This is a genomic window from Pseudomonas sp. B23(2017) (assembly GCF_002113725.1).
Taxonomy (GTDB): Bacteria; Pseudomonadota; Gammaproteobacteria; order Pseudomonadales; family Pseudomonadaceae; genus Aquipseudomonas; species Aquipseudomonas putida_Z.
The window spans coordinates 115344-171433 of the sequence record NZ_NEJM01000003.1; the positions used below are offsets into that span (position 1 = coordinate 115344).

General features: G+C 63.5%; 55 protein-coding genes and 1 tRNA gene (2 of these 56 cut by a window edge). 28 read left to right on the top strand and 28 right to left on the bottom strand.

The features are described 5' to 3' along the window. Positions 1 to 8, top strand: the end of a protein-coding gene (locus CAG46_RS06215; protein ID WP_046614772.1) for a PadR family transcriptional regulator. Its footprint begins 538 nt before the window's first position; only the last 8 of its 546 coding nucleotides appear in the window; its start codon lies beyond the left edge, outside the window; the stop codon is at positions 6 to 8. Further along, a complete protein-coding gene (locus CAG46_RS06220) occupies positions 1 to 762 on the top strand; it encodes a siderophore-interacting protein (RefSeq protein WP_085614219.1) in 762 nt (253 codons plus the stop codon). Before CAG46_RS06215 ends, CAG46_RS06220 begins: the two co-directional genes overlap by 8 nt. A gap of 250 nt (positions 763 to 1012) precedes the next feature. Here CAG46_RS06220 and CAG46_RS06225 read toward each other — a convergent pair whose 3' ends face one another. After that, positions 1013 to 1648: a Pr6Pr family membrane protein gene (locus CAG46_RS06225; protein WP_085614220.1), complete on the bottom strand. Its 636-nt coding sequence runs from the start codon at positions 1646 to 1648 to the stop codon at positions 1013 to 1015. Position 1649: 1 nt separating this feature from the next. Further along, the gene (locus CAG46_RS06230) at positions 1650 to 1871 is read right to left on the bottom strand and encodes a VF530 family DNA-binding protein (RefSeq protein ID WP_003252112.1); all 222 of its coding nucleotides are present in this window, start codon (positions 1869 to 1871) and stop codon (positions 1650 to 1652) included. A gap of 165 nt (positions 1872 to 2036) precedes the next feature. Between CAG46_RS06230 and CAG46_RS06235 the strand changes: the two genes are divergently transcribed. The 7 genes from CAG46_RS06235 to cmoB all read left to right on the top strand — a co-directional run bounded on the left by CAG46_RS06235 (position 2037) and on the right by cmoB (position 13205). Continuing rightward, positions 2037 to 4082 (top strand): TonB-dependent receptor, encoded by a 2046-nt coding sequence (locus tag CAG46_RS06235; RefSeq protein ID WP_085614221.1) that lies wholly within the window; start codon positions 2037 to 2039, stop codon positions 4080 to 4082. Between the two features lie 303 nt (positions 4083 to 4385). Beyond that, positions 4386 to 5720: a carbohydrate porin gene (locus tag CAG46_RS06245; RefSeq protein ID WP_085614223.1), complete on the top strand. Its 1335-nt coding sequence runs from the start codon at positions 4386 to 4388 to the stop codon at positions 5718 to 5720. Positions 5721 to 5749: 29 nt separating this feature from the next. Beyond that, on the top strand, positions 5750 to 8161 hold the full coding sequence (locus CAG46_RS06250) for a glucose/quinate/shikimate family membrane-bound PQQ-dependent dehydrogenase (RefSeq protein ID WP_085614224.1): 2412 nt from the start codon (positions 5750 to 5752) through the stop codon (positions 8159 to 8161). 217 nt (positions 8162 to 8378) lie between these two features. Beyond that, positions 8379 to 10799 (top strand): endopeptidase La, encoded by a 2421-nt coding sequence (gene lon / locus CAG46_RS06255; RefSeq protein ID WP_085614225.1) that lies wholly within the window; start codon positions 8379 to 8381, stop codon positions 10797 to 10799. A 170-nt stretch (positions 10800 to 10969) separates the two neighbouring features. Further along, on the top strand, positions 10970 to 11362 hold the full coding sequence (locus CAG46_RS06260) for a protease inhibitor I42 family protein (protein ID WP_075046169.1): 393 nt from the start codon (positions 10970 to 10972) through the stop codon (positions 11360 to 11362). A gap of 146 nt (positions 11363 to 11508) precedes the next feature. After that, complete coding sequence (cmoA, locus tag CAG46_RS06265; RefSeq protein ID WP_085614226.1) at positions 11509 to 12252, top strand: carboxy-S-adenosyl-L-methionine synthase CmoA; 744 nt, start codon at positions 11509 to 11511, stop codon at positions 12250 to 12252. After that, on the top strand, positions 12249 to 13205 hold the full coding sequence (gene cmoB / locus CAG46_RS06270; protein ID WP_085614227.1) for a tRNA 5-methoxyuridine(34)/uridine 5-oxyacetic acid(34) synthase CmoB: 957 nt from the start codon (positions 12249 to 12251) through the stop codon (positions 13203 to 13205). The genes cmoA and cmoB overlap by 4 nt, the downstream gene beginning before the upstream one ends. Positions 13206 to 13273: 68 nt before the next feature. Here cmoB and CAG46_RS06275 read toward each other — a convergent pair whose 3' ends face one another. After that, positions 13274 to 13477, bottom strand: a complete 204-nt coding sequence (locus tag CAG46_RS06275) for a hypothetical protein (RefSeq protein ID WP_085614228.1) — start codon at positions 13475 to 13477, stop codon at positions 13274 to 13276. 349 nt (positions 13478 to 13826) lie between these two features. On the opposite strand from CAG46_RS06275, the gene CAG46_RS06280 reads away from it, so the two are divergent. Continuing rightward, positions 13827 to 14501, top strand: a complete 675-nt coding sequence (locus CAG46_RS06280; RefSeq protein ID WP_003258489.1) for a heavy metal response regulator transcription factor — start codon at positions 13827 to 13829, stop codon at positions 14499 to 14501. After that, positions 14498 to 15880, top strand: coding sequence for a heavy metal sensor histidine kinase (locus tag CAG46_RS06285; protein WP_085614229.1), 1383 nt, complete (start codon positions 14498 to 14500; stop codon positions 15878 to 15880). Before CAG46_RS06280 ends, CAG46_RS06285 begins: the two co-directional genes overlap by 4 nt. Before the next feature lie 127 nt (positions 15881 to 16007). Here the strand turns inward: CAG46_RS06285 and pdxJ are convergent, their stop codons facing one another. From pdxJ to rpoE, 10 genes are all read right to left on the bottom strand, one after another. After that, positions 16008 to 16730 (bottom strand): pyridoxine 5'-phosphate synthase, encoded by a 723-nt coding sequence (gene pdxJ, locus CAG46_RS06290; protein ID WP_371917533.1) that lies wholly within the window; start codon positions 16728 to 16730, stop codon positions 16008 to 16010. Positions 16731 to 16791: 61 nt separating this feature from the next. Then, a complete protein-coding gene (gene recO / locus CAG46_RS06295; RefSeq protein WP_015271594.1) occupies positions 16792 to 17475 on the bottom strand; it encodes a DNA repair protein RecO in 684 nt (227 codons plus the stop codon). A gap of 168 nt (positions 17476 to 17643) precedes the next feature. After that, a complete protein-coding gene (era, locus tag CAG46_RS06300; RefSeq protein ID WP_015271595.1) occupies positions 17644 to 18546 on the bottom strand; it encodes a GTPase Era in 903 nt (300 codons plus the stop codon). After that, a complete protein-coding gene (gene rnc, locus CAG46_RS06305) occupies positions 18539 to 19228 on the bottom strand; it encodes a ribonuclease III (RefSeq protein WP_003258487.1) in 690 nt (229 codons plus the stop codon). Before rnc ends, era begins: the two co-directional genes overlap by 8 nt. 161 nt (positions 19229 to 19389) lie before the next feature. Continuing rightward, positions 19390 to 20244: a signal peptidase I gene (gene lepB, locus CAG46_RS06310; RefSeq protein ID WP_003258486.1), complete on the bottom strand. Its 855-nt coding sequence runs from the start codon at positions 20242 to 20244 to the stop codon at positions 19390 to 19392. A gap of 5 nt (positions 20245 to 20249) precedes the next feature. Next, positions 20250 to 22049: a translation elongation factor 4 gene (gene lepA / locus CAG46_RS06315; protein ID WP_013973995.1), complete on the bottom strand. Its 1800-nt coding sequence runs from the start codon at positions 22047 to 22049 to the stop codon at positions 20250 to 20252. Positions 22050 to 22230: 181 nt separating this feature from the next. Beyond that, entirely contained in the window at positions 22231 to 23631 is a 1401-nt protein-coding gene (locus CAG46_RS06320) for a DegQ family serine endoprotease (protein ID WP_371257967.1), read from the bottom strand. A 222-nt stretch (positions 23632 to 23853) separates the two neighbouring features. Next, positions 23854 to 24816, bottom strand: coding sequence for a MucB/RseB C-terminal domain-containing protein (locus tag CAG46_RS06325; RefSeq protein WP_085614231.1), 963 nt, complete (start codon positions 24814 to 24816; stop codon positions 23854 to 23856). 12 nt (positions 24817 to 24828) lie between these two features. After that, entirely contained in the window at positions 24829 to 25419 is a 591-nt protein-coding gene (locus CAG46_RS06330) for a sigma-E factor negative regulatory protein (protein WP_075046173.1), read from the bottom strand. A 31-nt stretch (positions 25420 to 25450) separates the two neighbouring features. Continuing rightward, the gene (rpoE, locus tag CAG46_RS06335) at positions 25451 to 26032 is read right to left on the bottom strand and encodes an RNA polymerase sigma factor RpoE (protein ID WP_003252049.1); all 582 of its coding nucleotides are present in this window, start codon (positions 26030 to 26032) and stop codon (positions 25451 to 25453) included. A 434-nt stretch (positions 26033 to 26466) separates the two neighbouring features. On the opposite strand from rpoE, the gene nadB reads away from it, so the two are divergent. Beyond that, entirely contained in the window at positions 26467 to 28071 is a 1605-nt protein-coding gene (nadB, locus tag CAG46_RS06340) for an L-aspartate oxidase (protein ID WP_075046174.1), read from the top strand. 82 nt (positions 28072 to 28153) lie between these two features. Here the strand turns inward: nadB and CAG46_RS06345 are convergent, their stop codons facing one another. After that, a complete protein-coding gene (locus CAG46_RS06345) occupies positions 28154 to 28618 on the bottom strand; it encodes a protein YgfX (RefSeq protein WP_085614232.1) in 465 nt (154 codons plus the stop codon). Next, the gene (locus CAG46_RS06350) at positions 28602 to 28856 is read right to left on the bottom strand and encodes a succinate dehydrogenase assembly factor 2 (RefSeq protein WP_003252043.1); all 255 of its coding nucleotides are present in this window, start codon (positions 28854 to 28856) and stop codon (positions 28602 to 28604) included. The genes CAG46_RS06345 and CAG46_RS06350 overlap by 17 nt, the downstream gene beginning before the upstream one ends. Before the next feature lie 133 nt (positions 28857 to 28989). On the opposite strand from CAG46_RS06350, the gene CAG46_RS06355 reads away from it, so the two are divergent. Both CAG46_RS06355 and CAG46_RS06360 read left to right on the top strand, forming a co-directional pair. Beyond that, positions 28990 to 29931, top strand: coding sequence for a folate-binding protein YgfZ (locus CAG46_RS06355; protein ID WP_025340430.1), 942 nt, complete (start codon positions 28990 to 28992; stop codon positions 29929 to 29931). 55 nt (positions 29932 to 29986) lie between these two features. Beyond that, complete coding sequence (locus CAG46_RS06360; protein ID WP_015271603.1) at positions 29987 to 30793, top strand: HDOD domain-containing protein; 807 nt, start codon at positions 29987 to 29989, stop codon at positions 30791 to 30793. A 127-nt stretch (positions 30794 to 30920) separates the two neighbouring features. Here CAG46_RS06360 and CAG46_RS06365 read toward each other — a convergent pair whose 3' ends face one another. Continuing rightward, the gene (locus tag CAG46_RS06365) at positions 30921 to 32300 is read right to left on the bottom strand and encodes a sensor histidine kinase (protein WP_085614233.1); all 1380 of its coding nucleotides are present in this window, start codon (positions 32298 to 32300) and stop codon (positions 30921 to 30923) included. Further along, positions 32293 to 32964 carry a response regulator gene (locus tag CAG46_RS06370; protein WP_025340433.1) on the bottom strand — a complete coding sequence of 224 codons (672 nt, stop codon included), beginning with the start codon at positions 32962 to 32964 and terminating at the stop codon, positions 32293 to 32295. The genes CAG46_RS06365 and CAG46_RS06370 overlap by 8 nt, the downstream gene beginning before the upstream one ends. Before the next feature lie 199 nt (positions 32965 to 33163). On the opposite strand from CAG46_RS06370, the gene CAG46_RS06375 reads away from it, so the two are divergent. From CAG46_RS06375 to CAG46_RS06395, 5 genes are all read left to right on the top strand, one after another. Next, positions 33164 to 34453 carry an OprD family porin gene (locus tag CAG46_RS06375; protein WP_085614234.1) on the top strand — a complete coding sequence of 430 codons (1290 nt, stop codon included), beginning with the start codon at positions 33164 to 33166 and terminating at the stop codon, positions 34451 to 34453. Positions 34454 to 34499: 46 nt separating this feature from the next. Next, positions 34500 to 35480, top strand: coding sequence for a tripartite tricarboxylate transporter substrate binding protein (locus CAG46_RS06380; protein WP_085614235.1), 981 nt, complete (start codon positions 34500 to 34502; stop codon positions 35478 to 35480). 200 nt (positions 35481 to 35680) lie between these two features. After that, positions 35681 to 36139, top strand: a complete 459-nt coding sequence (locus CAG46_RS06385; protein WP_046614795.1) for a tripartite tricarboxylate transporter TctB family protein — start codon at positions 35681 to 35683, stop codon at positions 36137 to 36139. Positions 36140 to 36142: 3 nt separating this feature from the next. Then, the gene (locus CAG46_RS06390) at positions 36143 to 37657 is read left to right on the top strand and encodes a tripartite tricarboxylate transporter permease (protein WP_085614236.1); all 1515 of its coding nucleotides are present in this window, start codon (positions 36143 to 36145) and stop codon (positions 37655 to 37657) included. Further along, positions 37650 to 38681, top strand: a complete 1032-nt coding sequence (locus CAG46_RS06395; protein WP_085614237.1) for an AbrB family transcriptional regulator — start codon at positions 37650 to 37652, stop codon at positions 38679 to 38681. The genes CAG46_RS06390 and CAG46_RS06395 overlap by 8 nt, the downstream gene beginning before the upstream one ends. A gap of 120 nt (positions 38682 to 38801) precedes the next feature. Here the strand turns inward: CAG46_RS06395 and ung are convergent, their stop codons facing one another. Next, positions 38802 to 39494, bottom strand: coding sequence for a uracil-DNA glycosylase (gene ung, locus CAG46_RS06400; protein WP_025340439.1), 693 nt, complete (start codon positions 39492 to 39494; stop codon positions 38802 to 38804). Between the two features lie 126 nt (positions 39495 to 39620). Here ung and CAG46_RS06405 point away from each other — a divergent pair, with 126 nt between their 5' ends. Further along, positions 39621 to 40727, top strand: coding sequence for an enoyl-CoA hydratase/isomerase family protein (locus tag CAG46_RS06405; RefSeq protein ID WP_085614238.1), 1107 nt, complete (start codon positions 39621 to 39623; stop codon positions 40725 to 40727). A gap of 147 nt (positions 40728 to 40874) precedes the next feature. Here CAG46_RS06405 and CAG46_RS06410 read toward each other — a convergent pair whose 3' ends face one another. Continuing rightward, positions 40875 to 41327: a hypothetical protein gene (locus CAG46_RS06410; RefSeq protein ID WP_085614239.1), complete on the bottom strand. Its 453-nt coding sequence runs from the start codon at positions 41325 to 41327 to the stop codon at positions 40875 to 40877. 143 nt (positions 41328 to 41470) lie between these two features. Here CAG46_RS06410 and CAG46_RS06415 point away from each other — a divergent pair, with 143 nt between their 5' ends. From CAG46_RS06415 to nadS, 7 genes are all read left to right on the top strand, one after another. Next, the gene (locus CAG46_RS06415) at positions 41471 to 41683 is read left to right on the top strand and encodes a cysteine-rich CWC family protein (protein ID WP_015271611.1); all 213 of its coding nucleotides are present in this window, start codon (positions 41471 to 41473) and stop codon (positions 41681 to 41683) included. Positions 41684 to 41692: 9 nt separating this feature from the next. Further along, entirely contained in the window at positions 41693 to 42385 is a 693-nt protein-coding gene (locus CAG46_RS06420) for a pseudouridine synthase (protein ID WP_085614240.1), read from the top strand. A 448-nt stretch (positions 42386 to 42833) separates the two neighbouring features. Beyond that, complete coding sequence (gene phaG, locus CAG46_RS06425) at positions 42834 to 43721, top strand: (R)-3-hydroxydecanoyl-ACP:CoA transacylase (RefSeq protein WP_085614241.1); 888 nt, start codon at positions 42834 to 42836, stop codon at positions 43719 to 43721. Between the two features lie 111 nt (positions 43722 to 43832). Beyond that, a tRNA-Gly gene (locus CAG46_RS06430) sits at positions 43833 to 43906 on the top strand. Between the two features lie 164 nt (positions 43907 to 44070). Then, a complete protein-coding gene (locus tag CAG46_RS06435) occupies positions 44071 to 45777 on the top strand; it encodes a SulP family inorganic anion transporter (protein ID WP_085614242.1) in 1707 nt (568 codons plus the stop codon). Positions 45778 to 45963: 186 nt separating this feature from the next. Further along, positions 45964 to 46284: a type II toxin-antitoxin system RelE/ParE family toxin gene (locus CAG46_RS06440; protein ID WP_075046186.1), complete on the top strand. Its 321-nt coding sequence runs from the start codon at positions 45964 to 45966 to the stop codon at positions 46282 to 46284. After that, positions 46281 to 46568, top strand: a complete 288-nt coding sequence (gene nadS / locus CAG46_RS06445) for a NadS family protein (RefSeq protein WP_075046187.1) — start codon at positions 46281 to 46283, stop codon at positions 46566 to 46568. The genes CAG46_RS06440 and nadS overlap by 4 nt, the downstream gene beginning before the upstream one ends. An 82-nt stretch (positions 46569 to 46650) precedes the next feature. On the opposite strand, the gene CAG46_RS06450 is transcribed toward nadS, so the two are convergent. Next, positions 46651 to 47718 carry a glycerophosphodiester phosphodiesterase family protein gene (locus CAG46_RS06450; RefSeq protein WP_085614243.1) on the bottom strand — a complete coding sequence of 356 codons (1068 nt, stop codon included), beginning with the start codon at positions 47716 to 47718 and terminating at the stop codon, positions 46651 to 46653. Between the two features lie 177 nt (positions 47719 to 47895). Here CAG46_RS06450 and CAG46_RS06455 point away from each other — a divergent pair, with 177 nt between their 5' ends. After that, positions 47896 to 48906, top strand: a complete 1011-nt coding sequence (locus CAG46_RS06455) for a DUF4917 family protein (RefSeq protein WP_085614244.1) — start codon at positions 47896 to 47898, stop codon at positions 48904 to 48906. Between the two features lie 151 nt (positions 48907 to 49057). On the opposite strand, the gene CAG46_RS06460 is transcribed toward CAG46_RS06455, so the two are convergent. The 8 genes in view from CAG46_RS06460 to CAG46_RS06495 are tightly spaced (at most 27 nt apart) and all read right to left on the bottom strand, a layout consistent with a single transcriptional unit that may run on beyond the window. Next, positions 49058 to 50101, bottom strand: a complete 1044-nt coding sequence (locus CAG46_RS06460) for a lipopolysaccharide assembly protein LapB (protein WP_085614245.1) — start codon at positions 50099 to 50101, stop codon at positions 49058 to 49060. Between the two features lies 1 nt (position 50102). Beyond that, positions 50103 to 51071, bottom strand: coding sequence for a type II secretion system F family protein (locus tag CAG46_RS06465; protein WP_085614246.1), 969 nt, complete (start codon positions 51069 to 51071; stop codon positions 50103 to 50105). Positions 51072 to 51098: 27 nt separating this feature from the next. After that, positions 51099 to 52085, bottom strand: a complete 987-nt coding sequence (locus CAG46_RS06470; protein ID WP_085614247.1) for a type II secretion system F family protein — start codon at positions 52083 to 52085, stop codon at positions 51099 to 51101. Next, positions 52082 to 53524, bottom strand: coding sequence for a CpaF family protein (locus tag CAG46_RS06475; protein ID WP_085614248.1), 1443 nt, complete (start codon positions 53522 to 53524; stop codon positions 52082 to 52084). Before CAG46_RS06475 ends, CAG46_RS06470 begins: the two co-directional genes overlap by 4 nt. A 3-nt stretch (positions 53525 to 53527) precedes the next feature. Then, entirely contained in the window at positions 53528 to 54745 is a 1218-nt protein-coding gene (locus CAG46_RS06480; protein WP_085590317.1) for an AAA family ATPase, read from the bottom strand. Next, a complete protein-coding gene (locus CAG46_RS06485) occupies positions 54739 to 55242 on the bottom strand; it encodes a TadE/TadG family type IV pilus assembly protein (protein WP_085590319.1) in 504 nt (167 codons plus the stop codon). The genes CAG46_RS06480 and CAG46_RS06485 overlap by 7 nt, the downstream gene beginning before the upstream one ends. After that, positions 55242 to 55712, bottom strand: a complete 471-nt coding sequence (locus tag CAG46_RS06490; RefSeq protein WP_085614249.1) for a TadE/TadG family type IV pilus assembly protein — start codon at positions 55710 to 55712, stop codon at positions 55242 to 55244. Before CAG46_RS06490 ends, CAG46_RS06485 begins: the two co-directional genes overlap by 1 nt. 9 nt (positions 55713 to 55721) lie before the next feature. Beyond that, positions 55722 to 56090 carry the 3' portion of a TadE/TadG family type IV pilus assembly protein gene (locus CAG46_RS06495; protein ID WP_371917534.1) on the bottom strand. Its footprint extends 975 nt past the window's final position, so the window shows 369 of its 1344 coding nt (coding positions 976–1344); the start codon falls outside the window, past its right edge; its stop codon occupies positions 55722 to 55724.

Below are 56090 nucleotides of genomic sequence, written 5' to 3' on the forward strand. Positions count from 1 at the left end.
ATGAGTGACACCATTCACCGCGTCAACCACGAAATCCGCCAACGCCGCCTGCAGGTGCTGCGGGTCACCGAACTGACCCCGCGCATGCGCCGCATCACCCTCGGGGGTGCCGAGCTGCAAGGCTTCACCAGCGTGGGCAGCGACGACCATATCAAGCTGCTGTTTGCCGAAACGCCGGAGCAACAGCAAGCCATCGAGGCTCGTAACCTGGGCCGAGAAGGTGGCGCGCGGCCTACCATGCGCGAATACACGCCACGGCGCATCGACCTGGTGGCCAATGAGCTGGACATCGACTTCGTGCTGCACGGCGATGGCCCTGCCTCTACCTGGGCAGCCCAGGCGGCACCCGGGCAAACCCTGGACATTGCCGGGCCGCGGGCTTCGATGGTGGTGCCGGACATCTTCGACAGCTACCTGCTGATCGGCGACGAAACCGCCATTCCGGCCATTGGCCGCCGCCTGGAGGAATTGCCAGCGGGCCGCCAGGTACTGGCGGTTATCCAGATCGAAGACGAGCAGGAACGCCAGCCACTGCCGAGCAAGGCACAGGTGGAAGTGATCTGGGTACGTCGCCAACAGGAAGACCTGCTGGCGCTGGTGAAGAACCTGACCTTGCCGCAAGGCCGGTTGTATGGCTGGGTGGCACTGGAAAAAGCCCTGACCCGGCAGGCCAAGGCACTGTTGCTGGAGAAAGGTTTGCCTGAGGATGCGCTCAAGGCTGTGGCCTACTGGCGTGCCGACGGGACTGCGGACGACGAATGATTGTTTATTGCCTGCACTGGCCCTATCGCCGGCAAGCCAGCCACAGGAATCGCTTAGCCCCTGTGGGAGCGGACTTGTGTCGCGATAGGGCTGCAAAGCAGCCCCAGCAATTTCAACTATGGCGCATCAATCCTGGGGCCGCGTTGCGGCCCTTTCGCGACACAAGGCCGCTCCTACAGGTACAGCGACAACCTCGAGAGCAACGCTGTACCTGTGGGAGCTGGCTTGCCGGCGATAGGGCCAGTGCAGGTCAAGCCAATCTGTGCAGCCCCCGCCACCTGTCCAGCCCCAGCAACACCAGCCCAATCCCCCAGAACCCCGCCAACACCCCCAGGGCATTGAGCAATACCTGCCCATACCCCAGGCTCGCCACATCGATGAACGGGTAGGCATACACGCCAATCTCGCTCCCCCGCCACAGCGCGTAGGCAAAATACGTCGCCGGATATACCGCCCAGACCAGCAGATGCCATAGCCGCAACCTGCCCTTGGGCACCTCGCACCACCAGTACAAGGCATATAGCACGGGCATCACATCGTGCAGCAACTCGTCCGCCAGCCATTGCCAGCCCTGCGGTTGCCACAAGTGACGCAACAGCACGGTGTAGGCCAATGCCACCAGCACGATGCTGGCGGCCACCGCGGAACTCACCGCAGGCGACAGGAAAAAGCGCTTGGCACGGCCTTCCCGGCCGAACGCCGCATAACTGAGCACTGTTGCCACCAGGGTATTGGTCAACACGGTGAAATACCCGAACACATTGATCAGGCCACCCACCAGACTGGCCTGTTCCTGCCAACGCGCCAACAGCACCAGGTACACCTGCACGGTCAGGCCGAACCAACCCAGCACGGCCATGCCGGTCAGCCAGGGACGGCGCGGCATGTCAGGCCTGGCGCTGCAGCTTCACGTACAGCTGCTCGACCTTTTCCCGTGCCCACGGCGTCTTGCGCAGGAAGGTCAGGCTCGACTTGATGGTCGGGTTGCTTTTGAAGCAGCGCACATCGATGCGCTCGGCCAGGCCCTGCCATTGGTAGTGCGCCACCAACTCGGTGAGGATCTGTTCGAGGGTCTTGCCGTGCAGCGCGTTGTGTTGGGCCGTGCTCATGCCAGTGCTCCGTAGGAAAGATGCGCACCTTACACGAGTGTAGTGGTGGGTGGGATCAGGTGAGTCGACAGAAAAACCGCTGGCCAGGCGCAAAACCTCTGTGCTGAAATAGAGATGTTATATTGTAACAATACAAAAGTATCTGCCAAGGAACGCCCCATCCCCATGCTGTACACACCGCTTCGCCTCTCTCCCCTCGTCGTCGCGCTGTGGCTGGCCGCATCACCCAGCCACGCCGTGGAACTCGAACCCCAGGTCATCACCGCCAACCCCTTGGGCAACAGCCAGCTGGCCGCACCCAGCACCGTGCTCGAAGGCGACAACCTGCTGCAACAGCAGCACGGCAGCCTCGGTGAAACCCTGAACAAGCAGCCTGGGGTCGCCTCCACCTGGTTCGGCCCTGGCGCCAGTCGCCCGGTAATTCGTGGCCTGGATGGCGACCGCATTCGCATCCTGCGCAATGGCGTCGGCGCCCTGGATGCTTCATCGCTGTCCTACGACCACGCCGTGCCGCTGGACCCGGTGACCGTCGACCGTGTCGAGATCGTCCGTGGCCCGGCTGCCCTGCTCTACGGCGGCAACGCCATCGGAGGTGTGGTCAATACCTTCGACAATCGCATCCCGGATACCCCCATCGAGGGCATCCAAGGTGCCGGTGAACTGCGCTACGGCGGCGCCGATACCACCCGCAGCAGCGCTGGCAAGCTGGAGGCCGGCAACGGTGCCTTCGCCCTGCACCTGGATGCCAACAGCCGCCAGTTCAACGACCTGCGCATCCCCGGTTACGCGCGCAGTTCCAAGGTGCGCGACGCCGACGAACCCGGCGGCAAGCACCGCCTGGAAAACAGCGACGGCCGCCAGGACGGTGGCGCCGTGGGTGGCGCCTACCATTGGGACCACGGTTACGCCGGCCTGTCGTACAGCCGCTACGACAGCAACTATGGCTCGGTGGCCGAGCCAGGTGTGCGCCTGGACATGAAGCAGGACCACTACGCCTTCGCCTCCGAACTGCGTGACCTGGACGGCCCATTCACTTCGGTCAAGGTCGATGCCGGCTACACCGACTACGAGCACCGTGAAATAGAAGAAGGCGAAGTCCACACCACCTTCAGGAACAAGGGCTATGAAGCACGTATCGAAGCCCGCCACCAACCGCTCGGGCCGGTAGAAGGCGTGATCGGCGCCCAGGTCAGCCGTAACGAATTCTCCGCCTTGGGCGAGGAAGCCTTCGTCCCGCACACCGACACCGACAGCCTGGCGCTGTTCATGCTGGAGCAGTGGCAAGCCACCGAGCGCCTGAACCTGAGCCTGGGCGCACGCATGGAGCACACCCGGGTCGACCCGGATGCCAAAGGCAACGAGAACTTCGCCGACGCCGACAGCGCCAGCACTTTCAACGCCTTCAGCCTGTCTTCCGGGGCGGTGTACCAGCTCGACCCGATCTGGTCGCTGGCCGCCAACCTCGGCTACACCGAGCGCGCCCCGACCTTCTACGAGCTGTATGCCAATGGTGCCCACGTGGCCACCGGAGCCTTTGAAGTCGGCGATGCCAGCCTGAACAAGGAAAAAGCCATTTCCGCCGACCTGGCCCTGCGTTTCGACAACGGCACCCACAAGGGCAGTGTCGGGGTGTTCTACAGCCACTTCCGCAACTACATCGGCCTGATCGGCACCGGCAACACCCGCGAGGGGCATGACCACGACCATGGCGAGGATGACCATGACCACGATCACGACCATGACGGTTTCCCGGAATACCAGTACCAGGGCGTGCGGGCGCGCTTCTATGGCATCGAGGCCCAGGACCGCTGGCAACTGGCCGAGAACCGCTATGGCAGCTTTGCCCTGGAGCTCTCCGGTGACTACACCCGGGCGAAAAACCTCGACAGTGGCGAGCCGCTGCCACGCATCGCCCCACTGCGCCTGAACAGCGGCCTGGTCTGGGAGCTGGACCGCTGGCAGGCGCGGGTCGACGTGCAGCATGCTGCGTCGCAGCATCGCAAACCGGCCAACGAAACCAGCACCGATGGCTATACCACGCTGGGGGCCAGTGTTGGCTACCGCTTTGAAGTTGGCCAGAGCCAGTGGCTGGCGTTTGTGCGCGGCGAGAACCTGACTGACCAGACCGTGCGCTATACCAGCTCGATCCTGCGCGATATCGCCCCGGCGCCGGGGCGTAGTGTGGAAGTGGGTCTGCGTACCTCCTTCTGATTGCAAATCAGTAACTGTGGGAGCGGACATGCCCGCGAAGAAGCCGACACGGTGGATGGCACCGGCTCCGCCGGTGTTCGCGGGCGCGCCCGCTCCCACAAAGAGCTCGCAAGCTCTGGACTGTTGCCATATCAGCAACAATCCACTGCGACAATTTGTCTTTTTTTCTTACAACTTCCCCTATATCCTCCCCGCCGCAAGCTGAATCGCTTCATCGAAACCATCTTGTCGCCATATCCATTGAGGGGCCCGCCCTTCGATGCGCTTGCCGTTTATTCAATAATCAAAAGATAGCGCTATCTCATGCTCCAACTGCCCAAAACCTGTTACATCGGCCTTGCCCTCAGCGCCCTGGCGGCCCCCACCGGCGCCAGCGAGATGTTCGCCAGCGACTCCCCCTGGATGCTCGGCGACTGGGGTGGCACCCGCAGCGAACTGCTGGAAAAAGGCTACAACTTCACCCTCGGCTACACCGGCGAGATGGGCAGCAACCTGCATGGTGGCTACGACCACGACCGCACCGCGCGCTACAGCGACCAGTTCACCTTCGGCAGCCACCTGGACCTGGAGAAGATCCTTGGCTGGCACGACACCGAATTCCAGCTGACCATCACCGAGCGCCACGGCGACAACATCAGCAACGACCGCATCAACGACCCGCGTGTCGGCGGCTTCACCTCGGCCCAGGAGGTATGGGGCCGTGGCGAAACCTGGCGGCTGACGCAGATGTGGATCAAGCAGAAGTACTTCGATGGCGCACTGGACGTGAAATTCGGCCGTTTCGGCGAAGGCGAGGACTTCAACAGCTTCCCCTGCGACTTCCAGAACCTTGCCTTCTGCGGCTCGCAGGTAGGCAACTGGGTGGGTGGCATCTGGTACAACTGGCCGGTCAGCCAGTGGGCCCTGCGCGTGCGCTACAACCTCAGCGACGCGCTCTACGCCCAGGTCGGCGTGTTCGAGCAGAACCCCTCGAACCTGGAGTCGGGCAACGGCTTCAAGCTCAGCGGCAGCGGCACCCAGGGCGCGGTAATGCCGGTGGAATTGGTGTGGAGCCCACAGATCAATGGCCTGAAAGGGGAATATCGCGCCGGCTACTACTACAGTAATGCCAAGGCACAGGATGTTCTCAAGGACAGCAACGGCCAGCCGGCAGCCCTCAGCGGCGCCGCCTACCGCAGCAGTTCGAGCAAGCACGGCTTGTGGCTCGGCGCCCAGCAGCAGGTGACTTCGCTGGCGTCCGACCAGTCGCGTGGCCTGAGCCTGTTCGCCAACGCCACGGTGCACGACAAGAAGACCAATGCCATCGACAACTATGTGCAGGCAGGACTGGTATACAAAGGGCCCTTCGACGCCCGCGCCAAGGACGACATCGGTTTCGCCCTGGCCCGTGTGCACGTCAACCCTGCCTATCGCAAGAACGCGCGCCTGGCCAACCAGGCCGCCGGCCTCTACGACTACGACAACCCCGGTTTCCTGCCGGTGCAGGACACCGAGTACAGCGCCGAGCTGTACTACGGCATCCACCTGGCCGACTGGCTCACGGTCCGCCCCAACCTGCAGTACATCCGCCACCCGGGCGGGGTGTCGCAGGTCGATGGCGCCCTGATCGGCGGCCTGAAGATCCAGAGCAGTTTCTAACCCCTTTTTGACCTGACGGAGAACCTACGATGAGCACTGAAGGTGCCAACAATGGAAGCCGCTGGCTACCGCGCCTGATCGGCGCGCTGCTGTTGCTGATGGGCCTGGCCCTGCTGGCCGGCGGCATCAAGCTGAGCCAGCTGGGCGGATCGCTGTACTACCTGATCGCCGGTATCGGCTTTGCCCTGTCGGGCATCCTGCTACTGGCCCAGCGCCGCATCGCCCTGGGCCTGTACGGCCTGGTACTGCTGGGCAGCACCGTGTGGGCCCTGCTCGAAGTGGGCCTGGACTGGTGGCAACTGGTACCGCGCCTGGCCATCTGGTTTGCCATCGGTGTGGTCCTGCTGCTGCCCTGGGCGCGTCGCCCGCTGATCGGCCCGGCCAACAAGGCCAACACTGCGCTGCTCGGCATTGCAGTGGTCGCGTCGGGCGCTTGCGCCCTGGGCAGCCAGTTCACCCACCCCGGTGAAGTGTTCGGCGAACTGGGCCGCGACAGCAGCGAAATGGCCAGCGCCGCCCCGGCCATGCCCGACGGCGAATGGCAGGCCTACGGCCGCACCGAGCACGGCGACCGCTATTCGCCGCTGCGCCAGATCACCCCGCAGAACGCCTACCGCCTGGAAGAGGCCTGGCGCATCCGCACCGGTGACCTGCCGACCGAAAACGACCCGGTGGAGCTGACCAACCAGAACACCCCGCTGAAGGTCAACGGCATGCTCTATGCCTGCACCGCGCACAGCCGCGTGCTGGCCCTGGACCCGGACACCGGCGCGGAAATCTGGCGCTACGACCCGCAGGTCAAGAGCCCGGTCGGCACCTTCAAGGGCTTCGCCCACATGACCTGCCGTGGCGTTTCGTACTATGACGAAAACCGCTACGTCAGCCGCGACGGCAGCCCGGTACCGAAAATTACCGACGCCGGCCAGGCCGTGGCCCAGGCCTGCCCGCGCCGCCTCTACCTGCCTACCGCAGACGCCCGCCTGATCGCCATCAACGCCGACAACGGCAAGGTCTGCGAAGGCTTCGCCAACCAGGGCGTGATCGACCTCACCACCGGCATCGGCCCGTTCACCGCCGGCGGCTACTACTCCACCTCGCCAGCCGCAGTTACCCGTGACCTGGTGATCATCGGTGGCCATGTCACCGACAACGAGTCGACCAACGAGCCATCCGGCGTGATCCGTGCCTACGATGTGCACGATGGCCACCTGGTGTGGAACTGGGACAGCAACAACCCGGACGACACCCAGCCGCTGGCTCCCGGCAAGATGTACAGCCGCAACTCGGCCAACATGTGGTCGATCGCCAGCGTCGACGAAGACCTCGGCATGATCTACCTGCCACTGGGCAACCAGACCCCGGACCAGTGGGGCGCCAACCGCACCCCAGGCGCCGAGAAGTACAGCGCCGGCGTGGTCGCCCTGGACCTTGCCACCGGCAAGGCTCGCTGGAACTACCAGTTCACCCACCACGACCTGTGGGACATGGACGTCGGCAGCCAGCCGACCCTGGTCCACCTGAAGACCGACGATGGCGTGAAGCCGGCAATCATCGTGCCGACCAAGCAAGGCAGCCTGTACGTGCTCGACCGCCGCGACGGTACGCCGATCGTGCCGATCCGCGAGATCCCCACCCCGCAAGGTGCGGTGAAGGGCGACCACACCTCGCCGACCCAGGCCCGCTCCGACCTCAACCTGCTCGGCCCTGAACTGACCGAACAGGCCATGTGGGGCGCCACGCCGTTCGACCAGATGCTGTGCCGCATCCAGTTCCGCGAGCTGCGTTACGAAGGCCAGTACACCCCGCCGTCCGAGCAAGGCTCGCTGATCTACCCGGGCAACGTCGGTGTGTTCAACTGGGGTAGCGTGTCGGTCGACCCGGTGCGCCAACTGCTGTTCACCTCGCCCAACTACATGGCCTTCGTGTCGAAGATGATCCCGCGTGAGCAGGTGGCCGAGGGCAGCAAGCGTGAAAGCGAGACCAGCGGCGTGCAGCCGAACACCGGTGCGCCGTACGCGGTGACCATGCACCCGTTCATGTCGCCACTGGGCGTACCGTGCCAGGCCCCGGCCTGGGGCTATGTCGCCGCCATCGACCTGTTCACCAACAAGGTGGTGTGGAAGCACAAGAACGGCACCACCCGCGACAGCACCCCGGTGCCGATCGGCATGCCGGTTGGCGTGCCGAGCATGGGTGGCTCGATCGTCACCGCCGGTGGCGTCGGCTTCCTCAGCGGCACCCTGGACCAGTACCTGCGCGCCTATGACGTGAACAACGGCAAGGAACTGTGGAAAGCCCGCCTGCCAGCGGGTGGCCAGGCCACGCCGATGAGCTACAGCGGCAAGGATGGCAAGCAGTACGTGCTGGTGACTGCCGGCGGGCATGGCTCGCTGGGCACCAGGATGGGCGACTACATCATCGCCTACAAACTGGCTGAGTAATCCAGAGATGCGGCAGTGAACCTGCTGCCGCATTCGCGGGTAAACCCGCTCCCACAGGTACGGCGCTGCCCCCAAGCTCGGCGCCGTACCTGTGGGAGCGGGTTTACCCGCGAAGAGGCCGGTACAGGCATCACTCCTCTCTGCACCCTTCAACTACCATTGAAACCCATCCCCCCCCGCCCCATCTAAGCACCATAGTCATTCACGCAGGTGCCCCATGAGCGACCAGCAGGATTTCCCGGAACATCCCGACGAACACAGCGAAGTCGAACACACCACTCCCCAGGCCGAAACCGGCCACGCCCTCGCCCTGCCCGGCCAGCAGCTGCCGGACAAGGTCTATGTGATCCCGATCCACAACCGCCCGTTCTTCCCGGCCCAGGTGCTGCCGGTCATCGTCAATGAAGACCCTTGGGCAGAAACCCTCGACCTGGTGGCCCAGTCGCCAGACCACAGCCTGGCCCTGTTCTTCATGGATACCCCGCCAGAAGACCATCGTCACTTCGACACCTCGGCGCTGCCACAGTACGGCACGCTGGTGAAGGTGCACCACGCCAGCCGCGAAAACGGCAAGCTGCAGTTCGTCGCCCAAGGCCTGACCCGGGTACGCATCCGTACCTGGCTCAAGCACCACCGCCCGCCGTACCTCGTCGAGGTGGAATACCCGCGCCAGCCAGCCGAGCCGACCGACGAGGTCAAGGCCTACGGCATGGCGCTGATCAATGCGATCAAGGAGCTGCTGCCGCTCAACCCGCTGTACAGCGAAGAGCTGAAGAACTACCTCAACCGCTTCAGCCCCAACGACCCGTCGCCGCTCACCGACTTCGCCGCCGCCCTCACCTCGGCCACCGGCAACCAGTTGCAGGAAGTGCTCGACTGCGTACCCATGCTCAAGCGCATGGAAAAGGTCCTGCCGATGCTGCGCAAGGAAGTCGAGGTGGCGCGCCTGCAGAACGAGATCTCGGCCGAGGTCAACCGGCAGATCGGCGAGCACCAGCGCGAGTTCTTCCTCAAGGAACAGCTCAAGGTCATCCAGCAGGAGCTGGGCCTGACCAAGGACGACCGCAGCGCCGACCTCGAGCAGTTCGAGCAGCGCCTCGAAGGCAAGACCCTGCCGGACCAGGCACGCAAGCGTATCGACGAAGAGATGGGCAAGCTGGCCATCCTCGAAACCGGCTCTCCCGAATACGCCGTCACCCGCAACTACCTGGACTGGGCCACCGCCCTGCCCTGGGGCGTGTACGGCAAGGACAAGCTCGACCTCAAGCACGCACGCAAGGTCCTCGATCAGCACCACGCCGGCCTCGACGACATCAAGGAGCGCATACTCGAGTTCCTTGCCGTGGGCGCCTGGAAAGGTGAGATCAGCGGCTCGATCGTGCTGCTGGTGGGCCCGCCCGGGGTAGGCAAGACCAGCATCGGCAAATCCATCGCCGAATCGCTCGGCCGGCCGTTCTACCGCTTCAGTGTCGGCGGCATGCGGGACGAGGCCGAGATCAAGGGCCACCGCCGCACCTACATCGGCGCCCAGCCCGGCAAGCTGGTGCAGGCCCTGAAAGACGTCGAAGTGATGAACCCGGTGATCATGCTCGACGAGATCGACAAGATGGGCCAGAGCTACCAGGGCGACCCGGCTTCAGCGCTGCTGGAAACCCTCGACCCGGAGCAGAACGTCGACTTCCTCGACCACTACCTCGACCTGCGCCTGGACCTGTCCAAGGTGCTGTTCGTGTGCACCGCCAACACCCTGGATTCGATCCCCGGGCCATTGCTCGACCGCATGGAAGTGATCCGCCTGTCCGGCTACATCACCGAAGAGAAACTGGCCATCGCCAAGCGCCACCTGTGGCCCAAGCAGCTGGAAAAGGCCGGCGTGGCCAAGACCAGCCTCGGCATCAGCGACAGCGCCCTGCGCGCGGTGATCGAAGGCTATGCCCGCGAAGCCGGGGTACGCCAGCTGGAGAAACAACTGGGCAAGCTGGTGCGCAAGGCCGTGGTCAAGCTGCTGGAAAACCCCGAGGCCAAACTGAAGATCGGCACCAAGGACCTGGAAGCCGCGCTTGGCATGCCGGTGTTCCGCAGCGAGCAGGTGCTGGCTGGCAAAGGCGTGATCACCGGCCTGGCCTGGACCAGCATGGGCGGCGCCACGCTGCCGATCGAAGCCACCCGCATCCACACCCTCAACCGCGGCTTCAAGCTGACCGGCAAGCTGGGTGATGTGATGAAAGAGTCGGCCGAAATCGCCTACAGCTACGTCAGCTCCAACCTCAAGCAGTTTGGTGGTGACCCTGGCTTCTTCAACGAAGCGTTCATTCACCTGCACGTGCCCGAAGGCGCCACGCCCAAGGACGGCCCGAGTGCCGGCATCACCATGGCCAGCGCCCTGCTGTCGCTGGCCCGAGACCAGGCGCCGAAGAAGGGCGTGGCCATGACCGGCGAGCTGACCCTGACCGGGCAGGTACTGCCGATTGGCGGTGTGCGCGAGAAGGTGATTGCGGCGCGGCGGCAGAAGATCTTCGAGCTGATCTTGCCGGAACCTAACCGTGGCGACTATGAGGAGCTGCCGGACTACCTGCGCGAAGGCCTGACCGTGCATTTCGCCAAGCGCTTCGCCGACGTGGCCAAAGTGCTGTTCTAGCCAACACCGGCCTCTTCGCGGGTAAACCCGCTCCCACAGGGATAGCGCAGGGCTTGAGCCCAGTGAGATCACTGTGGGAGCGGGTTGACCCGCGAAAGGGCCGGCACAGGCAACACAAATCTCCTCGATCATCGGTTATCCTCAGGCCATCGTCAGCCTCCGGAGCCAACATGACCGCCCCTCGTCTGCTCGTTCCCCTGAGCTTCGCCCTGATTTCCGCCTGCGCCCAACAGCCCACGCAACCCGTCGAACTGGACGCCGAAAGCGAATGCCCGACGCGCCTGCAGGTTGGCCAGGCGCTGATCCTGAGCTTGCCCAGCAACCCGTCCACCGGCTACCGCTGGCGCGTCGAAGCACCTGCCTCCAACGTACTGCGCAGCCTTGGTCCGGAGGTGTATAGCGCTCCCGAGGAGGAAGACGTGGTCGGCAGCGCCGGTGTCTCCACCTGGCGCTACCAGGCCAGCGATACCGGCGATGGTCAGTTGGTGCTGGTGTACCAGCAGCCGTGGGCCGCAGATATCGCCCCCGTGCAAACCTTCGACTGCAAGATCATCGTCCGCTAAAGTCCGCAGCTTCGCTCATAGGCAACCTGCACACCCACCAGGCAGGCGCAGAGGTCCCTCAGCGCCCGCCCCTGAAGCGCTGCCATGGCAAGAATCGCGGCCTTTGGCTAAAATGCGCCTCCGTTTCACCCTGTATCGAGCCCGCCGTGAGCAAACAACCCGACCGCCTTTTCGCCCAGCCCTTGGAGCAAGTGCCCGACTTCGTCTTCAACGAGGATGTGGTGCGTGTGTTCCCGGACATGATCAAGCGCTCGGTTCCGGGCTACCCGACCATTGTCGAGAACCTCGGCGTGCTGGCCGCGCGCTTCGCCCAGCCGCATACCGCGCTGTACGACCTGGGTGCGTCGTTGGGTGCCGTTACCCAATCGCTGCGCCGCCATGTGCGCAGTGACGGCTGCCGGGTAATCGCCGTGGACAACTCCGCGGCGATGGTCGAGCGTTGCCGCCAGTACCTCACCGCCCAGGACTCGATGTTCCAGGAACTGCTGCCGGTGCAGGTGCTGGAGGCCGACATCCTGGCCCTGCCCTTCGAGCCCGCCTCGGTGGTGGCGATGAATTTCACCCTGCAGTTCATCGCCCCCGACCAGCGCCTGGAGCTGCTCGGCCGCATCCGCCAGGCGCTGTTGCCCGGAGGTGCGCTGATCCTCTCGGAAAAACTGCGCTTCGCCGATGATGAACAGCAGGACCTGCTCAATGAACTGCACCTGGACTTCAAACGTGCCAATGGCTACAGCGAACTGGAAATTGCCCAGAAGCGCAGCGCCATCGAGAACGTGATGAGGCCCGACACCCTCGAAGCCCACCAGGCGCGCCTGCGCGCAGCCGGTTTCTCGAAGGTGATGCCCTGGTTCCAATGCCTTAACTTCGCCTCTTTGATTGCCCTGCCATGATCGATCTGTCCCCCCTCGTCCGCCGCCTGGCGGGCACGCCCCTGGCTTCCTGGTCGCAAGGCCTGCAAGCGCAACTGGAAGCCAAGCTGGAGAAGGGTCACGGTGACCTCGACCGCTGGCGAGGTGCTCTGGAAGCCTTGCCCGCCCTGCAACCGAGCGAAATCGACCTGGTCAACGGGCTGCGCCTGGACTGCGATTGCGACGACGCCACCCGCGCGCAGATGCGCCAGGCACTGATGGGCCTGTCCCCTTGGCGCAAAGGGCCATTCGACCTGTTCGGCGTGCATGTGGACACCGAATGGCGTTCGGACTGGAAATGGTCCCGGGTCGGCCCGCACCTGGACCTCAAGGGCAAGCGCGTGCTCGACGTGGGCTGCGGTAACGGCTACTACCAGTGGCGCATGCTCGGTGCCGGCGCCGACATGGTGATTGGCGTCGATCCCAACTGGCTGTTCTTCTGCCAGTTCCAGGCCGTTCAGCAATACCTGCCAGAGCTGCCAGCCTGGCACCTGCCATTCGCCCTGGAAGACCTGCCGGCCAACCTCGAAGGTTTCGACACGGTGTTTTCCATGGGGGTGTTCTACCATCGCCGCTCGCCCATCGAGCACCTGCTGGCGCTCAAGGACTGCCTGGTCAAAGGCGGGGAACTGGTGCTGGAAACCCTGGTGATCGAGGGTGACGAAAACCAGGTGCTGGTACCTGAGGACCGCTATGCACAGATGCGCAACGTCTGGTACCTGCCGTCGGTACCGGCCCTGGAGCGCTGGTTGCGCCGTGCCGGTTTCAGCGACGTGCGTTGCGTCGACGTAAGCGTGACCAGCGTCGAGGAACAGCGCAGCACCGAGTGGATGCGCTACCAGTCACTGGGCGACTTCCTCGACCCGAACGACCACAGCAAGACCATCGAAGGCCTGCCGGTCCCACGCCGCGCCACCCTGCTGGCGCGCAAATAAAAAAGGCGCCCGGATGGGCGCCCGAATACACCTGCGCCGAGGAGCTGTCACGGCGCAGGTGCTGTCACTCAATCCTTGGCCAACTCGCGGGCCTTCTCCTGTGCCTTGCGCTCACGCTCGGCAACGGCCTGTTGCTTGTCGCCGTGCAGGCGCTGCTGGTCTTCGCGGAACGCTTGCCAGAATTGTTTGGAACGTTCCGCACCGCCCTCGGCGTAAACACTGGTGCTGCCCAGGGCAAGGGTGGCCAACAGCAGGTATTTGGTCAGGTTCATCGTGGTTGCCTCGTGATAACCGATCAGACAGGGCCATCCTAGCGAGGGCTAGCTAACGGCAAGGTGAGGCGGGGATTACAGTCTTGCAATGTGGCCACGTTTTGCCTGTTCGGGCCCTATCGCCGGCAAGCCAGCTCCCACAGGATCACCACAAGTCTTGAAAACTGTGCAGTACCTGTGGGAGCTGGCTTGCCGGCGATAGGGCCCGAACAGACAGCCAGATAACACCAGGATTACAAATCCGTTATCTGCGCCGCGCGTCCTTACTCATGCCGTAACATCCCACGCCTTGACCCTGATGCCACTACAGGGTCGAGAATCGCCCCCTTTCATCACACCGAGCCCACCCATGCGTCTACTGATCATCGAGGACGAACTGCGTACCGCCGACTACCTGCAGCAGGGCCTGCGCGAGAACGGCTACGTGGTCGACTGCGCCCACACCGGCACCGATGGCCTGCACCTGGCCCGCCAGCAGCCCTACGACCTGGTCATCCTCGACGTCAACCTGCCCGAACTCGATGGCTGGACCGTGCTGCAGCGGCTGCGCGCCGAATCGGCCACGCGCATCATGATGCTTACCGCCCACGGCCGCCTGGCCGACCGGGTCAAGGGCCTGGACCTGGGGGCCGACGATTACCTGCTCAAACCTTTCGAGTTCCCGGAACTGCTGGCCCGTATCCGCAGCCTGCTGCGCCGCAACGACCAGCAACTGCAGCCCAGCACCCTGCGCGTCGCCGATCTGGAGCTGGACCCCGGCCGCCACCGCGCCTACCGCGCGGGGCAGCGTATCGACCTGACCGCCAAGGAATTCGCCCTGCTGCACCTGCTGATGCGCCAGACCGGCGAGGTGCTGTCACGCACCCAGATCATCTCGCTGGTGTGGGACATGAACTTCGACTGCGACACCAATGTGGTCGAGGTTTCGATACGGCGCCTGCGGGCAAAGATCGACGACCCGTTCGACAACAAGCTGATCCATACCCTGCGTGGCGTCGGCTACGTGCTCGAGGCACGCTTTTGAAAAACGCCAGCCTGTCACTGCGCCTGGGCTTGAGCGTGACGCTGATGGGCGCTGCACTGGTGCTGCTGCTGGCCTGCCTGGCCGTGTTCGCCCTCGATCACGAACTGGACAGCCGCGCACGCAAGGACCTGGCGCGCAAGATGCTGCAGGTCGAGCACAACCTGCGGGTCGACCTGCGTAGCGAAGACCTGGGCAGCCGCGCCCATCCCTTGCTCGACCTGGTGATGGGGCACGACAACCTCAGCCTCAGCGTGCTGGCCCTCGAAGGCCGCCATCCGCACCTGCTCAGCCTGGGGCCAGCGCTGGAATCGCAGGTAGGCGATCTGCGCACCGATGCCCGTCTGGCCTTTCATGCGTGGCGCGACAGCAATGGCAACCAGATACTCACCGTGACCCGGCTGATGCGCCTGCGCGACGACACCCCGGTCAAGGTGATGATGTCGCTCAACCGCGCCGACGACAACGCGCTGCTGCAGGCCTACCTGCACTCCACCTTGCTCGCGCTGCCGTTGCTGCTGTTGCTGATCGGGGCCGGTGCGTGGTGGTTGATGCAGCGCGGCCTGAGGCCACTGCGGCACTTCCGGCGCATTGCCGGGCGGGTGTCGGCCCAGGACCTGCAACATCGTCTTCCCGCTACCGGCCTGCCGCTGGAGCTGGCAGAGCTGGCCAGCAGCATCAACGTGATGCTCGACCGCCTCGATCAGGGCGTCAGCCAGCTGTCGCAGTTCTCCGATGATCTGGCCCATGAACTGCGCACACCGTTGAGCAACCTGATGGGCAAGGCGCAAGTGACGCTGGCCCGCGAACGGGACAACGCGAATTACCGGGAAGTGCTGGAAGACAGCATCGAAGAACTGACCCGGCTCAACCGCATCATCAATGACATGCTGTTTCTCGCCCAGGTCAGCCAACCCCAGGCCCAGGTTTCGCTCAAGCCCATGGCATTGGCCGACGAGACGGCGCGGGTTGTCGAGCTGTTTGCGTTCAGTGCCGAGCTGAAAGGGGTTGAGTTGCGTGTGCAAGGCTGGGGGACGGCGCAGGGTGATCGGCTGATGTTTCAGCGGGCACTGTCGAACCTGTTGAGCAATGCCATTCGGCACTGCCCCGATGACAAGCCTGTGGAACTGCGTATCGAGCGCGTGGGCAGCGAAGTTCGGCTTTCGGTGGAAAACCAGGGGCCTGGTATTGCTGAAGAACACCAGTCGCGCTTGTTCGAGCGGTTTTACCGGGTGGGCTCCGGGCGCTCACGGCTGGAGGGAGGGACCGGGTTGGGGCTGGCGATCGTGAAATCGATCATGCAGTTGCATGGCGGGCGGGTCGAGGTCAGCAGCAGCCCCTTGGGGCCTACCCGGTTTACCCTGGTGTTTCCAGCGGAGTAATACATCGCTTGTGCCGGCCTCTTCGCGGGTAAACCCGCTCCCACAGGGATTGCACAAGCCTCAAGGCCTGTGGGGTACCTGTGGGAGCGGGTTTACCCGCGAAGAGGCCGGTACAGGCGACCAACGATTAGCGCGACGCGGCCACGATCAGCGCCTTCATCTCGGCCACAGCGGCCTTGAAGCCGACGAACAGCGCATGCGCCACCAGCGCATGGCCGATGTTCAGCTCATTGATGCCTTTGATCGCCGCCACCGCCTCGACGTTGTGGTAATGCAAGCCGTGGCCGGCATTGACGATCAGCCCCTGCCCCACGCCAAACGCCACGCCATCGACGATACGCTTGAGTTCCTCGGCCACTTCGGTCGGCGTTTCGGCATCGGCGTAACGCCCGGTGTGCAGTTCGATGGCAGGCGCGCCAACGCGACGCGAAGCCTCGATCTGCCGCTCGTCGGCATCGATGAACAGCGACACTTCGGCACCGGTACGCGACAGGCGATCAACCGCAGCCTTGATCCGTGCTTCCTGGCCCGCCACGTCAAGGCCGCCTTCGGTGGTCAGCTCCTGACGGGTTTCGGGTACCAGACAGATGTGCGCCGGGCGGATCTTCTCGGCAAAGGCCATCATCTCTTCGGTGACGCCCATCTCGAAGTTCATGCGGGTCTGCAGCACGTCCTTGAGCAGCACCACGTCACGCTCCTGGATGTGCCGGCGGTCTTCACGCAGGTGTACGGTGATGCCATCGGCGCCTGCTTCCTCGGCATCCAGGGCAGCCTTGACCGGATCAGGGTAACGCGTGCCCCGGGCCTGGCGCAGGGTCGCCACGTGGTCGATGTTTACGCCGAGAAGCATGCGGTTGCTGTGAGTCACGAAAGGCTCTCCTGAAGATTGAGCCCCACAGCATACGTCGTGATCAGCGCTTGCGAAACAGTTCCCGGCTGACCAGCGGTTTTGCCCCCAGGTGAACCGCCAGTGCCTGGCGCATCAGGCGCTTGGCGGCGAGCAAGGCACCTGGGGCATCCCAGTCGGCTTCGGCCAGGGCCAGCAGTTCGGTGCCGCGGAACAGCCCGGGTTGCACCAGCTCGACCCGCTCCAGGCCGGCATCCACACGCAAGCGGTACAGGCCATCAACCGCGATCGCCTGGTCATTGACGTCGTGGTGCAACGAAAACGCGTAACCGAGCTCGTCCAGCAGCCGCCATTCGAAGGAGCGCAGCAGCGGCTCCAGCGGGCGACCGGCGGCCAAGGCTTGCAAGGTCAGGGTGTAGTGCTCGAACAGCGCCGGGAAAGGCGCTTCGGCGGGCAGCAGGCGCATGAGCAGTTCATTGAGGTACAACCCGCTGAACAGGGCATCGCCATGCAGCCAGGCGGCGATGCCGGCACTGTCCATGCGCCCGACATTTTTCAGCTCGCCACGCCCACGCAGTTCCAGCTCCAGCGGCACGAACGGCCGCACCAGGCTGCCACCCTTGCCACGCGCACGGCGCAGCACGGCGCGCATGCGGCCCTGCGGGGTGAAGAAGTCCACCAGCGCGCTGGTTTCCTTGTAGGCACGGCTGTGCAGCACGTAGGCTGGCTGGCCGACAGGTTGTTCCATGGAAGATCACTCAGCCCAAGTTTGATGCAAATCCCTGTGGGAGCGGCCTTGTGTCGCGAAAGGGGCGCGCAGCGGCCCCAAGATCTCGGCTATTGCATAGATTCTGGGGCTGCTTCGCAGCCCTATCGCGACGCAAGGCCGCTCCCACATAGGAGGGCCGTGCGAGGCTTAGAGGTCGCCGTAGCCCAGCGAGCGCAGGGCGCGCTCGTCATCGGACCAGCCGCCTTTCACCTTGACCCACAGGTTGAGCATGACCTTGGAGTCGAACAGCACCTCCATGTCCTTGCGCGCCTCGGAGCCGATGCGCTTGATGCGCTCGCCCTTGTCGCCAATGATGATCTTTTTCTGGCCGTCGCGCTCGACCAGGATCAGCGCATGGATGTGCAGCACATGACCCTGCTGCTTGAATTCTTCAATTTCCACGGTGATCTGGTACGGCAATTCCGCACCCAGCTGGCGCATGATCTTCTCGCGCACCAGTTCGGCGGCCAGGAAGCGGCTGCTGCGGTCGGTGATCTGGTCTTCGGGGAAGAAGTGCTCGTTCTCGGGCAGGTGCTTGGCGATCTGTGCTTCCAGCGCCTGCAGGTTGTGCCCCTGCTGCGCGGAAATAGGCATCACTTCGGCGTTCGGCAACTGCTCCTGCAGCCATTGCAGGTGCGGGATCAGTTCGGCCTTCTCTTCCATGCGGTCGGTCTTGTTGACCGCGATGATCAGTGGGCCCGTCACGTACTGCACGCGCTCCAGCACCAGTTGGTCCTCGTCGGTCCATTTGGTGCGGTCGACCACGAAGATCACCACGTCGACGTCCTTCAGGGCCGCCGAAGCGTTGCGGTTCATGTAGCGGTTCAAGGCCTTGTCGTTGGCCTTGTGCATACCGGGGGTGTCGACGTAGATCGCCTGCACGTCACCCTCGGTCTTGATGCCAAGCATGTTGTGGCGGGTGGTCTGCGGCTTGCGCGAGGTGATCGCCAGCTTCTGGCCGAGGATGTGGTTGAGCAGGGTCGACTTGCCCACGTTCGGGCGGCCGACAATGGCTACGTAGCCGCAGCGGGTCGGGTTGCTATCAGTCATTGCCATTCTCCACGCCCAGGGCGATAAGTGCAGACGCGGCAGCGACTTGCTCGGCGATACGCCGGCTAACGCCCTGGCCACGGCTCTTGTTGTTCAGCAGCACCACTTCGCATTCGACGAAGAAAGTCCGGCAGTGCGGTTCGCCCTGGATATCCACCACTTCGTAACGCGGCAGCTCGCAGCTGCGCGACTGCAGGAACTCCTGCAGGCGGGTTTTCGGGTCCTTGTTGGTATCGACCAGGGTCAGGCCTTCGAACTCATCGGCCAGCCAGGCCAGCACGCGCTCCCGGGCCGTTTCCATGTCGGCGTCCAGGTAGATGGCGCCAATCAGCGCCTCCAGGGCGTCGGCCAGGATCGACTCGCGGCGGAAGCCACCGCTCTTGAGCTCACCCGAACCCAGGCGCAGGTGATCGCCCAGGTCGAAACCACGGGCCAGGCGGGCCAGGGTCTCACCCTTGACCAGGCGCGCGCGCAGGCGCGACAGCTGGCCTTCGCGGGCCTGCGGGAAGCGCTCGAACAGCGCTTCGCCGGCGACGAAGTTGAGAATGGCGTCACCGAGAAACTCCAGGCGCTCATTGTTGCGCCCGGCGTAACTGCGATGGGTCAGTGCCAGGAGCATCTGGTCCTGGTTCTTGAAGGTATAACCGAGCTTTCGCTCCAGACGGGCAAGGGGAGCACTCATGCAGCCACCCGTTCGTTGTTCAACGCGTTGTTCAAATCAACATCCTGAAAGACTGTTTGGCTGTGGCCCGCCGCGATGTGCGGCGAATCTCCCGATCCCTGAGAACACAGCCTATGTCAGAAATGCATTCGGCGCTGCCTGCTGGCCAGCGCCGATGGGTATCAATGGATCAGACCGACCCGCGACAGGTTGGGCAGGTGGCTGAGCTTGGGCTCTGGCCAGCTCATCCACACCGCGAAGGCCTTGCCGACGATGTTCCGGTCCGGAACCATGCCGTGCAGTTCCTTCGGGATGTTCGGGTCATCCCAGTAACGGCTGTCGTTGGAGTTGTCGCGGTTGTCGCCCATCATGAAGTAATGGCCTGCCGGCACGGTCCATTGCTGGTCCGGCGGCATGCGGTAACGGCTCATTTCCTTGCGGATCAGGTGTTCGGCCTCGCCGAGCTTTTCCTTGTACAGCTCGGCGCTGCCCAGGGTGCCCGGCTCGGTGCCCACCAGTTGTTCGGCAATCGGCTGGCCGTTGACGAACAACCGCTTGTCGCTGGTGTAGCGCACCTGGTCACCCGGCAGGCCGACCACACGCTTGATGTAGTTGACGTTCGGGTCGCTCGGGTAGCGGAACACCATCACATCACCGCGTTGCGGGTCACCCACCTCGATGACCTTCTTGTCGATCACCGGCAGGCGAATGCCGTACGAGAACTTGTTCACCAGGATGAAGTCGCCCACTTCCAAGGTCGGCTTCATCGACCCCGAAGGGATCTGGAACGGCTCGACCAGGAACGAACGCAGCACCAGCACGATGAACAGCACCGGGAAGAACGACTTGCCGTACTCGACCAGCAACGGTTCCTTGCCCAGGCGCTCGACCACCGCCATCTCGGGCTGGCTGACGCTGCCCTGGTAGTTGGCGATTGCCGCACGCCGGCGCGGAGCCAGGAACAGCAGGTCGATCAAGCCCAGCAGGCCGCAGACGAAGACGGCGATGACTAGCAACAGCGGGAAATTTAGCGACATAGGACCTAGCTATCCAACCTGAGCACGGCGAGGAAGGCTTCCTGTGGAATCTCCACGTTACCCACCTGTTTCATGCGTTTCTTACCGGCCTTCTGCTTCTCCAGCAGCTTCTTCTTACGGCTGACGTCACCACCGTAGCACTTGGCCAGTACGTTCTTTCTGAGCGCCTTGACGGTTGTCCGCGCGATGATCTGGCCGCCGATAGCTGCCTGGATCGCCACATCGAACATCTGCCGAGGGATCAGTTCCTTCATCTTCTCGGTCAACGCACGGCCTTTGTAGGCCGCGTTGTCGCGGTGCACGATCAATGCCAGGGCATCGACCTTGTCGCCGTTGATCAGTACATCCAGCTTGACCAGGTTGGCCGACTGGTAGCGATCGAAATGATAGTCCAGCGAAGCATAGCCGCGGCTGGTGGACTTGAGGCGGTCGAAGAAGTCCAGCACCACTTCGTTCATCGGCAGGTCGTAGCGCACCTGCACCTGGCTGCCGAGGAACTGCATGTCGCGCTGTACGCCACGCTTCTCGATGCACAGGGTGATGACGTTGCCCAGGTGTTCCTGCGGTACCAGGATGGTGGCAGTGACGATCGGCTCGCGGAAGTCGGCGACCGCCGAGACGTCTGGCAGCTTCGACGGGTTGTCGACGGTGATGGTCTCGCCGGTTTTCAGTTCCAGCTCGTAGATCACGCTTGGCGCCGTGGTGATCAGGTCCAGGTCGTATTCGCGCTCCAGGCGCTCCTGGATGATCTCCATGTGCAGCATGCCGAGGAAGCCGCAACGGAAGCCGAAGCCCAGGGCGTCGGAGCTTTCCGGCATGTACTGCAGCGACGAGTCGTTCAGGGTCAGCTTCTGCAGCGCATCGCGGAAGTCCTCGAAGTCGTCGGAGCTGACCGGGAACAGGCCGGCGTAGACCTGCGGCTGGATCTTCTTGAAGCCTGGCAGCACTTCGACCTCAGGGGTCGCGGACAGGGTCAGGGTGTCACCGACCGGGGCACCATGGATGTCCTTGATGCTGGCAATGATGAAGCCCACTTCGCCGGCCTTCAGGTCGGCGGTCTGGGTGTGTTTCGGAGTGAACACGCCCACGCTGTCGACCAGGTGCACCTTGCCGGTGGACTTGACCAGGATCTTGTCGCCTTTCTTGACGCGGCCGTGGCGTACGCGCACCAGCGAGACCACGCCCAGGTAGTTGTCGAACCAGGAGTCGATGATCAGCGCCTGCAGCGGCGCCTCGATATCGCCTTCCGGGGCGGGGATGGTCTGTACCAGGCGCTCGAGCACCTCGTCCACGCCCATGCCGCTCTTGGCACTGCAGGCCACGGCGTCGGTGGCGTCGATGCCGATGATCTTCTCGATCTCGTCCTTGACGCGATCCGGATCGGCCTGGGGCAGGTCCATCTTGTTCAGTACCGGCATGACCTCAAGGCCCTGCTCGATGGCGGTATAGCAGTTGGCTACGGATTGGGCCTCGACGCCCTGGCCGGCATCCACCACCAGCAGCGCGCCTTCACAGGCCGCCAGCGAACGCGAGACTTCGTAGGTGAAGTCGACGTGGCCGGGGGTATCGATGAAGTTCAGCTGGTAGACCTTCCCGTCCTGCGCCTTGTAGTTGAGCGTGACGCTGTGGGCCTTGATGGTGATACCGCGCTCACGCTCCAGGTCCATGGAATCGAGCACCTGGGCTTCCATCTCGCGTGCCGACAGGCCACCGCACATCTGGATGAAACGGTCGGCCAGCGTCGACTTGCCATGGTCGATGTGGGCGATGATGGAGAAATTGCGGATATGACTCAAATCACTCACGGGTCAACACTCGAAAAGGCTGCGAGCCGGACGCCCGCCGAAAAATAGCCGGGAATTGTACCTTAAGCTGCCGGGATATGGGAGATTCCTCTATCGGGCTGTACACAGCATTCGCCCCTGCAATTGTGAACTTTCATGAAAAAGGGCAGCCGAAGCTGCCCTTTTCTCCTTGCCAAGCCGCTTATTCAGCCAGCTTGAAGGTAATGAAGCTGGCACGGCCCTGACGCAGCACGCGCATCGACACCGAACGGTTCTTCGGCAGTTCCTTGGCGATTTCGGTGAATTCCTTGGCCGAACCGATCGCCTGGTTGTTCAGGTGGCTGATCACGTCACCCGGGCGCAGGCCGATCATCGCGGCCGGGCCATCCTGGACTTCCTTGATGACCACGCCACCCTTGAGCTCCAGGGCTTTCTTCTGCTCGGCGGTCAGGTCGGCCACCGAGACGCCCAGGCGGTTGCTGCTGCGCTCGGCGCTGCCTTCGGCGCCGGTACCGATGTCGGCATCGTCGTCCGGCAGTGCGCCAACGCTGATGTCGAGGTTCTGGCGCTTGCCGTTGCGGATGATCTCCAGCTTGGCCTTTTCGCCGTCCTTGAGGCTGCCGACCAGGTGCGGCAGGTCGGCCGACATGACGATCGGCTGGCCGTTCATGCTCAGGATCACGTCACCCACCTGCAGGCCGCCCTTGGCTGCCGGGCCGTTTTCCAGCACCTGGGCCACCAGGGCACCGGCCGGCTTGTCCAGGCCGAACGACTCAGCCAGGTCCTTGTTGACCTCCTGGATCACCACGCCCAGCCAGCCGCGGCTGACCTTGCCGTCTTTCTTCAGCTGGTTGGAGACATCGATCGCCACATCGATCGGGATGGCGAACGACAGGCCCATGAAACCGCCGGAACGGGTGAAGATCTGCGAATTGATACCCACCACTTCGCCGTTCATGTTGAACAGCGGGCCGCCGGAGTTGCCCGGGTTGATGGCAACGTCCGTCTGGATGAACGGTACGTAGGTGTCGTTGGGCAGGGTGCGACCCTTGGCGCTGACGATACCTTTGGTCACCGAATGGTCGAAGCCGAACGGCGAACCGATGGCCAGTACCCACTCGCCCACCTTGAGCTTCTCGGAATCACCCAGCTTGACAGTCGGCAGGTTCTTGCCCTCGACCTTGAGCAGGGCCACGTCGGTGCGCGGATCGGTGCCGACCAGCTTGGCCTGCAGCTCGCTGCGGTCCGACAGGCGGACGATGATCTCGTCGGCATCGGCTACCACGTGGTTGTTGGTCAGCACGTAGCCATCGCTGGAAATGATGAAGCCCGAACCCAGCGACTGGGCCTCGCGCTGGCGGTCGCCACGCGGCGAGCGCGGCTGCTGCGGCATGTTGCGCTCGAAGAACTCGCGGAACATCGGCGGCAGGCCTTCCAGGTCGGGCATCTGCCCGGCGGCCATGCGGCGGTCCGGCAGCTTCTGCTTGGTACTGATGTTGACCACGGCTGGCGAGGCCTGCTCGACCAGGGTAGTGAAGTCCGGCAGGGCTTCCTCGGCCTGGGCGCTGAGCACCTGGCCGAGCATCAGCACGGCGGCGAACATCGATAGGTAGGATTTCAAGCGTGGTATTGACATACGGCTCCCGTCACAACGAGCGGTAGTTTAGAAAGGCCCCTGCACAAAGCAGGAAAGGCCAGGCTCCAAGAAGCCTGACCTATAGAAAATTTGCCGATGGATTGCAAATGACAATGCTTTAATTTCATTTCAGAGGCATGTCCGCACGCCTTGGCATGGCCCGCACGCCAGGCCCGCAAATGCGCGCCATCACTGGCGCGCCTGGCCATCCTGGGGGCGCATCGACAGCGCCACACGCTCTGCGGTACCCAGCGGAATCTCGCCGACCACTGTGACCATCACCTTGCCCTTGGGCGTGTTCAGCCGACGCGAGACCGCCGAAGTCGGGCCAAGCTGGGTACGCATGTCGGTCCCGCCCTCATCCTTTACCAGCTCGAGGAACACCGAGAAGCGCGCCAGGCCATCGTCGTACATCAGGCTGCTGACCGTGCTGTCATTCTTGGGGTCGCGGCGTACCGAGCTGTTGACCAGTTCGAAGCCAGGCGGCAGCCAGTCCGAACGCCAGCCGGCGACCGTGTCATTGGCGGCAGCGGCCACATGCTGCACCGACTTGCACGCAGCGCTGGCGCGCAGGTCGTCGTCGCTAGGTGCTTCGGTATCGAGACGGGTCATCTGGAAGCGCTCCAGCAACTGCCCCTTGTCGTTGACCATCAACGAGCGCAGCGGCAGGCCGGTAGCACGGTCCAGGTGCAATTCGAAGGCATAACGGTGCTGGTCGCGCGGGGTGAGCGTCACGATCACGGCATCGCGCCCGGCGACCCGTGACTTGCCCGCCACGCTCAAGTCATACCAGCCCATCAGTTTCAGCGGATCAAGCACACGCTGCGCGGTGTCCGGGGGCGTTGTCACACCACTGGCCAAGGCCCCGCTGACGCACTCTACCTTGCCATCCACGCGCACGATCTCCTGGGCGGCGCCATCGAGCTGCAACAGCCGCTCGCTGACCTTGCCGTCGTCGACCCTGTGCCAGATCTCGTGGGAAGAGAAGCTGCCATTGCGTTCGTAGACAAAAGAGCCTTGGTAGCTCTGCTTTTGCTCGGCCTGTGCCAGCTTGCTCAGCCACTCGCTCGCCTCAGGCGAGGAATTGGCCGCCAATGCTGGCACCGTCATGCAGCTGCCAATCAGCAGCGACAGGAGAGGTAGCGCGCGCATGATCCTCCTTACTTAACGGTTTTCCAGGCTGGCGGCGCGGGCATAAGGCAATGCGGTTTCAGTGCCCTTGAGCGCAGATTCCTGGGCATGCTGGCGCAGGTAGCCTGGCAGACGCTGGTCCCAGCCGGCCTGGTTCTGCAGCACGCCGTTGGCCATCGGCCCGGTCGGTTGCTCACTGCTCTCACTATAGCCTGCCAAAACGGCCGGGCCTTGTGCTTGTGGCACAGTCAGGCCTTGCTGGGCAGGTTGCTGGGCAGCAAGCTCGGCGCCAGTGATCTCGTCCTGGTTGTACATGCGCACACCGGCCAGCACCGCTACGGTGACCGAGGCAGCTACCGCCAGGCGGCCAATGCTGCGCCATGGCCCTTTCTTGGCCTTGGCCGGCACGGCTTCGTCAGCCAGCGCTGCAGACACCGCCGAGGCGATATCCAGGTTGGGCAGCAGCAGCTCCTTGTGCATGGCTGCGCGGGCAACCTGGTAACGCGACCAGGTGGCACGGGTTTCAGCATCGTCTACGGCGTTCAACACACGACGCAGTTCAAGCTCGTCCGCTTCGTTATCCATCACCGCGGACAGCGATTCCTGCAAAGCTTCACGACTCATGGCGGTTCCTCTCTTGGCTGTCGCCGCTGTCTCAGGTTTCCTGCAGCAAAGGTTGCAGGGCTTTGTCTATGGCCTCCCGAGCGCGGAAGATTCGAGAGCGCACGGTACCCACCGGACATTGCATGACACTGGCAATGTCTTCGTAACTCAGCCCGTCGAACTCGCGCAGGGTCAATGCCGTGCGCAGGTCTTCAGGCAGTTGCTGGATGGTGCGATGGACAGTGCCTTCGATTTCATCCCGCAACAACGAGCGTTCTGGGGACTCGAGATCCTTGAGACCATGATCGCCGTCGTAAAACTCCGCATCCTCGGAGCTCACATCACTGTCTGGTGGCCGTCTTCCACGGGACACCAGGTAGTTCTTCGCCGTGTTGATGGCGATGCGGTACAGCCACGTATAGAACGCACTGTCTCCGCGGAAGTTGCCAAGCGCACGGTAGGCCTTGATGAAGGCTTCCTGTGCTACATCCTGGGCCTCGTGGGTATCGTGAACGAACCGCACGATCAACCCGAGAATCTTGTGCTGATACTTCAGCACCAACAGATCGAAAGCTCGCCTGTCACCGCGCTGAACGCGCTCGACAAGCTGCTGATCCTCTTCCTGGGTTAGCATGAACACTCCTCAGTGAACTCGAAGGAGCGTTGCAACAGCCATCGTTCAGGCTTGCAACCATAGACTCGGGCTTTGCGCAAAAGTTCTCCCCTCCAAGCAAGTTTCCTGCAGCCCTTGGTCGGGTTGCACGGAAGACGCGGCACGGTCACGGCCGGCTACGTCGATAATCAGGTTTCGAGTACGCAGGGACAGCCCGGACAGGCCTGCCGCCCTGCGTCGCCGCGGCAAGTTGTGGCGCGTGGGCAGCCTTCATAGGATTTCCGGCCATGTCGGAAAGTTCCCACAAAGGTTGTCGCGACCAGGCAAGTGGCATGGAAATTGGCCACTCGGGGCTGCTATAAAGGCAACCCGGCCAGCTTTAACGATAGTTTCACAATGCCATCGGCGCGTGACTATTGTGCCGCGCCCCTTCCAAAGAATACTAGTGTCCCGACATGAGCCAACAATTCCAACATGATGTCCTGGTGATCGGCAGCGGTGCCGCCGGTCTCAGCCTGGCACTGAACCTCCCCAGCCACCTGCGAGTCGCCGTGCTCAGCAAGGGCGACCTGGCCAACGGCTCGACCTTCTGGGCCCAGGGCGGTGTCGCGGCAGTGCTGGACAATACCGATACCGTGCAGTCGCATGTCGAGGACACCCTCAATGCCGGCGGCGGCCTTTGCCATGAAGAAGCTGTGCGCTTTACCGTCGAGCACAGCCGCGAAGCCATCGAGTGGCTGATCGAGCAAGGCGTGCCCTTTACCCGCGACGAACACTACAGCGTCGACGACGGTGGCTTCGAGTTCCACCTGACCCGAGAAGGTGGCCATAGCCACCGGCGCATCATCCATGCCGCCGACGCCACCGGCGCAGCCATCTTCACCACGCTGCTGGAGCAGGCCCGCAAACGCCCGAATATCCAGCTGCTGGAGCAGCGCGTGGCGGTCGACCTGATTACCGAACGTCGCCTCGGCCTGCCCGGCGAGCGCTGCCTGGGTGCCTATGTGCTCGACCGCAACACCGGCGAGGTGGATACCTTCGGTGCGCGCTTCACCGTGCTGGCCACTGGCGGCGCGGCCAAGGTCTACCTGTATACCAGCAACCCCGATGGTGCCTGCGGCGACGGCATCGCCATGGCCTGGCGGGCCGGTTGCCGGGTGGCGAACCTGGAGTTCAACCAGTTCCACCCGACTTGCCTGTACCACCCGCAGGCCAAGAGTTTCCTGGTTACCGAAGCCCTGCGCGGCGAAGGTGCCCTGCTGCGCCTGCCCAATGGCGAGCGCTTCATGCCACGCTTCGACCCCCGCGAAGAACTGGCCCCGCGCGACATCGTGGCCCGCGCCATCGACCACGAGATGAAGCGCCTGGGTGTGGACTGCGTGTACCTGGACATCACCCACAAGCCGGCCGACTTCATCAAGAGCCACTTCCCCACCGTGTACGAGCGCTGCCTGGCTTTCGGCATCGACATCACCCGCCAGCCGATCCCGGTAGTACCTGCGGCGCACTACACCTGCGGCGGAGTGATGGTCGACGACCGCGGCCACACCGACGTACCGGGCCTGTATGCCATAGGTGAAACCAGCTTCACCGGCCTGCATGGTGCCAACCGCATGGCCAGCAACTCGCTGCTGGAATGCTTCGTCTATGGCCGTGCCGCCGCGGCCGACATCCAGGCGCACCTGGATGAAGTGGTCATGCCCAAGGCCCTGCCCGGCTGGGACGCCAGCCAGGTCACCGACTCGGACGAGGACGTGATCATTGCGCACAACTGGGACGAACTGCGGCGCTTCATGTGGGACTACGTCGGCATCGTGCGCACCAGCAAGCGCCTGCAGCGAGCGCAGCACCGCATTCGCCTGCTGCTGGACGAAATCGACGAGTTCTACAGCAACTACAAGGTCAGCCGCGACCTGATCGAATTGCGCAACCTGGCGCAGGTTGCCGAGTTGATGATCCTGTCGGCCATGCAGCGCAAGGAAAGCCGCGGACTGCATTACACCCTGGATTACCCGGGGATGCTGGACGAGGCCAAGGACACTATTCTTAGTCCTATCTGAAAGTTGTGGCGCCTGCGAGATCGAGCGCCGCCCGTGCGGCGCTCGATCTCGCAGGCGCTGAAGCCGCCACGACGAACACCTGTCAGCCCTGACTCGCCCCAACCACCGCCCACCTGCGCCGGCTGAATTTCAACCGCACCCGCAAGCGCCGGTGCTCATCAGCCCCCAGCGCATCCCGTGGCACGCATTGGCTCTCCCCCAACCAGCGCCCCGCCCGCACAAAGCGCAACACCACCAGCGCCGGCAACGCCACGCTGTCCCGGCACAAGCGCACCGGCTGCCAGCCACGGGCACGGCTGAACACCTGCCAACCGCGCACATCACGGCGCAGGCCAACAACGGCATGCTCATGCGTCAGCAGAATACGTCGGGGAATGGCCCAGCCAGCGTGGGCAATACAGGCGGCGACAACAGCAAGGGCCGACCACCCGGTCAGCGGGCTCGCCCATACGGCAAACCACGCCAGTACCTGGCACCCCAGGTAGGCCGCCAGCAGCAGGCGCGAGCCTTGCCAGCGGCACTCGAAGCACTCACTTGGGCTGGACACGGTCCAGGATGATGCGAACCATGCGCTGCAGCTCCGGGTCTTCGGACTCGGTGCGCTCCATGAACCAGCCGAACATGTCCTGATCCTCGCAGCTCAACAGACGCACGTAGAGTTCGCGGTCGGTTTCGTTGAGCGTGGGGTAGACTTCCTGGGTGAAAGGCACCAGCAGTACGTCCAGTTCCAGCATGCCGCGGCGGCTGTGCCAGAAAAGCCGGTTGAGTTCAGTTTGTTCGACCATGGGGCCCTCCTCGAATGGCCCGCCAGTATACAGCCAGGCGAGCGAAGCGACACCGGGCGTTGGTCTAGTCACCTACCTATTTTGTTACCGGCGTTCTATGATGGCCGCCAGTCTTTAGCCACCGCGATGACCCATGGCCGATTCCGCTTTCTTCTGCCCCCTGTCCCACGAGGGCATCCTCGCCGTCCGCGGCTCCGATGCAGGCAAGTTCCTGCAAGGCCAGCTGACCTGCAACATCAACTACCTCAGCCCGGAACACGCCAGCCTCGGCGCCCGCTGCATGGTCAAGGGGCGCATGCAGTCGAGTTTCCGCATCCTGCCCGAAGGCAACGGCTACCTGCTGGCCATGGCCAGCGAGCTGCTCGACGCCCAGCTGGCCGACCTCAAGAAGTACGCCGTGTTCTCCAAGGCGACGCTGACCGATGAAAGCGCTGCCTGGGCACGCTTCGGCCTGCAAGGCGGCGATGCAGCGCTTCAGGCCCTGGGGCTCGATGTGCCTGCGGCAGCTGGCAGCACCGTGCGCCACGACGGGTTGATCGCCATTGCCGTGTCCGCTGGCCGCGTGGAGCTGTGGGTACCGGCAGACAAAGCCGACAGCGTTCGCCAGGCGCTGGCCGCCGCACTGCCCGAAGGTAGCCTCGGCGACTGGCTGCTGGGGCAGATTCGCGCCGGGATCGGCCAGGTAATGGGGCCGACCCGCGAGCTGTTCATCCCGCAGATGATCAACCTGCAGGCCGTCGACGGCGTCAGCTTCAAGAAGGGCTGTTACACCGGTCAGGAAATCGTTGCCCGCATGCAGTACCTGGGCAAGCTCAAGCGCCGCCAGTACCGCCTGGCACTGGACCAGCAGGCCATTCCGGCCCCGGGCGCCGAGATCTTCTCGCCCACCCATGGTTCGTCGGTCGGTGAAGTGGTCATCGCTGCCAGCAACGGCACAGGCTGCGAACTGCTCGCCGTGCTCAGCGCCGAAGCGGTGGAAGACGACAACCTGCACCTGGGCAGCCTGGAAGGCCCACGCCTGCAGGTGCTGACCCTGCCCTACGAACTGGACCGCGACCGGGAAATCCAGCGTTGACCAGCCTGCCCCGCCTACGTGGCGGGGCCGCACCACCACTGCGGTAGACACGCCCATGAACAAGCTGGCCGAGATGGTTCAAGCACAGTTGCTCGATGCCATCGAAAAGGATGACCTGGTCCTGCCGACCCTGCCCGAGGTTGCCTTGAGCATCCGCGAGGCGGCGGAAGACAGCGAAATCAGCGTAGCGGCCCTGAGCAAGGTGATCGGTCGCGATGCGGCCCTTTCAGCGCGCCTGATCAAGGTCGTCAACAGCCCGCTGCTGCGCGCGGCGGTCGAGGTCACCGACCTGCACACCGCCATCACGCGGCTGGGCATCAACTACAGCTGCAACCTGGCCATTGGCCTGGTGATCGAGCAGATTTTCCACGCCCGGGCGCCGGCGGTGGAGCAGAAGTTACGTGATATCTGGGCCAACAGCCTGGATGTGGCGGGCATCAGCTACGAAATTTGCCGCCGCTTTACACAACTCAAGCCCGACCAGGCCACCCTCGGCGGGCTGGTCAACCAGATTGGCGCACTGCCGGTGCTGATCTATGCCGAAGAGCACAACGAACTGCTGTCCGACCCGGTGTGCCTGCATTATGTGATCGAGCAGATCCAGCCGGTGCTGGGCGACAAGATCCTCAAGGCCTGGGAGTTTCCGGAGCAACTGGTCAACCTGCCGAGCCAGGTGCAGGACCTGGACCGGCAGACTGACAAGATCGACTACATCGACATCGTGCAGATCGCCCGCTGCATCAGCCAGCGCGGGCGCCACCGGCCACTGGCGGCACTGCCGGCATACCGCCACCTGGGCCTGCCGTACGGCACCGAGCTTGAAGTGGGTGAACTGATCGAGGCGCGGAGCATGTTGCGCTGACCGATGTCAGCCTGTGCCGGCCTCTTCGCGGGTAAACCCGCTCCCACAGGGATAGCGCAGCCTTCAGCAGCGGCGCGGTCACTGTGGGAGCGGGTTCACCCGCGAAAGGGCTGGTACAGGCCACACATCAATCCGCGATAAAACTCACCCGCACCCGCAACCCGCCCTTCGCACCGTCATGCAGGCTCACCTGCGCCAGGTGCGCCCGGCAGATCTCGCCGACAATCGCCAAGCCAAGCCCACTGCCCTGCGCACTGCGCCGGTAGAAGCGCTCGAATACCCGCTCACGCTCGGCCTCGGGAATCCCCGGTCCGTCGTCCTCCACCTCAAGCACCGCCGGCGCCAGCACCCGCAAGATCACGTTGCCGCCAGCCGGCGTATGCGCCAAGGCATTGTCCACCAGGTTGCTCAACAACTCGTTGAGCAGCGTCGGCTCCCCCTTCAGCCACACCGGCGCCTCGGCCTCCAGGGCCAGCGCCACCCCGCGCTTGTGCGCCAGCGGTGCCATGGCCATGCCCAGCTCACGAGCCAACTGGCTCAAGTCCAGGCGCTGCGCCCCGCCTTCGGCAATCGCCCGCGCACCGTTCTCGACCCGCGCCAGCGACAGCAGCTGGTTGGCCAGGTGGGTCAGCCGGTCAGTGCCTTGGGCCGCGGACTCCAGTGTCTGCCGCCACTCCTGCGGCTCGGCCGAACGCAAGCCAAGCTCGACCCGCGCCTTCAGCGCGGCCAGTGGCGTACGCAACTCGTGGGCAGCGTCGGCGATGAACTGCGCCTGGCGCTCGAACTGGCCGCGCAAACGCTCGGTGAAATGGTTCAAAGCCCGCACCAGTGGGCCCAGCTCACGCTGCACCTGCACCACCGGCAAGGCCCGCAGGTCGTCCGGCTGGCGCTCTTCCACCGCCGTGCGCAGGCGCTCCAGCGGCCGCAACGCGGCACTCACGGCAAACCACACCATCACCAGCGCGCCCAGCGCCAGCATCCCCAGGCGCAGCAGGGTATCGGCCATCAGGCCACGAGCCATGCGCACCCGCGCTTCCTCGGTCTCGGCCACACGGATCTCCGCCATGCCGTTCATGTTCGGCTCGCTCACCGGCTTCAGCAGGCTGACCACGCGCACGTCCTGGCCCAGGTAGGTGGCGTTGTAGAACCGCGCCAGCGCCGGGTAATCGTCGGTACGCGTTGTGCCTGGCGGCGGCGCTGGCAGGTTCTCGTAGCCGGAAATCAGCTGCTGCTGGATGTCCAGCACCTGGTAGTAGATGCGCCCGGCACTGTCGTAGGCGAAGGTGTCCAGGGCCACGTAGGGCACATCCGCGCTCAGCGAACCGTCACGCTGGGACAGGCCTGCGGCAATGGTCCGCGCCGAGGCCAGCAGGGTCCGGTCGTAGGCGGTGTCGGCGGCCTCGCGGCCATTCCAATAAGCGCTCAGGCCACTCGCCAGCATCAACACCACCAGCAACAAGGCCAGGTTGCCGAGCAAGCGCCCACGCAGGCTGCCGTTGTCACGCATCGCGGTGCTCGAGCAGGTAGCCCAGGCCACGGAAGGTGACGATGGCCACCGGGTGGCCGTCGAGCTTCTTGCGCAGGCGGTGGATGTAGATTTCGATGGCGTCGGGGCTGGCTTCTTCGTCCAGGCCGAACACCTGGGCGGCCAGTTGCTCCTTGCTCATCACCCGACCCGGTCGGGCGATCAGCGCTTCCAGTACGCTCTGTTCGCGCGAGGTCAGGGTCAGGTTTTCTCCACCCAGGGCGAAGCGCCGGGTGTCCAGGTCGTACACCAGCGGCCCGCAGCGTTGCTGGCGCTCGCCACCGAGCACGCTGCGCCGCAGCAGGGCCTTGACCCGTGCTTCCAGTTCGGTCAGCTCGAACGGCTTGGCCAGGTAGTCGTCGGCGCCCAGGTTCAGGCCGTGGACCCGGTCCTTGACGTCGCTGCGCGCGGTCAGCATCAGCACCGGCAGGGTCTTGCCACGGCCGCGCAGGCGCGCCAGCACCTCGAAGCCGTCCATGCGCGGCAAGCCGACATCCAGCACGGCCACGGCGTATTCCTCGCTGGCCAGGGCCAGGTCGGCGGCCACGCCGTCATGCAGCACATCCACGGTCAGGCCATGGCTTTTCAAGGCCTGGGCCACGCTTTCGGCCAGTTGCAGGTGGTCTTCGACCAGCAGCACACGCATCGGATTCTCCCTGCTCGGGTGGGACGGTGGCGCGGAGTGTACCGCTGTCGGCAGGCCTGTGAAGCCCTGTCGACAAACCTTTCACGCTGAAAGGTTAGCGAAAGGTTGGTTACCTAGCATCGCACCACGGTCGCCCTTCGCGCCGAAAAAAGCACCAGCAAGGTGCAACGAATAAGAACAATAAACGGAGCCATCAGTGATGCTGTCATCGCAGCCGCAGGCGTTCGCGCCTACCCGTTCCTTTGCCGCACGCCCCTCCGCCATCGCCAGCGCCCTTGCGCTTGCCGGTGTCTCCCCGATGAGCCAGGCCGCCTTCTTCGAAGACAGCACGGCCACCTTCGAAACCCGCAACATGTACTTCAACCGCGACTTCCGCGACGGCACCAGTGCGCAGCAATCCAAGCGCGACGAGTGGGCCCAGGGCTTCATGCTCAACTTCGAGTCTGGCTACACCGATGGCACCGTGGGCTTCGGCCTGGATGCGCTGGGCATGCTCGGCATCAAGCTCGACTCCAGCCCCGACCGCACCGACACCGGCCTGCTGCCGACCCACGATGACGGCAAGGCCGCCGACGAGTACTCCAAGCTCGGCCTGACCGGCAAGGTGAAGGTGTCGCAGACCGAACTGAAGATCGGCACGCTGATCCCCGAACTGCCGACCCTGCAGCCCAACGATGGGCGCATCCTGCCGCAAACCTTCGAAGGCGGCCTGCTCACCTCGAAGGAGGTCAAGGGCCTGACCTTCACCGGCGGCCGACTGGACAAGGCCAAGGACCGCAACGACACCAACTGGGAAGACCTGGCCCTGAACAACAAGAACGGCCGCTTCGGTGGCTCGTTCAGCGCCGACAACCTGGACCTGGCCGGCCTCGACTACCAGTTCACCGATCGCATCACCGGCAGCTACCACTTTGCCCAGCTCGACGATATCTACCGCCAGCACTTCATCGGCATGGTCGCCACTCAGCCATGGGGCCCGGGCACCTTCGGCGCCGACCTGCGCCTGGCGGTGAGTGACGACGCCGGCGCCGCCAAGGCCGGCAACATCGACAACACCACCGTCAACGGCATGCTCAGCTACGCCCTGGGCGGGCACAAGGTCAGCGCCGCCTGGCAGCAGCTGTCCGGCGACAGCGCCTTCCCGTACGTCGATGGTGCCGACCCGTACCTGGTCAACTTCGTCCAGATCAACGACTTCGCCGGCGCCGACGAGCGCTCCTGGCAGGCGCGCTACGACTACAACTTCGCCGCACTTGGCGTGCCCGGCCTGACCTTCATGACCCGCTACATCAGCGGCGACAACGTCAGCCGCGCGGCCGGTGGCGAGGGCAAGGAGTGGGAGCGCAACACCGAACTGAAGTACGTGGTACAAAGCGGCCCGTTGAAGAACGTCGCCGTGCGCCTGCGCAACGCCACCTTCCGCTCCAACTTCGCCCGCGACGCGGACGAGGTGCGGCTGCTGGTGAGCTACAGCGTGGCGCTGTGGTAACCCCATAGCGACAACTTGATAACAACAACGCTCACGGAGATAGACGATGACCTTTTCACTGCGCCGCCTCGTCCTCGCTACCGGCTGCCTGCTGCTGGCCGGCAACGCCCTCGCTGCCGAACCGAAACGCCCCGAATGCATTGCCCCCGCCTCGCCCGGCGGCGGCTTCGACCTGACCTGCAAACTGGTGCAGAGCGCCCTGGTGCAGGAAAAGATCCTCACCAAGCCGATGCGCGTCACCTACATGCCCGGCGGTGTCGGCGCGGTGGCCTACAACGCCGTGGTCGCCCAGCGCCCGGCCGATGCCGGCACCCTGGTGGCCTGGTCCAGCGGCTCGCTGCTGAACCTGGCCCAGGGCAAGTTCGGCCGCTTCGACGAAAACGCGGTGAAATGGCTGGCCGCCGTCGGCACCAGCTACGGCGCCATCGCAGTGAAAAGCGACTCGCCCTACAAGACCCTCGACGACCTGGTCGCGGCGTTGAAGAAAGACCCGAGCAAGGTGGTGATCGGCTCCGGCGGTACGGTCGGCAGCCAGGACTGGATGCAGACCGCCCTGATCGCCAAGGCCGCCGGCGTCAACCCGCGTGACCTGCGCTACGTGGCCCTGGAAGGCGGCGGCGAAATCGCCACGGCGTTGCTGGGCGGGCATATCCAGGTAGGCTCGACCGACATCTCCGACTCCATGCCGCACATTCAGAGCGGCAACATGCGCATCCTCGCGGTGTTCTCGGAAAACCGCCTGGACGAGCCCGAGATGAAAGACATCCCCACCGCCAAGGAGCAGGGCTACGACATCGTCTGGCCGGTGGTACGCGGTTTCTACCTGGGGCCAAAGGTGAGCGACGAGGACTACGCCTGGTGGAAACAGTCATTCGACAAGATGCTGGCCTCGGAAGACTTCGCCAAGCTGCGTGACCAGCGCGAACTGTTTCCCTTCGCCATGACCGGTGCAGAGCTGGACGGCTATGTGAAGAAGCAAGTGGCTGACTACAAGGCACTGGCCAGGGAGTTTGGCCTGATCCAGTAACACTGGCCGGAGTTACCACAATCCCTGTGGGAGCGGCCTTGTGTCGCGATGGGCCGCACAGCGGCCCCTGTCTCAGCCGATGCGATGCTTCAGACAGATCGCAGTGGCAGGTTTTGCGGCCGCTTCGCGCCCGATCGCGACGCAAGGCCGCTCCCACAGGATTTGCATTTCGCTTGAGCGATCCCAACGAGGATTCCTTCATGATCCTGCAACGCATCTTCGCCCTGGCCCTGCTGGCGGTGTGCGCCGCCCTGGCCGTGATGGCCTGGCCTTACCAGGCGGCGTTTTCCTATGAACCGGTGGGCCCGCGCGCCTACCCGCTGTTGATGCTCGGCCTGCTTGGCCTGGGCCTGCTGTACCTGGTGTTCCGCCCCACGCCCATCGTGCGCAAGGACGACGAACCGGAACTGGACCGCGAAACCCTGATCAAGATCACCGCCTGCGTCGGCCTGCTGATCGTTTTCGCCAGCACCTTCGAAGCCCTGGGCTTCATCCTCAGCGCCATCCTGGTCGGCGTGCCCATGGCCCGCCTGTACGGCGGCCGCTGGCTGCACAGCGCCATCGTGGTGGTGGGCATGAGCCTGTTCCTCTACTGGCTGTTCGACCGCGTGATGGACGTGCCCCTGCCCCTTGGCCTGCTGAGCGTACTGGAGAACTGACACATGGATACCTTGAGCTACCTGGGCCAGGGCTTCGGCGTCGCCCTGTCCCCCTACAACCTGGTCACCGCCCTCTCCGGCACGCTGATCGGTACCGTGGTCGGTCTGCTGCCGGGCCTGGGCCCGATCAACGGCGTGGCCTTGCTGATCCCCATCGCCTTCGCCCTCGGCCTGCCGCCGGAGTCGGCGCTGATCCTGCTGGCGGCGGTGTACCTGGGCTGTGAGTACGGTGGGCGCATCAGTTCGATCCTGCTGAACATCCCCGGCGAAGCCTCGACCGTGATGACCACCCTCGATGGCTACCCGATGGCCCGCAATGGCCTGGCTGGCGTAGCGCTGTCGCTGTCGGCCTGGAGTTCGTTCATCGGTGCGCTGATCGCCACCTGCGGCATGGTGCTGTTCGCCCCGCTGCTGGCGAAATGGGCAATCGCCTTCGGCCCGGCGGAGTACTTCGTGCTGATGGTGTTCGCCATCGTCGCCCTCGGTGGCATGGCCGGCGACAAGCCGCTGAAAACCTTCATTGCCGCACTGATCGGCCTGTTCCTGTCGGCAGTCGGCATCGATGCCAACAGTGGCGTGTACCGCTTCACCGGCGACAGTGTGCATCTGGCCGACGGCATCCAGTTCGTGGTGCTGGTGCTGGGCCTGTTCTCCATCAGCGAAATCCTCCTGCTGCTGGAAAAGACCCACCATGGCCACCAGGCGATCAAGGCCACCGGGCGCATGCTGTTCAACTTCAAGGAAGCGGCCTCGGTGTTCGTGGTCAACATCCGCTGCGGCCTGCTGGGCTTCATCATGGGTGTGCTGCCTGGCGCCGGTGCAACACTGGCCAGCGCCGTGGCCTACATGACCGAAAAACGCCTGGCAGGTGACAAGGGCAAGTTCGGCAAGGGCGACGCCCGCGGCCTGGCCGCCCCGGAAACCGCCATCGGCGCCTCCTGCTGTGGCGCCCTGGTACCGATGCTGACCCTGGGCGTACCCGGCTCGGGCACCACCGCGGTAATGATCGGCGCACTGACCTTGTACAACATCACCCCGGGCCCACTGCTGTTCGAACAGCAGCCAGACATTGTCTGGGGCCTGATCGCCTCGCTGTTCATCGCCAACATCATGCTGGTGATCCTCAACATCCCGATGATCCGCATCTTCACCCGCATCCTCGCCGTGCCGAACTGGGCGCTGGTGCCGGTGATCGCCATCATCACGGGGATCGGGGTGTACGCCGTGCATGCCACCACCTTCGACCTGTTCCTGATGGTCGGCATCGGCATCATGGGCTATATCCTGCGCAAGCTGGACTTCCCGCTGTCGCCGATCCTGCTCGGCTTCATCCTCGGTGGGCTGATGGAGCAGAACCTGCGCCGGGCGCTGTCGATCTCCAACGGCGAACTGGGCATCCTCTGGTCGAGCCCGATCAGCATGTCGGTATGGGTACTGACCATTTGCATGCTGACCCTGCCGCTGCTGCGCATCTGGCGCAAACGCAGCCAGCAGCGCCGGGCGATGGCCGATGCCTGATCGCTCGTTGCCGTTGTTTGTCGCGACCGGGCTGGTCGGCCTCGCTGGCGGTTTTGCCGCCAGCAAGGTCGGCTGGCCTTTGCCATGGATGGTCGGCTCGTTGCTGGCGATCATCCTGGTACGCTGCCTGACACCCTGGCAGCTGCCGGAAATCCCCAATGGTCGCAAATGCGGGCAGTGGATCATCGGCATCGGTATCGGCCTGCACTTCACTCCGGCGGTGATCGAGCAGGTGGCCAGCCATTTCGCACTGATCTTCTTCGGCGCGCTGTTCACCACCCTGTCCAGCGTGATCAGCGTATGGCTGTTGCGGCGCACCGGTGAAGACCGTGCCACGGCGTTCTTTGCCAGCATGCCGGGCGGTTCGGGGGAGATGGTCAACCTTGGCGCGCGCAACGGCGCGGTGCTCAGCCAGGTAGCGGCGGCGCAGAGCCTGCGCGTGCTGGCGGTGGTACTGTGCGTGCCGGCGCTGTTCAAGTTCCTGCTGGGTGACGGTGTACCGCTGAATCACACCGGCAGTGTGAGCTGGGGCTGGCTGGCGCTGATTGCGCCGCTGGGCGTTGCCGTCGCCCTGCTCTGGCAGCGCTTGCGCCAGCCCAACCCGTGGCTGTTCGGGCCATTGCTGGTGGCAGCCACCGTGAGCCTGGCGGGCAACCTGCAGATAACCCTGCCCAATGGCGCCAGCCAGATCGGCCAGTGGTTGATCGGCAGTGGCCTGGCCTGCCACTTCAACCGCGCGTTCTTCCGCCGCGCACCGTCGTTCCTGGGGCGTACCCTGGTAGCCACGGCGTTGTGCATGGCGATTGCCGGCAGCGCCGCTTGGGTATTGAGCGTGATGACCGCGCTGGACCTGCGTTCGCTGACATTGGGGATGATGCCGGGCGGAATTGCCGAGATGAGCCTGACGGCAGAGACCCTGCAACTGTCGGTGCCGCTGGTGACGGCGCTGCAGGTGATGCGCTTGTTGTTCGTGCTGTTTCTGGCAGAGCCGTTGTTCCGGGTGTGGAACGCAACCCCGGAATGACTGTGACGGCCTCTTCGCGGGTAAACCCGCTCCCACAGGGACCACACAAGCCCTGAGGGTAGTGCAGTACCTGTGGGAGCGGGTTCACCCGCGAAGACGGCAACGCGGTATGTCAGGCCATTACAATGGCGGCAACGCCCAGTTGATCGGCGCCAGCCCGCGCTGCTGGAGGAAACTGTTGGTCCGGCTGAAATGCCCGCACCCCAGGAACCCACGGTAAGCCGACAACGGCGATGGATGCACCGACTTCAGCACCAGGTGCTTGGTCCCGTCGATCAGCTTCTGCTTGCTTTGCGCATGCGAGCCCCACAGCAGGAACACCACGTTCGGGCACTGCTCGCTGACCACCTGGATGACCCGGTCGGTAAAGAACTCCCAGCCCTTCTTGGCATGCGACGCGGCATTGGCGCGCTCCACGGTCATGGTCGTGTTGAGCAACAGCACGCCCTGCTCGGCCCAGCTCTGCAGGTAGCCATGGTTGGCAATCGGGATGTTCAGGTCGCGCTGCAGCTCCTTGTAGATGTTGACCAGCGACGGTGGCGTGGCCACGCCCGGCTGCACCGAGAAGCACAGGCCATGCGCCTGGCCCGGCCCGTGGTACGGGTCCTGGCCGAGGATGACCACCTTCACCTGGTCCAGCGGCGTCGAGTTGAGCGCATTGAAGATCAACGGCCCTGGCGGGTAGATCTCTTTGCCGGCGGCGTACTCGCCGCGCAGGAACTCGCGCAGCTGATGCATGTAGGGCTGGTCGAATTCGGCGCGCAAGGCGGCCTTCCAGCTGGGTTCGAGTTTGATGCGATCGTCGTCAGTCATGGGGCCTTCCATAAACAATGGCGCGACACTAGGTAAGCCCTTCCCGCTTGTCAAACGATCCGACCGACGACCGGCATGTTCGGCCAGGCAAGCCATACTTGTCCGATGACTTGCGCGAGGTAGTCCATGACCATTCACTGCGAGGTACTCACCGGCGCCGATGGCGCCCGCATCGGCATCGCCACCCTGGATGCGCCCAAGGCGCTCAATGCCCTGAACCTGCCGATGATCGAGGTATTGGGCGAACAGTTGCACGCCTGGGCTCGCGACCCAGGGATCGTTTGCGTGCTGCTGCGCGGCAACGGTGCCAAGGCCTTCTGTGCCGGCGGTGATGTGCGTGCGCTGGTGCAAGCCTGCCGCGACCACCCCGGCAGCGTACCCCCGCTGGCCGCCACCTTCTTCGCCGCAGAATATCGCCTGGACTTTGCCCTGCACATCTATCCCAAGCCGCTGCTGTGCTGGGGGCACGGGCATGTGCTGGGCGGCGGCATGGGCCTGCTGCAGGGCGCCAATGTACGTATCGTCACCCCCAGCAGTCGGCTGGCCATGCCGGAAATCAGCATCGGCCTGTACCCGGACGTGGGCGCCAGCTGGTTCCTTGCCCGCCTGCCGGGCAAGCTGGGGTTGTTCCTCGGCCTGACAGGCGCGCCGATCAATGCCCACGACGCCTTGGACCTGGGCCTGGCCGACCGCTTTCTGGGTGAGTACCAGCAAGAGGCGCTGATCGAAGAACTGCTGCAACTGAACTGGCAGGAACAAACTGCCCTGCAACTGAACAGCCTGCTCAAGGCCGAACAGCACCGCGCCTGCGCCGAGTTGCCCGAGGCCCAGTGGCTGCCGCGGCGACAGGTAATCGATCAGTTGCTCGATGTGGCCGACGCAGCCGCCGCCTGGCGTGCGCTGGAGGGGCTCAAGCACCACGACGACCCGCTGCTGGCAGATGCCGGCCAACGGTTGCATGAAGGTTGCCCGCTGACCGCACACCTGGTGTGGGAACAGATCCGCCGGGCACGGCACCTGTCGTTGGCGCAGGTGTTTCAGATGGAGTACAGCATGAGCCTGAACTGCTGCCGCCACCCGGAATTCAGCGAAGGCGTGCGTGCGCGCTTGCTGGACAAGGACAACCAGCCGCACTGGCACTGGCCCGATGTGGCGCAAGTGCCGGCGGCGGTGGTGGAGGCGCATTTTGCCAAGGTGTGGGAGGGGCGGCATCCGCTGGCGGATCTCGGGTAGCTTCGAGAAGTTGGGGCTGCCTTGCAGCCCATCGCGACACAAGGCCGCTCCTACAGGTACAGCGATGGTTTCCAATGCTGCGCTGTACCTGTGGGAGCGGCCTTGCGTCGCGAAAGGGGCGCAACGCGCCCCCGATTTTCAATTCACCTACCGCTGCCAGTTCCCTCCTTGCCCATGCCCACGCCGCCCGTCCCCGCGCCGGTCACCATCCCCCCGCCCGTTGGAGTGCCAACGGTCATTCTGCTGGTAGCGCTGGCTGCCACCGCGATAATCATGACGGTCCCGGTCGCGCCCATAGTCATACCGCTGGCGGTTGCCATAGTCATAGCGTGGGTTGCCATGCCACTGCCTCATCCCCGGCTGTGGATGAGACCGGTAGTGAGGCGCAGGCGCCGAGCGGTAGTAGTAACGCGGCGCCGGCTGGTAGTAATAGCGCTGTTGCGGCGTTACGTAATAGCGGTCATAGCGGTAATAATCCGGTGACACATAACGGTCGGAGTAGTAGTGGTCCGACCGGTAATAGCCCCCGCTCTCGTAATACGGAACGCAGGCGGAAGTCATCAGCCCCAGCAGGGCGATCAACAGGATTCGATAGGACATGGCGGCCTCCTGGACCGCTGGAGTGCCCGAACAGCGGCGCTGGCGAGCATCGATGCGAAATGCGATCATCGACATTGAATAAGACAGTGCCGCCAAGGTGCAGTGCCATTTCTGCAACAATTTGATACAGGTGAGCGGCAGCCATGCCCGACAACCAGCACTGCCCCGCTTGTGGCGCCCTCAACCAGTGCAGCTTGGCCGACCCGCGCCGGGCCACCCAGGCCTGCTGGTGTTACAGCGTGACCATTGACCCTGCCGTGCTCGAGGCCCTGCCCGCCGAGCTGCGCGACAAAGCCTGCCTGTGCCCGCGCTGCGCCGCCGTCGAAGAACAACTTCGCTCCCCCGCTTCCGACTGACCGTTTGCCATGCGCCTCGACCGTTTCCTCGCCAACCTGCCCAGCCACAACCGCCAGCAAGTCCGCCTGATGCTCGCGCAACGTCGCGTGCGATTGGATGGCCAGGTGGTCAGCGACCCGCTGGCCGAGGTGCGTGAATTCAGCCGGGTGGAGCTGGACAACCAGCTGCTGCAGGCTGGCCGCCCGGCGCGCTACCTGATGCTGCACAAGCCCGCTGGCTGCGTCAGCGCCACCCAGGACCCGCAACACCGCACCGTGCTCGACCTGCTGCCAGCCGCGTTGCGTGAGGACCTGCACATTGCCGGGCGCCTGGACTTCAACACCACCGGCCTGATGATCCTGACCAACGATGGCCAATGGTCACGGCGGCTTACCCAACCCGCGACCAAGCTGCCCAAGCACTACCTGGTGGAAACCGAGGACGAGATTGGCGAGCACTATGTGGCCAAGTTCCTGGAGGGCTTCTACTTCGCCTTCGAAGACCTCACCACCCTGCCCGCCCAGCTGGACATCCTCGGGCCGCGCCAGGCGCGGCTGGCAATCGTCGAAGGGCGCTATCACCAGGTGAAGCGCATGTTCGGCCATTTCGACAACAAGGTGGTGGGGTTGCATCGGGAGAGCATGGGGGCGATCCGGCTGGACCCGGGGTTGGCGCCGGGGGCGTTTCGTGAATTGACAGCGGATGAAATAGCGACGGTCTAATCAGCCTGTACCGGCCTCTTCGCGGGCACGCCCGCTCCCACAGGTACACCCCAGGCCTCCGGGCTGGTGTGATCCCTGTGGGAGCGGGCGAGCCCGCGAAGAGGCCGGACCAGACAGATCAGGGTCGTCATACGACCGCTCAGCGACAAAAGTCACATTTCCCCCCGAACGGCACTTGCGGGATCCCCGACCCACTGCTTGAATCCAAATCGTCAGTCTGCATGTGACTACCAAGTCACACCCGCAGTCGAAGACACCTTTTGCCGGCCACCCAGGGCCTCGATGCCTTGGGGCACGGCAAATTGCCCGCCAAAAACAATACCGTCGACGCAAGTGCCAAGGATCGACACAGGGCCCCCCGGTATCTCTTCAGGCAAATGCCTACCTGTCATAAAGAACGTGCACCCTAGGTGACGCGAATACCCTTTTTGCGCCAGGAGTCGATGACATGAGGCCAGAAATCGCTGTACTTGATATCCAAGGTCAGTATCGGGTTTACACGGAGTTCTATCGCGCGGATGCGGCCGAGAATACGATCATTTTGATCAATGGCTCGCTGGCCACCACGGCCTCGTTCGCCCAGACGGTACGTAACCTGCACCCGCAGTTCAACGTAGTACTGTTCGACCAGCCATACGCGGGCAAATCCAAGCCGCACAATCGCCAGGAACGCTTTATCAGCAAGGAGACCGAAGCGCATATCCTCCTCGAGCTGATCGAGCACTTCCAGGCGGACCACGTGATGTCGTTCTCGTGGGGTGGCGCAAGTACACTGCTGGCGCTGGCGCACCAGCCGCGGGGCGTGAAGAAGGCTGTGGTGAGTTCTTTCTCGCCGGTGATCAACGAACCGATGCGTGACTACCTGGACCGCGGTTGCCAGTACCTGGCCGCCTGCGACCGCTATCAGGTCGGCAACCTGGTCAACGACACCATCGGCAAGCACCTGCCGTCACTGTTCAAGCGCTTCAACTACCGCCACGTCAGCAGCCTGGACAGCCACGAGTATGCGCAGATGCACTTCCACATCAACGAGGTGCTGCAACATGACCTGGAGCGGGCGCTGGATGGTGCACGCAATATCGACATCCCGGTGCTGTTCATCAACGGCGACCGCGACGAGTACACCACGGTCGAGGATGCGCGGCAGTTCAGCAAGCACGTGGGCCGCAGCCATTTCAGCGTGATCCGCGACGCAGGCCACTTCCTGGACATGGAAAACAAGACCGCTTGCGAGAACACCCGCAGCGTCATGCTGGGGTTCCTGAAGCCAACCATGCGTGAACCTCGTCACCGTTACCAGCCGGTAAAACAGGGGCAGCATGCATTGGCCATCTGAGCAGCTCGGCGCCCTGTGGATGAGACCCGCAAGCCAGGGGGCGCCGACAAGCTTTTTTATAACTTGGGCTTCTAATTCGTTGAAGGTTCTGGTAAAAAGTGCTGCGCAAACGCGGGTATAGTTTAGTGGCAAAACGAAAGCTTCCCAAGCTTTAGTTGAGGGTTCGATTCCCTCTACCCGCTCCACATCGCATTCCCGCATGGCGTTCCCGCAACGTCATCGCTGTCAAAAGGAGCCCAGGCTCCTTTTTTCGTTTCTCCCCCTCCCTTTGACCTGCCCCATGGCCATTTGCCTGCCGATCCGCTTCAATGCGTGGATGGATTCGTGAAGCATTTCGAAAGGACGACGCATGTTTCTCTCCCGCTGGCTACCGGGCCTTGCCAACCTGCTGCACTACCGCCGCGAGTGGTTCCACGCCGACCTGCAGGCCGGCCTCTCGGTGGCGGCGATCCAGATTCCCATTGCCATCGCCTACGCGCAGATCGTCGGCCTGCCGCCGCAGTACGGCCTGTACGCCTGTGTGCTGCCGATGATGGTCTACGCCCTGATCGGCAGCTCGCGCCAGCTGATGGTCGGCCCTGACGCTGCCACCTGCGCGATGATCGCCGGCGCTGTGGCGCCGTTGGCCATGGGCGAGCCGCACCGGATTGCCGAACTGTCGGTGATCGTCACCTTGCTGGTCGGGGTAATGCTGATCGCGGCCGGAGTGGCCCGGGCCGGGTTCATCGCCAGTTTCTTCTCGCGGCCGATCCTGATCGGCTATCTCAACGGTATCGGCCTGAGCCTGATCGCCGGGCAGTTGTCCAAGGTGGTGGGGTTCAAGATCGAGGGTGACGGCTTCATCCTCAGCCTGATCAACTTCTTCCAGCGCCTGGGCGAAATCCACTGGGTGACGCTGATCATCGGCCTCGCCGCTCTGGGCCTGCTGATCTGGCTGCCACGGCGCTACCCCCGCCTGCCCGCGGCGCTGACGGTAGTGGCGCTGTTCATGCTGCTGGTCGGCCTGTTCGGCCTCGACCGCTTCGGCGTCGCCATTCTCGGCCCGGTGCCTGCCGGCATCCCGCAGCTGTCCTGGCCACACAGTAACCTGGCAGAAATGAAAAGCCTGCTGCGCGACGCCCTGGGTATCGCCACCGTCAGCTTCTGCAGCGCCATGCTCACCGCACGCAGCTTTGCCGCCCGGCACGGCTACGCGATCAACGCCAACCACGAATTCGTCGCCCTGGGCGTAAGCAACCTGGCTGCCGGTGTTTCCCAGGGCTTTGCCATCAGCGGCGCAGACTCGCGCACGGCGGTCAACGACATGGTCGGTGGCAAGAGCCAACTGGTGGGCATCATCGCCGCGCTGGTCATCGCCTTGATCCTGCTGTTCTTCACCGCACCGATGGCGTGGATCCCGCAGGCCGCGCTGGGCGCCGTGCTGCTGATGGCCGGCTGGGGGCTGATCGACATCAAGTCGCTGGGGCACATTCGCCGCCTGAGCCGCTTCGAGTTCTGGCTGTGCCTGCTGACCACGGTCGGCGTGCTGAGCCTGGGCGTACTGCCCGGTATCGTGTTTGCCGTGACCCTGGCGATCCTGCGCCTGCTGTACAGCATCTATCAGCCCACCGATGCGGTGCTGGGCTGGCTGCCGGGCACCGAAGGCCAGGTGGACATCCGCAAACACAAGGATGCCCGCACCGTGCCAGGCCTGGTGGTGTACCGCTTCGACGACGCGATCCTGTTCTTCAACGCCGACTACTTCAAGATGCGCCTGCTCGAGGCGGTGCAGAGCCAGGACCAGCCCAAGGCCGTGCTGTTCGATGCCGAAGCGGTAACCAGCATCGACGTCAGCGGTATCGCCGCCCTGCGCGAAGTGCGCGACACCCTGGCCGCCCAGGGCATCTTCTTCGCCATCGCCCGCGCCCGCGGCACCTTCCTGCGCATGCTGGTGCGCTCGGGGATGGCCCGCGAGATGGAAGACAAACTGCTGTTCGGCTCGGTGCGGGCGGGCATTCGCGCCTATCGGGTTTGGCGCAACAGGAGTCGTATTGTGAAGGTGACCGAACAAGGCTGACGGCGAGTTGATGCCACAAATTTGCCTCCTACAGAGAAAAGGACTACTCGGCATTCGGAAAGGGATGATGGGCTAGCGACAACCTTGTTCGCTAGCCTCGTTTTCCCGCTCTGAAAACACGGCCGGGCACTCCCTTATCTGTAGCGCTGGATAACCGGCAGCTACGCCAATGGCGTACACTCTGCTATGCTTTTCACTGAAACAACCTTGTTCACCAAACGAGTCAGAGAACTCCTTGATGATGACACCTATCGCTTGCTGCAAGTCAGGCTCATGGCTTCACCTGAGACGGGAGACCTGATTGAGGGAACCGGTGGCCTACGCAAAATACGAGTGCCCGCTAACGGGCATGGAAAACGCGGTGGTGCCAGGGTTATCTACTACCACTTCATATCCAGATCACAGATAGCCATGCTCTACATCTACGGCAAAAATGAGCAGCCCGATCTGTCCAGCGAGCAGCGCAAGGCATTGAAGTCCATCATTGAACACTGGAGGCATGCATGAACCGCTTTTTTGACGAACTGATGGAGAGCGTTCAACAGATGGACGACATCGTCCAGGGCAAGTGCGCGCCGTCTCGCGAATTCGCAATCGATGCTCTTCAGGTACGAAGCATCCGCAGGGCAACAGGGCTTTCACAAGTACGCTTTGCCGAGATGATCGATGTTCAGGTCGCCACGCTGAGAAATTGGGAACAAGGCCGACGAGAACCGACCGGGCCAGCCAAGGCATTGTTACGTGCGATACGCAACGATCCAGACCATGTACTGAAGGCCCTTGCTCACTGACATAGGCCCGCCTGACCAGCATGATCACCTGTGACCGACTGTTCAGCGCTTTGGCCGCTACAAACCGTCCGCCTGCAACCATTCAGTATCCCAACCTCTCCAGCATCACAACCTCAGGCTCCGCCGGACGCTGATAGAACCGTAGCAACGCCCCCGTGCGGTTGGTAAAGATCCCGTCGACACCCGCCTTCATCGCCTTGTCGAAGTCCACCGGTTCGTCGAGGGTGTACGCATGCACCAGCAAATCCCGCGCCTGGCTGGCCTGGTTCATCCAGGGCTGGATCAGGTCGGCATAGCTCTGTTCGCCCAGATGAGTGCGCATGGCAGAAGGCCCCGTACCGACCGCACCGCCCTGCCTGGCCTGATCGAGCCAGCGCAGGAATTCTGCCTGGTCCTTCGGCTGCTGACGGGCATAGAACGCGGCCTTGTCGGTTTCACCCGAGTCAGCGAAATCCTGCCCGGAAGCGGGCTCGATGGTTTTTGTCCCCACCCACAGCAGGAGTACCTTCGGCACCTGCGGCATGGCCTCGTGCAGCAACGCCAGGCTGTTGCGGTCGAAGGTCTGCAACACCACACGGCCTGGCCGGTCGAGCCAGCCGCGGGCTGCGAGGCGCGCCTTCAGGTCCTGCTCGATACCCGGGAACTGCTTGGGGACCTTGGTCTCGATGTACAACCCGGGGTGCCGCTCGGGGTTGCCTTCAGCGATGTCGATGACCTCGTCCAGGGTGAGGATCGGCAGTTTGCGGAAAGAAGCCCGGGCGCGCGCCGGGTAGGCCTGGTTGAACCAGCTGCCAGCATCCAGCGACTTCAGTTCGGCGAGCGTGAAGGCGCTGACCGGGCTGTCCTTTCGCTCCGGGAAGCGCTCGGCGACATCGCTGGTACGCGACAGCACATCGTCATGGACCACCACCAGCACGCCGTCACTGCTGCGTTGCAGGTCGAGTTCAAGGTAGTCGGCGCCCTGGTCTCGGGCCAGCAGGTATGCAGGGGTGGTGGATTCCGGGGCATCGTACGAGGCGCCGCGGTGGGCGATCACCGCCGGGTGCGCAATGCCGTGGGCCGTGGCCAAGGCCTTGCCATTGCTGGCAGAAGCGGCCGATACAGTGAACAAAGCGGTCAAAGCCAAGAAACTGAACATGGGATTGCGCATGGATAAGTCCTTTATCGTCCTGTGAACCTTGCGCTGCCTGTTCTGGCCTCTTCGCGGGCACGCCCGCGAAGGGGCCGGCATTGCCGACACAAGGCCCTTGCCTGGATACAACCCTCGCACACCTTGCATGACATGCTAAAGTCGCCCCCGTTCCCGCTCCACCCAACGGACCCCAGCATGCCCGCACTAGACGCCACCCTCACCCCCTGGCCGGAACTCGCCGCCCGCCACCCTTGCGACGCCCTGCTGCTGGGCAACGGCGCCAGCCGCGTGCTGTGGAAGCCGTTCGGCTACTTCTCGCTGTTCGAGGAAGCGCAACGTGCCGGCCGCAAGAAAGGCCTGGCCGTGAGCGACCAGGCACTCTTCAAGTCGCTGGGTACGGAACTGTTCGAGCCGGTGCTCAGCGCCCTCAACACCACCGTGCGCACCAACGCCGCGCTGGCCATCAACTCCACCGCGCCGCTGAACCGCTACTACTCGATCAAGGAAGCGCTGATACACGCCGTACGCACGGTGCACCTGCCGTGGCCACTCATGCCGGCCACGACCCTGGCAACCCTCAACCAGGCCCTGCGCGGCTACCGCAGCGTCTACACCAGCAACTACGACCTGCTGCTACCGTGGGCCGTGCAACACGCCCCGCACGGCTTCGCCGAACTGTTCGACGAGCAAGGCTTCTTCGACGTGCGCCGCACCAACGGCGAAGGCACGCGGGTGCTGCATCTGCATGGCGGCCTGCACCTGCTCAAGCTGCCCGACGGCACCACCCGGCAACGCAGCGCCGACAGCGCCGAACTGCTCGATGGTTTTGCCGTGAACATCCCGGGCGAAGTGCCGCTGTTCATCAACGAAGACCGCAGCGACGAGAAACTGCGCGCCATCCGCAACTCTGACTACCTGGGCTGGTGCCTGGGGCAACTGGCGCGGGAAAGCCAGGGGCTATGCCTGTTCGGGCTGCACCTGGACAGCAGTGACCAGCATCTGCTCGAAGCCATCCGACAGGCCCGACCGATGCATCTGTCGATTGCCATAAGGCCGTTGAGCGAGGCATCGGTGATCAACCAGAAGCAGCATTTTGTCGACAGGTTCGGGGATATGCCCGGGACCGTGCTGCATTTCTTCGATGCCAGTACGCATCCGTTGGGGCAAGCAGCGTTGGCTATTGAAGCACCGCTCACCCACAGGTGAAGTGGACCAATTGGGGGCCGCTTTGCGGCCCATCGCCGGCAAGCCAGCTCCCACAGGGATCGCGCAACTCCTGATTCTGCGCGGTGCCTGTGGGAGCTGGCTTGCCGGCGATGGGCTGCGTAGCAGCCCCGTTTACGCTATCTGTCAGGCATCAGGGCGCCGACGCGGTTGTCACCTGCACGGCCGGGCCAACTGCAACCGGCTCGGGCATCGCGACATCGCCGCCCAGCTGGCGGATCTGCCGAATCTGCTGGACCCTGTTCAGGTTTTCCCAGGCGACGGGATAGTGCCCCGGCGACAACTCGATCGCGCTGCGGAAGAACTGCTCAGCCACATCCAGCTTGCCTTCCACCAGGCAGACATAGCCGACATCATTGCTGGCCTCGGCACGCTTTTCGACCTGTTCGAAGGCAGACACCGCCTCCTCATAGCGCCCCATGCGAGCCAGCAGCAACCCATAGTTGCGCCAAAGCGGTTTGTAGGTGCCGTCGTAGCTCACACCACGCTTGTACCGGAGCTCGGCATCGGCCCATTGGCCGGCCATGTAGTAGGAATACCCCAGGCTGTTCTGCACCAACGCCGAACGGGGGTCGATGAGCTCGGCCAGGCGGTAGTAGGTCTGCGCCTCGGCGAAGTTGTCGGCCAGATCCGCGAGCACCCCCAGCCCGTTGTAGGCCTTGAGCGGCGACTTGCTGTCGACCCTGAGCGCAGCCGCCCCTGTCTGGGTGTTGGCCGGGTCCTTGGCAAAGCGTTTCTGATCCACGGCAACTGCCTTCAACAGCATCACCTTGGCCTGCTCATGTTTACGCATGGACAGGTTCAGCAGGCCCATTTCCGTCAAGGCATCGGGGTTTTCAGGTGCCTTGCTCAGTACCTCGGTGAAGGCCATCTCGGCAAGCTGGTTATTGCCCCGTTCGCGGTGGATACGACCAACCCAGACCAGGGCCTCATAACGTTCGGGCGCCAGCTCGAGGACGCGCAGGTACTGGTACAGCGCCTGGTCCAGGTCACCGGCCTGGTAAGCCATAGCAGCCATCTGCATCGCCTGGTCGGGCGAGTTGCTCTGCGACTGCACCTGATAGAGCACCGAATTGCCAGCGGAGTAGACAGAACGCACCCCATTCAAGTCTGGCCCAGTGCTCTGGCAACCCGAGAGCACGGCTATCATGGTCAACAGCAAGCTGATCCTGTTCATGTCATGGCTTCCCGAACGTTTTAAGTATCCCGATGATCACCGGGCCGATGGCAACCAGAAAAAAGCTTGGCCACAGACAGAAAATTAGCGGAAAAACCAGCTTTGTTCCGATCTTCGCGCCCATTTCCTCGGCGGCCTGCATGCGCCGGTCACGAAACTCCTCGGCGTAGATTCGCAAGGTGGCCGCTACGCTGGTGCCGAAGCGGATGCTTTGGGCCAACAGGCTGACCAGGCCTTGGATGTCTTCCAGGCCGGTGCGATCTGCCAGTTGCCGGAGCGCTTCGGTACTGGAAATGCCGGCGCGGATCTGCGCATTGACCAAGGCCAGTTCCTCGGCCAGTTCGGCCTGGCTGACCGCCATTTCTTCGGCCACCCGCTCGATTGCATGGGGTAACGCCAGACCCGACTCCACGCAAACCACCATCAAGTCCAGGGCATCTGGAAAGGCCGCACGCAACCGCCCCTGCCGAGCCGTCTTGCGCTTGTCGATATACAGTGCCGGCAGCAACCATCCGACAGCAGCCCCTATGAGCACCACAGCGATTATCACGGTTGAGGAAAGGTTGGGTACCAGTGGCAGTGTCAACAGCGATATACCAACCAGAATCAGCGGCAACAGCAAACGAACCGCCCAGTACACCTGTACCGCTGACGCCGAGCCGTAACCCGCGTGGGTCAAAAGAGTTCGGGTGGCTGACGCCTGCCCTTGCTCAGACGGGCCAAGGCGCCGACCGACCCGCTCCAGTAGGAGTTGCAGATTGCCTGGCGCCTCCCGCCCGGCCGCAGCGCTGGAGTGATCACGCTTGATTAATGCAAGACGACGTTGCAGAGGGCTCTGCAACCCCAGCACCAGTAACGTCACGGTGATCACCGCAATGACCGTACTTACCCCGATCGCGCCGACGATCAGCAGGCGTGTCAGTGCCTCATTGTCCGTCACCCGACTCAATAAACCGAGCAAATAATCCATGACCGACGCCCCCGTTGCGAGAACTGCTTAAACCTGGATTCGGATGATTTTGCGAATCCAGAAGATCCCGACCAGCATGGAGCCAAAAGCCGCCATGATAAGCTTTTGGCCGAAAGGATCGTTGACCAGCGTTGGCAAATACGTGGGGCTAGTGAGCATGATCCCCGCCGCCAGCACAAAGGGTACGGCCACCAGCACCCAAGCCGACATTCGCCCTTCGGCCGACATGGTCTTGACTTTGCGTTGAAAGCGAAAACGCCCCCGGATCAGGCTACTCAGACGCTCCAGAACTTCGGTCAGGTTGCCGCCAGTCTCGCGGTGAATGAGGATCGAAGTCACCATCATCATCACCGTCATACTCGGCACCCGTTCCAGCAGGCCAAGCATGGCCCGGCGCACATCGTTACCGTAGTTGATATCGGCGAAGGTCAGGCCGAATTCATGCGCCACCGGTCCCTTGTGCTCCTCTGCCACCAGGCGCAGGGTTTCATTGAAGGGATGCCCAGCGCGCAATGCCCGGCACATGGCTTCCAGCGCATCCGGCAAACCCTCCTCGAATCTGGCGAAACGCATGCCACGGTCATGGGTGATTTTCAGCAGCGGCAACCAGAACGCCACGAACGCTACCGCCAGCGCCAACCACCAGTAAGGAAAGAACATCCAGGCCAGCATCCCGGCAGCCGCTGCCAGAACGAGCCCCATCAGCAATACCCGATAGGCCCGGTACTCATGCCCGGCTTGCTCGATCATTTGCGTCAGCGACGCCATGAAGGGTAACTGCTCGAGCCGCGCCTCCAGCGGCGACAAGCGGGTCAGGTACTTCTGCCGCAGCACAGTCTGCATGTTCGGCAGATGGCTTGCCCGCTCCAGGATCACCAGTCGGCTACGAATACGTTTGCGTACTTTGCCCGCCTCGCCGAACACCGGCACCACCAATCCTTGGCTGAGGAGAAACACGGCAACAAACACCATGCCTAGAAATATCAGGATGTATTCAACGGGTATCTGGCTCATGGCTGACCAACCTCCATCCATTCCGGTCTGAACATAGTCAACGGCAACTCGATCCCGCGCTTGGCCAAAGAATCGCGAAAGGCCGGGACCATGCCACTTGGCCGGAAGTCGCCGAGCACCTGGCCCTGCTCGCCCAGGCCATTGCGGACGAACGAGAATATCTCGGTCATGGTGATGATTTCGCCCTCCATGCCGTTGATCTCCTGCACACTGACCAACCGCCGCTTGCCGTCTTCCTGTCGCTCCAGCTGGATCACCACATCGATGGCCGATGCGATCTGCTGGCGCATGGCCTTGATCGGGAAAGTAGCGCCAGACATCAAGACCATGTTCTCGACCCGGCCCAGCGCATCGCGCGCGGTGTTGGCGTGGATGGTAGTCAGTGAACCATCGTGACCAGTGTTCATCGCCGTCAGCATGTCCAACGCCTCGGCACCACGCACCTCGCCGATCACGATACGGTCCGGGCGCATCCGCAGGCTGTTGCGCACCAGCTCACGCTGGCCCACCTCGCCGCGCCCCTCGATGTTCGCCGGCCGTGTTTCCAGGCGCACCACATGCGGCTGCTGCAGCTGCAGCTCGGCCGAGTCCTCGATGGTGACAATACGCTCGTTGTGGGGAATGAAACTGGACAGCACATTGAGCATGGTGGTCTTGCCGCAGCCGGTGCCGCCAGAGATCAGCACGTTCAGCCGGCCTCGCACGATCGCCTTGAGCATCAGCGCGATGGCCGGGGTAAGGGCGCCGGCCTGAATCAGGCTGTCGATATTGAGCAGCTCCACCGCAAAGCGTCGGATCGAGATGCTCGGCCCATCGATGGCCAGCGGCGGGATGATCGCATTGACCCGTGAACCGTCCTTGAGCCGTGCGTCGACCAACGGCGAAGACTCGTCGATACGCCGGCCGAGGCTGGAAACAATGCGGTCGATGATATTCAGCAGGTGCTGATCATCGCGAAAACGCACATCGGTGCGCTGCAACTTGCCGAACCGTTCGACGTATACCGAGTCATGTCCGTTGACCAGGATATCGGAAACCGTGTGGTCGGCCAGCAGCGGCTCCAGCGGGCCAAGACCAAGCACTTCGTCGGTGATCTGCTTGATGATCAACTGGCGGCTGGCAGAGCTTACCGGCGCCGAATGCTCATCGAGCAGACGCTGGCAGATATCACGGATCTGCCGCACGGCCTCGGCCTGCTCGAGCGAATCGAGCAAGGACAGGTCCATGACCTTGAGCAGTTGCTGATAGGTCTTCTCCCGCCACTCGGCTTCCACCGATGTGACCTGGCTTTTCGTTTCAAACAGAACATCCGGTGCCGAATGTTCCCACGCCATCAACGCCTCTGCCTGGTCCTTCGCGCCTCCACCCTGCTTCGACGGCGTCAACGCCTCGGGGGTGGCTGCCTGTTTGCGCAAACGGTTACGGAAATCGCTAAGCATGGTTCACCCCCGAAAAACACGCTTGAAGGCGCGTTTGAACAGTCCCGTGTCAGTATCCACCTGCTTGCCAACCAATTCCTCGGCCAGCCCACGCAGCGCCTGGGTGATCGCGGAGCGAGGTGCTTGCAGGCCTAATGGCACACCCGTGTTCTGGCTCTGATTGATGACGCTGAAGTCATTCGGCAGTTTCACGATATTGGTGCAACGCAGCGCCTCGCCGATATCCTTGAGGCTGACCGGTGCCGCCTTGTCGTAACGGTTGACCACCACCTCCAGCTGATTGCCGCGTACGCCCAGGTCATCGCGCAGAATGCGCGCCAGGGAACTGGCGTCGCGCAGGTGGTTGACGCTCTGCTGCACCACGACGTACACCCGGTCGGCCTGCTCCAGCACCGAAGCGGTGATGTGATCGATCTGCCGCGGCAAGTCCGTCACCACCCAGTCATAGTTGGCCCGCGCCAGCTGCAGCAGCGCATCGAGCTGTTCGGCCTGGACATCCTGCGGCAGGCACAGCTCATTGGCGCGGCTGCCAAGCACATGCAAGGACGGGCTGAAATGGCTGCAGAAGCCGCGCAGTGCAACACCATCCATTTCTTTTATCTGCTGCAACACGTCCAGTTGGCTGTGCGACTGCGCCACATCCAGATGATGCGACACGCTGCCAAACTGCAGGTCCAGGTCAAGCAACAGGGTGTTGCCCTTGAGGCTGAGCTGATGCGCCAGGTTGCAAGCCAGCACAGTTCCGCCGGAGCCCCCCTTGGCATTCATCACCGCGACCAGTTTGCCTGTTGCCGTGCTGTTGGTCTGGGTTTCCATGACCATACGGTTCAAGGCAGCGATAAGCTCCGTGGCAACGATAGGCTCCGGCAGAAAATCGCGCGCACCGGCCTGCATCGCCAGGCGCATGCCTTCCCGATCGTCCAGCAGGCCACACACCAACAGTGGGGGGCGCTCATGGGCCGGGCGTTGCAACAAGGCTGCCAGTTCCTCACGCCACAGCTGGCCAACGCGCAGCAGCAGGAAATCGGGCATCCGGTCGAGCCCGTAAAGCGGGTCGCAATGCCCATTGCTCACCTGACGAACATTCACCTCCAGACCGGAGATGCGCTGACAGATTTCTTGTAATTGACGCAAGGCCAAGGCGTCGGAACTGCTGATCAACAGACGCATCCCGGGCTTGATGGAAGTAGCGGATACGGAACTCTCCCTAAGATTCAGCATGGCGTGATCTCCGGTACGACACCCGCCCCGGTATGACGCCCGAGGCTCTCGCGAGGTAAGGTCGCCTTGAATACTGGCAGGGTAATGGGCACCCCAAACCCCGGAATAAACAGGCTGAATTGAAAGTTCTGCAGCGTCAGCTGGACATAGCGGACAGCGGCAAACCCGGTGGCGTTCACCAGATCACCGGGGTTGGCGACCTGTGCACCGTTCTTGTCCAGATAACGCAGGGTAAGGTCCGAAGTGTCCAGGTCGGCCAGCAGGCCACTGGCTCCGCTGTCGCCCGCACTGTTGAATATTGCCCGGCGCAGCACCACCGGATCGCTGATATTGCACACCGCTGCCAGCCGTGCGCCACGCCGAACGGACTCATTCAGCACATTCACGGTGTAGTACAGCCGGCCTATTTCCAGCACCCCGAACAGCAGCGTGAACATCAACGCACTGACGATGGCGAACTCCACCACGTAAACGCCCTGCATGCCTCTGCGCTTCATCACAGTGCCCTCATCACAGTGGTGGCGACCAACGGGAAGTTCAGCGCCGTGCCGTTGCCGATAAACGCCGGAATACCGCTGGCTATCAGCGGGGAAAAGACCGCGCTGATGGTCACCTGCACGTGGTCGTTGGTACCCGCCACCTTGGCAACCTGCACGGTAGTGTTGGCAGGCATCCCGGTCAGGCTGCAGGGCGGCGCGGAGGGTGCACCGTACACCGCCACGTACTTGGTCATGCACTCGAGGTCGGCGCTCACTTCGACCTTGCCCAGAGTCGAGTTCCAGGCCTGGCTGGCGACAAAGCGTGCGGCATCCCGGCTGCCCTGCAGCAAGCTGTTGTACTGGTAAAGCATGCGGCCAAATTCGCCGAAAGCCAGCAAGGTCAGGAGCAACAGTGGCAGGGTGATGGTGAACTCGACGATTGCCACCCCTTGCTGACGCTGTGCACGCTTGAGCCGATAAAGTTCCATGACACGCTCCTAGGAATCGGTGCTCGGTGTGCCACTGCCACTGATAAAGGTTTTGTACAACTGGATGATCTGCGGGCCGGAATCGTCCTGCGGCGTAGGCCCAGGCACGCCGTCACCCTCGCATTGCTTGACGAACTGGCCGAAGATCTGCGAATCCCCACCTGAGTTGTCGGCAGGCTGCACCACATAGAAGCAACCGAAACCAAGGACCGGAATCGATGATGCCCCCGAATTCTTGCCCGAGCAGTCGCCTACCACGATCTTCAGCATCCGTCGCTCGAAAACTCCGCCCGACTGGCAACCCGTACCGCCTGCGACACATGCGGCGGTCTGCGCGGCATAGTCGTTGTAGTCGAACAGCGGCGTGCCGCCAGCAGA

What these genes read in the sequence shown, in the direction of transcription:
- CAG46_RS06220 (WP_085614219.1), top strand. Translation starts at nt 1, where the DNA reads ATGAGTGACACCATTCACCGCGTCAACCACGAAATCCGCCAACGCCGC.
- CAG46_RS06225 (WP_085614220.1), bottom strand. Translation starts at nt 1,648, where the DNA reads ATGCCGCGCCGTCCCTGGCTGACCGGCATGGCCGTGCTGGGTTGGTTC.
- CAG46_RS06230 (WP_003252112.1), bottom strand. Translation starts at nt 1,871, where the DNA reads ATGAGCACGGCCCAACACAACGCGCTGCACGGCAAGACCCTCGAACAG.
- CAG46_RS06235 (WP_085614221.1), top strand. Translation starts at nt 2,037, where the DNA reads ATGCTGTACACACCGCTTCGCCTCTCTCCCCTCGTCGTCGCGCTGTGG.
- CAG46_RS06245 (WP_085614223.1), top strand. Translation starts at nt 4,386, where the DNA reads ATGCTCCAACTGCCCAAAACCTGTTACATCGGCCTTGCCCTCAGCGCC.
- CAG46_RS06250 (WP_085614224.1), top strand. Translation starts at nt 5,750, where the DNA reads ATGAGCACTGAAGGTGCCAACAATGGAAGCCGCTGGCTACCGCGCCTG.
- lon (WP_085614225.1), top strand. Translation starts at nt 8,379, where the DNA reads ATGAGCGACCAGCAGGATTTCCCGGAACATCCCGACGAACACAGCGAA.
- CAG46_RS06260 (WP_075046169.1), top strand. Translation starts at nt 10,970, where the DNA reads ATGACCGCCCCTCGTCTGCTCGTTCCCCTGAGCTTCGCCCTGATTTCC.
- cmoB (WP_085614227.1), top strand. Translation starts at nt 12,249, where the DNA reads ATGATCGATCTGTCCCCCCTCGTCCGCCGCCTGGCGGGCACGCCCCTG.
- CAG46_RS06275 (WP_085614228.1), bottom strand. Translation starts at nt 13,477, where the DNA reads ATGAACCTGACCAAATACCTGCTGTTGGCCACCCTTGCCCTGGGCAGC.
- CAG46_RS06280 (WP_003258489.1), top strand. Translation starts at nt 13,827, where the DNA reads ATGCGTCTACTGATCATCGAGGACGAACTGCGTACCGCCGACTACCTG.
- pdxJ (WP_371917533.1), bottom strand. Translation starts at nt 16,730, where the DNA reads ATGCTTCTCGGCGTAAACATCGACCACGTGGCGACCCTGCGCCAGGCC.
- recO (WP_015271594.1), bottom strand. Translation starts at nt 17,475, where the DNA reads ATGGAACAACCTGTCGGCCAGCCAGCCTACGTGCTGCACAGCCGTGCC.
- era (WP_015271595.1), bottom strand. Translation starts at nt 18,546, where the DNA reads ATGACTGATAGCAACCCGACCCGCTGCGGCTACGTAGCCATTGTCGGC.
- rnc (WP_003258487.1), bottom strand. Translation starts at nt 19,228, where the DNA reads ATGAGTGCTCCCCTTGCCCGTCTGGAGCGAAAGCTCGGTTATACCTTC.
- lepB (WP_003258486.1), bottom strand. Translation starts at nt 20,244, where the DNA reads ATGTCGCTAAATTTCCCGCTGTTGCTAGTCATCGCCGTCTTCGTCTGC.
- CAG46_RS06320 (WP_371257967.1), bottom strand. Translation starts at nt 23,631, where the DNA reads ATGTTCGCCGCCGTGCTGATGCTCGGCCAGGTGCTCAGCGCCCAGGCC.
- CAG46_RS06325 (WP_085614231.1), bottom strand. Translation starts at nt 24,816, where the DNA reads ATGCGCGCGCTACCTCTCCTGTCGCTGCTGATTGGCAGCTGCATGACG.
- CAG46_RS06330 (WP_075046173.1), bottom strand. Translation starts at nt 25,419, where the DNA reads ATGAGTCGTGAAGCTTTGCAGGAATCGCTGTCCGCGGTGATGGATAAC.
- rpoE (WP_003252049.1), bottom strand. Translation starts at nt 26,032, where the DNA reads ATGCTAACCCAGGAAGAGGATCAGCAGCTTGTCGAGCGCGTTCAGCGC.
- nadB (WP_075046174.1), top strand. Translation starts at nt 26,467, where the DNA reads ATGAGCCAACAATTCCAACATGATGTCCTGGTGATCGGCAGCGGTGCC.
- CAG46_RS06350 (WP_003252043.1), bottom strand. Translation starts at nt 28,856, where the DNA reads ATGGTCGAACAAACTGAACTCAACCGGCTTTTCTGGCACAGCCGCCGC.
- CAG46_RS06355 (WP_025340430.1), top strand. Translation starts at nt 28,990, where the DNA reads ATGGCCGATTCCGCTTTCTTCTGCCCCCTGTCCCACGAGGGCATCCTC.
- CAG46_RS06360 (WP_015271603.1), top strand. Translation starts at nt 29,987, where the DNA reads ATGAACAAGCTGGCCGAGATGGTTCAAGCACAGTTGCTCGATGCCATC.
- CAG46_RS06365 (WP_085614233.1), bottom strand. Translation starts at nt 32,300, where the DNA reads ATGCGTGACAACGGCAGCCTGCGTGGGCGCTTGCTCGGCAACCTGGCC.
- CAG46_RS06370 (WP_025340433.1), bottom strand. Translation starts at nt 32,964, where the DNA reads ATGCGTGTGCTGCTGGTCGAAGACCACCTGCAACTGGCCGAAAGCGTG.
- CAG46_RS06375 (WP_085614234.1), top strand. Translation starts at nt 33,164, where the DNA reads ATGCTGTCATCGCAGCCGCAGGCGTTCGCGCCTACCCGTTCCTTTGCC.
- CAG46_RS06380 (WP_085614235.1), top strand. Translation starts at nt 34,500, where the DNA reads ATGACCTTTTCACTGCGCCGCCTCGTCCTCGCTACCGGCTGCCTGCTG.
- CAG46_RS06385 (WP_046614795.1), top strand. Translation starts at nt 35,681, where the DNA reads ATGATCCTGCAACGCATCTTCGCCCTGGCCCTGCTGGCGGTGTGCGCC.
- CAG46_RS06390 (WP_085614236.1), top strand. Translation starts at nt 36,143, where the DNA reads ATGGATACCTTGAGCTACCTGGGCCAGGGCTTCGGCGTCGCCCTGTCC.
- CAG46_RS06395 (WP_085614237.1), top strand. Translation starts at nt 37,650, where the DNA reads ATGCCTGATCGCTCGTTGCCGTTGTTTGTCGCGACCGGGCTGGTCGGC.
- ung (WP_025340439.1), bottom strand. Translation starts at nt 39,494, where the DNA reads ATGACTGACGACGATCGCATCAAACTCGAACCCAGCTGGAAGGCCGCC.
- CAG46_RS06405 (WP_085614238.1), top strand. Translation starts at nt 39,621, where the DNA reads ATGACCATTCACTGCGAGGTACTCACCGGCGCCGATGGCGCCCGCATC.
- CAG46_RS06410 (WP_085614239.1), bottom strand. Translation starts at nt 41,327, where the DNA reads ATGTCCTATCGAATCCTGTTGATCGCCCTGCTGGGGCTGATGACTTCC.
- CAG46_RS06415 (WP_015271611.1), top strand. Translation starts at nt 41,471, where the DNA reads ATGCCCGACAACCAGCACTGCCCCGCTTGTGGCGCCCTCAACCAGTGC.
- CAG46_RS06420 (WP_085614240.1), top strand. Translation starts at nt 41,693, where the DNA reads ATGCGCCTCGACCGTTTCCTCGCCAACCTGCCCAGCCACAACCGCCAG.
- phaG (WP_085614241.1), top strand. Translation starts at nt 42,834, where the DNA reads ATGAGGCCAGAAATCGCTGTACTTGATATCCAAGGTCAGTATCGGGTT.
- CAG46_RS06435 (WP_085614242.1), top strand. Translation starts at nt 44,071, where the DNA reads ATGTTTCTCTCCCGCTGGCTACCGGGCCTTGCCAACCTGCTGCACTAC.
- CAG46_RS06440 (WP_075046186.1), top strand. Translation starts at nt 45,964, where the DNA reads ATGCTTTTCACTGAAACAACCTTGTTCACCAAACGAGTCAGAGAACTC.
- nadS (WP_075046187.1), top strand. Translation starts at nt 46,281, where the DNA reads ATGAACCGCTTTTTTGACGAACTGATGGAGAGCGTTCAACAGATGGAC.
- CAG46_RS06450 (WP_085614243.1), bottom strand. Translation starts at nt 47,718, where the DNA reads ATGCGCAATCCCATGTTCAGTTTCTTGGCTTTGACCGCTTTGTTCACT.
- CAG46_RS06455 (WP_085614244.1), top strand. Translation starts at nt 47,896, where the DNA reads ATGCCCGCACTAGACGCCACCCTCACCCCCTGGCCGGAACTCGCCGCC.
- CAG46_RS06460 (WP_085614245.1), bottom strand. Translation starts at nt 50,101, where the DNA reads ATGAACAGGATCAGCTTGCTGTTGACCATGATAGCCGTGCTCTCGGGT.
- CAG46_RS06465 (WP_085614246.1), bottom strand. Translation starts at nt 51,071, where the DNA reads ATGGATTATTTGCTCGGTTTATTGAGTCGGGTGACGGACAATGAGGCA.
- CAG46_RS06470 (WP_085614247.1), bottom strand. Translation starts at nt 52,085, where the DNA reads ATGAGCCAGATACCCGTTGAATACATCCTGATATTTCTAGGCATGGTG.
- CAG46_RS06475 (WP_085614248.1), bottom strand. Translation starts at nt 53,524, where the DNA reads ATGCTTAGCGATTTCCGTAACCGTTTGCGCAAACAGGCAGCCACCCCC.
- CAG46_RS06480 (WP_085590317.1), bottom strand. Translation starts at nt 54,745, where the DNA reads ATGCTGAATCTTAGGGAGAGTTCCGTATCCGCTACTTCCATCAAGCCC.
- CAG46_RS06485 (WP_085590319.1), bottom strand. Translation starts at nt 55,242, where the DNA reads ATGAAGCGCAGAGGCATGCAGGGCGTTTACGTGGTGGAGTTCGCCATC.
- CAG46_RS06490 (WP_085614249.1), bottom strand. Translation starts at nt 55,712, where the DNA reads ATGGAACTTTATCGGCTCAAGCGTGCACAGCGTCAGCAAGGGGTGGCA.